The sequence below is a fragment of the Parabacteroides faecalis genome (assembly GCF_022809355.1).
Taxonomy (GTDB): domain Bacteria; phylum Bacteroidota; class Bacteroidia; order Bacteroidales; family Tannerellaceae; genus Parabacteroides; species Parabacteroides faecalis.
Map to the genome: position 1 here is coordinate 57672 of NZ_JAKZMM010000006.1, position 57671 is coordinate 115342.

The window sequence follows — 57671 nt, forward strand, 5'->3', positions numbered from 1 at the left end:
GGTCAATGAAAGTTTCGTGCGTCAGTTGGTGCCGGCAGGAGTAGATCCGATTGGCCGTCCATTACAGGAATTTGATACCTATGCCGATTCTTTATATGTAATCGGTGGCACCGTTGAAGACTTTCCGATCAATTCGTTGGAGAAGGAGATAACACCGATTACCATTCACCTGCCTGCTTCGTCGGCCTTGGGTAATGCGAATGTATTGCATATCAAACTTCGTCCGGAAGATAAAGAAGAGACGATCCGTCAGATAGCTCAGATATGGGAAGAGATCAATACGAAGCAAGCCTTTCAATATATGGATATGCACGCCTTGTTTATGGAACGGAATGCGCGGTTTGTCTCTTTTGCACAGGTCATCACTGTATATGCCGTGATCGGATTGTTGCTGACTTTATTCGGCTTGTTTGGTATTACGTGGTATGCTACGCGCCAACGGATACGGGAAATCAGTATCCGGAAAATACATGGTGCCAGCCGTTGGCAGATTGTCTGGCTCCTGAACAAGCCGTTTATGGTGTATGCTGTGATAGCTTATCTGATCGCTCTTCCGATAACATACGGACTCCTTTCCAACTGGCTGGAGCAGTTTGCTTATCATGTATCTTTCTCGATACTTGACTGGCTATTGCCTTTCTTGGTGATTTGGCTGGTATCTGTCATTACTGTAGGTATTCAGGCGTATGTTTTGATGAAGGTTGATCCGGTGAAGTGCCTGAAAGTTGAGTGAAAGATTAAATAAAAACAAAGAAATGAACAAACTTAAAAACTGAAAAGATATGATTAAGACAGAAAATTTACAGAAGGTTTTCCGTACAGACGAGGTGGAAACCTGGGCGTTGAATAACGTAAGTATAGAAGTAAAGAAAGGCGAATTTGTCGCTATTATGGGACCTTCGGGATGTGGTAAGTCCACTTTGCTGAATATTCTGGGCTTGTTGGATAATCCGACTAACGGAACGTATTATCTGGACGGCATAGAAGTCTCGAAATATACCGAATCGCAGCGAACGAACTTGCGGAAAGGTGTCATCGGCTTTGTGTTCCAAAGCTTCAACCTGATAGAAGAATTGAATGTCTATGAGAACATCGAATTGCCGCTTTTGTATATGGGTATTCCTGCCAACGAACGGAAACGCCGTATCGAAGAAGCGATGGACCGGATGGCGATCAGTCACCGTTCGAAGCATTTCCCGCAGCAGTTGTCCGGCGGTCAGCAGCAACGTGTGGCAATTGCCCGTGCTGTTGTCGGGAATCCGAAGTTAATCCTGGCCGACGAGCCGACCGGTAACCTGGATTCAAAGAACGGAAAAGAAGTGATGGAGCTATTGACCGAATTGAATAAAGAGGGAACAACCGTCGTTATGGTAACGCACTCGCAGCATGATGCCGGTTATGCCGGACGAACCATCAATCTGTTCGACGGACAAGTGGTAAACGAAGTGCAGTTGTAAGCCTGAGCCAAAAACGTAAATTAACACACGGCATGCAGCATTTTTATGGGTTTCTGCATTATTATTAGAAAATGAATAAACAGTTAACGAATAAAGATGCATTATGAAAATGAGTTTTAAGAAATGGATGGTATTGGCAGTCGCTGCCGTGTGTTCAATGGGATTTCAGTCTTGTTTGGATGATGATGATAATGATGCGTATTATCTGACCATTCCGAATGCGTTGGTAACGGTAAAACCAACCAGCGAGAATGCGTTCTTCTTGCAATTGGATGATACAACAACGTTGTTGCCGGTTAATATGACTTCTTCACCGTTCGGATCGAAGGAGGTAAGAGCTTTGACGAACTTCTCGGAAGTAAACGAGCCCAGCGAAGGCTATTCAAAGGCTGTTCATATCAATTGGATTGATAGTATTCTGACGAAGAATATCGCTCCGGATCTGGGCGCAAAGAACGATTCTATTTACGGGAAAGATCCGGTTGAGATTGTTGGAGACTGGGTAACTATCGCAGAAGACGGTTATTTGACGTTACGTTTCCGTACAGCCACTTCGTTTGGCTCGAAGCATTTCGTCAACTTGCTTTCGACAAACAACCCGGAAAACCCGTATGAAGTGGAATTCCGCCACAATGCTTATGGCAATACCTACGGTGAGATGGGCGATGGACTGGTAGCTTTCAAGTTAGACAGTCTGCCGGATACAGAAGGAAAGACGGTGAAGTTAAAGCTGAAATGGAATTCTTACAGCGGAGAAAAGTCGGCTGAGTTCAATTATTGTTCTCGTAAGTCAACGCCGGCAAGTGCTTCCATCGCTTCTGAACGGGCTACCTTGTCGTTAGAATAAGCTTCGGAAGTAAGCAGTGCGTTGTTGAGAGCTGATCTCACAGGCGCAACAAGTCTTGCAGGAACAAATAAGACCGTGGTACAAACGAATGAGGTTTGTGCTACGGTTTTTTTATGCTACAACCTGATTCTTTTATCAATACATGCGATTTATTTTGTCTTTCCTTATCAGATAAACTTTATTCGCCTTAGGCGTTTTTATATTCGCCTACAGTGAATATATATTCAGACTAAGCGATTATATGTTCGCCCAGGGCGAACAAAGAAAATGCAGTTAGATTCTCTGGTTTTTGTATAAGGAATCCAGAAAAGTTTCAAGTATAGTTGAAACTTTCTCTGTTTTTGCCAAAAGTTTCAAGTATGATTGAAACTTTTCCCTAAGGATTACTTTTTTTTGTATCCTCAAAAAAATCCCGATTATTTTGTAACGAATCCGAAGGTTAACTCGTCATATAAGTGAAAGCGCTTCAGAAAACGTGCACGACTGGCGAAGCTCGCTTGAATGAATGTTTAATGAATGGATAAAACTAACGGATATGAAGATGAAAGGTTTATTTTTGGCGGGACTTTTATGGATGACTGCAACCGGAATGCAGGCGAGAGGTATTGAACATTTTATGGATGAACTGGCCTCACAACAGGAAGTGACACGGGTTTCTTTAGGCGCTGCAGCGATGGCTCTCGGCAGTATGTTTACAGATACCTACGGAGTAAAGCATATCGACGTTTTATGTCTGGAGCATTGTTCGGATGAAGTCCGGACGAAGTTCGGTCAGGCCATTGCCGACTTGCATGATCCCGACTTTGAACCGCTTGTTTCGCATTCGGAAAATGGAGAGCGGACCAAGATATTGGTGAAGATAAAAGATGAAATGATCCGGGAAATGGTGATTTGTCATGTCGACGACGAGGTGGCTGTTGTTCGCCTGAAAGGAAAGATTAAACCATCGGATATCGAACAAGTCATACAGGATCATGGAAGTGACCGCTGATATCTTTAAGCGTCTTTATCTGCCATTTCATCCAAAGCTTTATCGGATTGCATTTGCTTTGGTCGGGAATCAGGAAGAAGCGGAGGATATCGTACAGGAAGTTTATTCACGTCTGTGGGAACGGAGGGAAGAACTGGCAGCTGTCCGGAATCCGGAAGCGTATGCCATTACGTTGACCAAACATTTCTGTCTGGATTATCTTCGTTCTCCACGGGCCAGCCGTCAGGCAGCCGAGCTGGAAGAAACGGGAGAGTTCCAGTCTGACTCATCTCCGGAAAAGGAAACGGAAGAGAAAGACCAGATTCGGCAGATACAACGATGGATCGATAAACTTCCCTTGAATCAGCAACAGGTACTGAGGTTGCAGGGAATGGAAGATTATTCAGTTGAAGAGATCGAACAGATCACCGGTTACACAGCCGGTAATATTCGGGTTTTACTTTCGCGTGCCCGGAAAACAATACGCGAGCAATTCAATAAACTGTATGGAAAATGAATGATCAGCAAATAGACGAATTAATCAGACAGGCGTTGAAGGATCAAAGTCGGGTTCCGGCACATCTGGAAAAACGACTAGAACAGCATATTGACCAGCTGGCTGCGGAAGATAGGAAAGAGGTCCGTATTCCGATGTACAGAAACCGGATCAGGCGCTGGTGTGTGGCGGCAAGTATTTTGCTGGTATTGGGAGTAGGGACAACGGTTTATTTCTCGGCTTCAGATGCCCGACCAAAGGATACGTTTGATAATCCGGAGGAAGCCGCAATGGCTGCCGAACATGCCTTGACTTTGTTGTCGCAAAACCTGAATAAAGGCTTTGGCGAAATGAATCAGGCTCGGCAGGAAATGGAAAAGATACACGCAGTATGGACGAAACATATAAATGATCAGACAAAATGAAACATCAGATTTTTTTAATCGTATGCCTTTTGTGCTTAAGTCTGACAGGCTATGCACAGGACAAATTATTTGATAAGTTCTCCGATATGGATCAGGTATCCTCGGTTTATATATCCAAATCCATGTTTCAGATGATGCCGGAATTATCGACGGCCGGTTTGAATCTGATTCATCTGAAAGGGAAGATTGACAATCTGCAAGTACTGTCAACCGAAAATGCAGCCGTCCGTGAAGAGATGAAAAAAGACTTTCATGCCGCCATTGGTAAAACCTATGAGTCGTGGATGAAGGTAAAATCAGAAGGAACGAAGGCTGATTTTATGGTGAAGAAGAGCGGCGACAAACTCCATGAGATGATTATGCTGGCCGATACGGATTCTTCTTACGTAGTTATCCGGATGACGGGTAATTTTACAATGGACGATCTGCAGGAATTAGCCGGACAATCCGAAAATGATAACAAAAAGTAAAACCATACTTCCCTCATAAATCCTATCTCATTTCTAACTATCTTTGCAGAAAGAAACTAAGATATTGAGAGATGAGATTCGATTACGATGTAATAGTAGTAGGAGCAGGACATGCGGGCTGCGAAGCCGCTGCCGCTGCGGCCAATCTGGGTTCGCGTACGTTGTTAATCACGATGGACATGAACAAGATTGCGCAAATGAGTTGTAATCCGGCTGTCGGAGGAATCGCCAAAGGACAGATCGTTCGTGAAATCGATGCGATGGGTGGCTTTATGGGGATTGTAACCGACCGGACAGCCATTCAATTCCGGATGCTGAATCGGAGTAAAGGTCCGGCTATGTGGAGCCCGAGAGCACAGAGTGATCGTGCCCGTTTTATTGAAGCCTGGCGGCACGTCTTGGAAAATACGCCGAATCTGTGGATGTGGCAGGACAGCGTAAACGAATTAATCATCGAGAACGGTCGCGTTTGTGGCGTAAAGACCGGCATGCAGGTTGAGTTTCGTGCCGGAGCGGTTGTACTTACCAACGGAACATTCTTGAACGGTTTAATGCATATCGGGCGGACTCAAATTCGGGGCGGTCGTATTTCGGAACCGGCTTCGACAGGCCTGACGGAACAATTGGTTTCTTTGGGTATTCAATCGGCCCGAATGAAGACTGGAACGCCGGTTCGTATTGATGCCCGCAGCGTACATTTCGATGAAATGGCAGAACAACCTGGTGAAGACGATTTCCATAAGTTCTCTTATCTGGATACGTCACACCGAGAATTGAAACAGCTTTGTTGCTGGACTTGCTTTACCAACGAACGAGTGCATGAAATTCTTCGGGAAGGTCTCCCCGACTCTCCTCTTTACAACGGACAGATTAAAAGTATCGGTCCGCGTTATTGCCCCAGTATCGAAACGAAAATTGTTACGTTTGCTGATAAAACGCAACATCAGCTTTTCTTGGAACCGGAAGGTGAAAATACGCATGAATTATATTTGAACGGATTCTCTTCTTCCCTGCCCTTGCAGATACAGTTACGCGCTTTGCAGGCAATCCCTGCTTTTCGTGATGTACAGATTTATCGTCCGGGTTATGCTATTGAGTACGATTTCTTCGATCCGACGCAGTTAAATCATAATTTGGAGACAAAGCAAATCAAGAATCTCTTCTTCGCCGGACAGATTAATGGTACGACAGGATATGAAGAAGCCGGCGGTCAAGGTTTGGTAGCAGGAATCAATGCACACATCAATTGCCATGGCGGCAATCCGTTTGTTTTGGGACGAGATGAAGCTTATATTGGCGTATTGATCGATGACTTGGTGACAAAAGGCGTAGATGAACCCTATCGTATGTTTACATCGCGGGCTGAATATCGTATTCTGCTTCGGCAGGACGATGCGGATATGCGTCTTACAGAAAAGTCTTATCAATTAGGTTTGGCAAACGAATACCGTTATCATTTGCTTCAGGAGAAAAAAGAACAGCGCGATCAGCTGATTCATTTCTGTGAGAATTATTCTGTCAAGCCGCAATATATTAATGCTGGTCTGGAAAGTTTGGGAACTGCTCCCCTAGCTCACGGCTGCAAACTTTATGATCTGGTTCTTCGTCCACAGTTGGATTTGTATAAGCTGGCCGATTTGATTCCGGCATTGAAAGCTGAATTAGATAAAGTATCCTTGTCTCGTAAGGAAGAAATTATTGAGGCTGCTGAAATCCTGATGAAGTATAGCGGATATATCAAACGCGAGCAAATGATTGCCGACAAGATAAACCGTTTGGAGAATATCCGGATTAAAGGAAAGTTTGATTATAACAGTATTCAATCTTTATCAACTGAAGCGCGGCAGAAGCTTTGTCGGATTGATCCCGAAACCATCGCTCAGGCAAGCCGAATCCCGGGAATTTCCCCGAGTGATATTAATATCCTATTGGTGTTGATGGGACGTTAAGCTGATGTTCCACGTGAAACATTACTTTAGGTGATGGGTGTAAATAGCTGGTTTTAGGAGAATAAGTAAATAAAAACGCGGATGAGTAAAGAAATACTTGAACATATTAAGACGATCTTGGCTGTTATTCCGGAGAAGCCTGGGTGCTATCAGTACTTTGATGAGAAAGGAACGATTATCTATGTCGGAAAAGCAAAGAATCTGAAGCGACGGGTGTCTTCTTATTTCAATAAACAGCATGATAGTAATAAGACGCGGGTGCTAGTTAAACAAATCCGGGATATCAAGTATTTTGTTGTCGAGACGGAAGAAGATGCATTGCTCTTGGAGAATAATCTGATCAAGCAATATCATCCGCGATACAATGTCTTGTTGAAAGACGATAAGACTTATCCTTCGATTGTAGTCAAAAATGAATATTTCCCGCGGGTTTATCAGACGCGGAATATTGTTCGTGACGGTTCCCGTTATTATGGCCCCTATCCTTCTGTTTATACAGCCAAGGTGATGTTGCAACTGATCAAGGATCTTTATCCAATCCGTACCTGTAAGTATCCATTAACGCCTGAATCTATTCGAGAAGGACGGTATAAGGTTTGTCTCGAATATCACATCAAACGTTGTAAAGGTCCGTGCGAAGGTTTGCAGACGTTGGAAGAATACCAGCAGAATATTTCGGAAATCAAGGAAATTCTGCGGGGAAACATTTCGCAGGTAAGTAAACATCTCTTCGATGAGATGCAAAGTCTGGCAGCCGAGTTGAAGTTTGAAGAAGCTCAAAAGCTAAAGGAAAAGTATGAAGCCATCGAGAATTATCGCTCCCGATCGACTGTCGTTCCGCCGATGCTGCATAATATAGATGTGTTTTCGATTACCGAAAATGATCCGTCTGCTTATATCAATTATCTGCATATCGGGAATGGCGCCGTTGTCCAGGCTTATACATTCGAGTATAAAAAGAGATTGGATGAAAGCAAAGAGGATCTATTGGTCATGGGCATTATCGAAATGCGAAAGCGTTTCGAAAGTCGGGCTCGGGAAATTATAGTTCCTTTCCCGTTGGATCTGGAACTCGATGGTGTGACAATTACTGTTCCTCAGCGAGGCGATAAGAAGAAACTGTTGGATTTATCGATTATGAATGGAAAACAGTATAAAGTCGATAAATTGAAGCAGGCAGAGAAATTGAATCCGGAACAACGGAATACACGTTTGCTGAAAGAAATTCAGGAAGCCTTGCATTTGAAAGAATTGCCCGTTCAAATCGAATGTTTTGATAATTCCAATATCCAGGGAAGTGATCCGGTAGCAGCTTGTGTCGTCTTTAAGATGGGAAAACCTTCCAAGTCGGATTATCGGAAATATAATATCAAGACAGTTGTCGGCCCTGACGATTATGCATCCATGAAGGAAGTCGTGCGCCGGCGTTATCAGCGACTCCTGGATGAAAAGGCTTCCCTACCCAATTTGATTATTACCGACGGTGGAAAGGGACAAATGGAAGTCGTGCGTTCGGTTGTGGAAGATGAATTGCATCTTTCGATTCCAATTGCCGGCTTGGCCAAGGATAACCGTCACCGGACGGCTGAATTGTTGTATGGCTTTCCTCCGGAAGTGATTGGCATGAAATTAGACAGTCCGTTGTTTCATCTGCTGACTCGCATGCAGGACGAAGTGCATCGTTTTGCCATCACGTTTCATAAAGACAAACGAAGTAAAGGGCAAACCCGTTCGGAATTGGATACAATCAAAGGTGTCGGTGAAAAGACGAAAACAGCCCTTCTTCGAGAGTTTAAGAGCGTGAAACGAATCCGGGAAGCGAATCTGGAAGATTTGGCAAAAGTGGTAGGTGAAGCAAAAGCCAAATTAATAAAAGAAAGTTTGAACCAAGAAACAACAAAATAAGTTTATAATATGAGAACAGTAATTCAGCGTGTGCAGCATGCTTCCGTTACAATTGATGGAACCTTGAAATCAAAGATCGGAAAAGGCATGTTGGTTCTGGTTGGAATAGAAGATCGGGATACGCAGGAAGATATTGAATGGCTTTGTAAGAAGATATGTAATCTGCGTATCTTCGACGATGAAAACGGTGTTATGAATCGTTCTGTCGTAGAAATTGACGGTGAAATATTAGTGGTTAGTCAGTTTACATTACAGGCTTCTACAAAGAAAGGTAATCGTCCCTCCTATTTGAAGGCCTCTAAACCGGATTTCGCCATTCCGATGTATGAGAAGTTCTGTGCTGAAATGGGACTTCATTTGGGAAAGGAAGTGCAGACCGGGACTTTCGGCGCTGACATGAAGGTGGAATTGTTGAATGATGGTCCGGTAACAATCTGGATCGATACGCAGAACAAAGAATAAGTATGGAACAGGAAGTAACACTTCGGGAAGCGCAGCAGCGTGTCGACGATTGGATAAAAACCTATGGCGTTCGTTATTTCAATGAGCTGACGAATATGGCGATTCTGACGGAAGAAGTCGGTGAAGTCGCTCGCTTGATTGCCCGAATTTATGGAGAGCAGTCCTTTAAGGAGAGTGACAAGCAGAAAGATTTGGGCGATGAAATGGCGGATGTCCTGTGGGTATTGATCTGTTTGGCGAATCAGACAGGAATTGACTTGACTGCTGCTTTTGAAAAGAATCTGCAGAAGAAGACAAATCGCGATAAAGAAAGACATATAAACAATCAAAAACTATAAGATATGGAACATACGCACGATTGCCATTGTGGTTGCGAACATGATCACGGAATGGAAGAACGTTCTGAAGAATTTGCCAAGGTGAATGCCGATAAATATCATGAAGCGTTTGGCAAATTTGAATCTGTTGGAACCAATGAGGAAGTGAAAGCTCAGGTAACAGCTCTACTGGATAAACATGCGAAGGAAAACTTCACTTCGGAAGTATTGAAGAAAATCCACGGTTTCATCGATCTGACGTCATTGACAAGCTTGGATACGAAAGAGAGTATCTGGAAGATGGTTGAATCAGTTAATGATTATGAAGGTACTCGTCCGGATGTACCTAATGTAGCGGCTATTTGTGTATATCCTATTTTCGTGGAAACCGTTAAGCAGGCATTGACGGCTGAGCATGTAAAGATCGCAGCTGTTAGTGGAGGTTTCCCGGCTTCTCAGACTTTTACAGAAGTGAAGGTGGCTGAGACGGCCATGTGTGTGATGGAAGGCGCCGACGAGATAGATGTTGTGATTAACTTAGGCTGCTTTATGGAGGAAAATTACGAAGATATGTGCGATGAATTGGCCGAAATTAAGGATAGCTGTCGGGATGCTTGTCTGAAGGTTATTCTGGAAACAGGTGCATTGGCAACGGCAGAGAATATCCGTAAGGCTTCTATTCTGGCCTTGTATTCGAATGCTGATTTTATCAAGACTTCTACAGGAAAAGGTTATCCGGGCGCTTCGCCTGAAGCTGCCTATATCATGTGTCAGGTAATTCACCGTTATCACAAATTGACCGGTCGTAAAGTTGGAATTAAAGTTGCCGGTGGAATCAGAACCGCTGAAGACGCAGTCAACTATTATACGATTGTCAAGGAAGTATTGGGCAATGAATGGTTGACAAGTGACTTATTCCGTATTGGAGCCAGCAGCCTGGTTGGTGATATCGAACATCGTTTGGGTAAGTAATTGTGGCTTTATAATAGCAAAAGAGGCATAGAATGTTGTTGCTGACTTCTATGCCTCTTTTCTTATTTCTGACGTGTAATAACGTATTTCGCTAAATTCTCAAGAGCTTCTTTAGCCGGTGAATTCGGTAGTTTCTGTAAAATATCTACGGCCTGTTGGTAATAAGCCTGCATCTTTGATTCAGCATATTCAATGCCTCCGTTAGCTTTGGCAAATGAGATGAGCTGTTCGATATGCTCATCGGTGAAGTCTTTCCGCAGAATGATGTTGAGAAAACGGGAAGCTTCTTCCCCACCCTGCTTAAGTGCATGCAATAAAGGCAAGGTTACTTTTCCTTCCCGAATGTCGTTTCCTGTCGGTTTCCCGATATTCAGTTCATGGAAGTAATCGAATATATCATCTTTGATCTGGAAGGCATAGCCTAAATTGACACCAAATTCATGCAGCAATTGGATATTTTCTTCAGAAGCGTCGGCAGAAATAGCACCGATCGTGGTGCAGGCCGCTAACAGAGTTGCTGTCTTTTTATAAATAACCTGCATATAGCAAGCTTCATCCACGATGCTTTCATCGGCATTTTCCATTTGTTTGATTTCTCCTTCTGAAAGATCTTTTCCCAGACTAGATACGATTCCGATAATTCGGAGATTGCCGGTCTGGATAGAACGGATTAATGCCGAAGACAAGACGTAATCGCCCGTCAGCACAGCTACACGGTTATCGAAGATAGCATTTAATGAAGGAACGCCACGACGTTGTTTAGTCTCATCAATCACATCATCATGTATTAGGGTAGCAGTATGCAGAAGCTCCAGGAATACTGCGGTGTTGATGGTGCTTTCAGTTACATTTCCACAAGCTTTGGCTGCCAATAAGACCAATAAAGGACGAATATGCTTCCCGGTTGATGCCAGGATCCGGTCTATAACAGCTTGAAGACGGCGCGTGTCACTTCTCAATGATGCTTCAAATTCATCATTGAAACGGGCAAATTCTGCGGCTACAGGCTTTTCTATAATACTTCTATCTATCATATTTGAATAAACGATGCGCAAAAGTAACAAAAACTATCGAGTAAGCGACTTTTTTTGTACATTTACCGAGATTTGTCACATCAAAAAACCTGTTAAAAGTAATGAAGCTATTCCTTATAGATGCGTATGCATTGATTTATCGTTCGTATTACGCTTTTATCAAAAATCCAAGGATCAACTCTAAGGGTGTAAATACATCTGCCGTTTTTGGCTTTATCAATACATTGGAAGATGTTCTGAAGCGTGAGCAACCTACGCATATCGCTGTCGCTTTTGATCCGAAAGGTCCGACTTTCCGTCATGAAGCATTTGAACAGTACAAAGCACAACGGGAAGAAACTCCGGAAGTCATCCGTCAGTCGGTTCCTGTCATTAAAGAGGTCATTCAGGCTTATCATATTCCAATTCTGGAAGTACCATATTATGAAGCCGACGATGTGATCGGAACAGTGGCTAAACAGGCCGCAGCGAATGGATTTGAAGTCTATATGATGACTCCCGATAAAGATTATGGGCAGTTGGTTGCAGATCATATTTATATGTATCGTCCGAAGTTTGGTGGCGATTATGAAGTATTGGGCGTTTCAGAAGTATTGGAAAAATATCAGTTGCAGTCGACGGAACAAGTCATTGATTTGCTCGGTCTGATGGGTGATACTGCTGATAATATTCCGGGTTGTCCGGGTGTTGGTGAGAAGACGGCGCAGAAGCTGTTAGCCGAGTTTGGTTCGATCGAGAATCTGTTGGCAAATACGGATAAACTGAAAGGTGCGCAGAAGAAGAAAGTCGAAGAGAATGTAGAGCAGATCCGTTTCTCCAAGTTTCTGGCAACGATCAAGACGGATGTGCCGATTACTTTTGATGCTGAACTGTGTAAGCGGGTCGCACCAGACGAGGACCGTTTGGTTGAACTTTATACAGAGTTGGAGTTTAAGACTTTTATTAACCGGCTTAAAGGCGAATCTTCGGTGGTATCTTCTTCCAAAGAGCCTAAAGCCGCGGTTCAATATGACTTATTTGCTACCGAACCTGTGGTAGAATCGGAAGTCTCTTCATTGGCAGATATCAATACGATGCCTCACTCCTATTATCTGGCAGATACGGCAGAGAAACAAATCGCTTTATGTGAGCAGTTGTTACAGGAGAAATCGTTTGCCTTTGATACGGAAACAGAAGGTCTGGATCCATTGACGGCTGGTTTGGTCGGTATGTCTTTTGCTATTCGGGAACAGGAAGCCTGGTATGTTCCGGTTCCGGCAAATCGGGAAGAAGCAACTGATATTGTTCTTCGGTTGGCTCCTGCCTTACAACATCCGGAGATTGAGAAAGTCGGTCAGAATATCAAGTTTGATATCTTGGCTTTACGGAAGTATGGCGTTCGGGTGAAAGGTCCGTTATTCGATACGATGCTCGCTCATTATCTGCTGAATCCGGAGTTGCGTCATGGCATGGATTATCTGGCGGAGACTTATCTGAAATATAAAACGGTTCCGATTGAAGATCTAATTGGTCCGAAAGGGAAGAAACAGGCTTCTATGCGGACAGTTCCGATCGAACAGATTAAGGAATATGCAGCTGAAGATGCGGATGTGACATTACGGTTGAAACATTACTTTGCTCCATTGCTGAAACAAGAAGGTTTGGAATCTTTGTTCTTTGAGATGGAAATGCCTTTGATTTATGTATTGGCAGAAATGGAAGCAACGGGTGTGAAACTGGATACAAATGCCTTGAAACAGTCATCAGAAGTCCTGAGCCAGCAGCTGACTGCTTTGGAAGAATCTATTTATGATTTGGCCGGGCAATCATTCAATATTAATTCCACCAAACAAGTCGGTGAGATCTTGTTTGATAAGTTGAAACTGGATGAAAAGGCGAAGAAAACTAAAACCGGTGGTTATAGTACCAGTGAAGAAGTTTTGGAAAAGATTCGGGGTAAACACCCGATCGTTGACAAGTTGTTGGAATATCGTGGAATCAAGAAACTGCTGAGTACGTATATCGATGCGTTGCCGGCTTTGATTCATCCGGAAACCGGAAAGATTCATACCTCGTTCAATCAGGCTGTAACGGCTACCGGACGATTGAGTTCTACCAATCCGAACTTGCAGAATATTCCGGTGCGGGATGAATTGGGGCGTGAGATCCGGAAAGCTTTTATTGCCGACGATGATGACTGTATTTTCTTCTCGGCCGATTATTCTCAGATTGAATTACGTTTGATGGCCCATTTGAGTAATGATCCACACATGGTAGAAGCCTTTTGTAGCGGAGCAGATATTCATGCTGCTACGGCTGCCAAGATTTATGGTATTCCGGTAGAAGAAGTCACCAGCGACATGCGTCGGAAAGCTAAGACGGCCAATTTCGGTATTATCTATGGAATCTCTGTCTTTGGTCTGGCCGAACGGCTCAGTATTCCAAGAGCGGAATCCAAGGAATTGATTGATGGTTATTTCCAGACTTATCCCCGGATTAAAGAATATATGGAAGAGAGTATTCGTGTAGCCAAAGAAAAAGGTTATGTTGAAACCTTGTTCAAGCGGAAACGTTTCTTGCCGGATATTAATTCGCATAATGCGATTGTACGTGGCTATGCCGAACGAAATGCAATCAATGCGCCTATACAGGGAAGTGCAGCTGATATTATCAAGTTGGCGATGATCCGAATTCATCAGCGGTTTGAAGCGGAACATCTGAAAAGCCGGATGATTCTGCAGGTACATGATGAGTTAAACTTTAATGTACGGAAAGAAGAGTTTGACCGCGTTAAGGAAATCGTTTTGGATTGTATGGAGCATGTCCTGCAACTTCGGGTTCCTTTGATTGCGGATTGCGGTGAAGGGAAAAACTGGCTGGAAGCACATTAAGTCAATGTAGATGTAAAGAAACACGTAACTTAAATTATAATAGGAATGAAACACTGGGTATGTCGGGGCAGATGGCTGCTCCTTGGTTTGTTGTTGGCCGGAGGTTTGCAGGCACAAGACAAGCTGTTGAAGACGCGCGATGCGCAAATTACATTGAACGAACAAGGATACTATGCTTCTATTCAGGTAAACCAGCAAGAGATTTTACAGGGGAAACAATATCCTGTGGTCTCGGTTGGTACGGATGGAAAAATGATTTTACCGACATCGATGAAGGCTTCGGGCAATCAATTGAAGCTGACGATGGCTGATGGCGGGAAGATCACTTTGCGATATAAAGAATCGGATGCTTGTATTCGGTTGGAAGCCGTATCGGTTCCACAGCAATATGATGTGTTAGTCTTTGGCCCGGTAGGTGTTAAGATTGACGATGTCGTAGGTGAAGTGGTAGGTGTGGCTCAAGGTGATGGTTTGGCTTTTGGTATGCAGGCATTGAATATCAAGACGACAGCTGGTATTCCGGACGGATATGTGGAATCAATTGCCGAACAGTTTAATTATACAGGTGAACCGACTTCTTTGTCGGTTAGTACGTTGTTGGGATATAAACAGGCTGCTACGAAGACAACAGACGGAACTGTTTTCCAGTTGGCTGCCCGACGTCGTGACCGGGAAGAATTCCGCCAGGTACAACAAATCAAACAGTCGTGGACATTGCCGGTAGAAGGAGAAGATGGTCCGATTAAAGGGGCTGCTGTCGGACTGTTCGGTTGTAAGCAGGCGGATGCTTTGGAAAGGATTGGTGAGATCGAAGTGGCTGAAGGTCTTCCCCACCCGATGCTGAACGGAGAATGGGCAAAGATGTCTCGTGAATCGATGAAATCGTATTTAATCTCCGATTTCACCGAGAAGAACTTTGATCAGACTTTGGCAAAGGCGCAGATTGCCGGCTTTGATTATGTCTATCACGAAGGACCGTTCCTCGATTGGGGACACTTTAACTGGAATCCTAATTTTGCGGCTGAAGGTGATGCCGGAGTCAAGAAGATGGTTGATAAAGCAAAGGCGTTGGGCATCGGTGTCGGCGTGCATACGCTGAGTAACTTTACGACAACGAATGATGCTTATGTGACACCTGTGCCTTCCAAACATTTGCTGAAACAGGGAAAACTGACTTTGGTCTCTCCGATCAATTCGGAACAAACGGATATCCTGATTCAGAAATCGGAACTGTTTGCCATGCCATTGACCTTGAATGCGCTGCAGATCGAGGATGAGTTAATTTCATTCGGCTCTGTAGAAGATAAGGGCGGGCAGATGTTATTGAAAGGTTGTAAGCGTGGCGCTTGGGGAACAACGGCAGCTGCGCATGATGTTAAACAGCCTTTGTATAAATTGTGGGATTATCCTTATAAGACCTTGTTTCCGGATCTTACTTTACAGGATGCTTTCTCCGATCGTCTGGCTGAGATTATGAACAAGACCGGTATTTGTCAGATCTCTTTCGATGGTTTGGAAGGTTGTTCTTATACGGGGCAGGATGAATATGCGATGTCTCGTTTTGTAACCCGTTTCTTTAATCAGGTCAATCATCCGTTACGCAATGATGCGAGCCGACTAAGTCATAACACATGGCATATTCATACTTATACCAATTGGGGTGAACCTTGGGGCGAAGCCATGCGTACCGGACAAGTAGAAAGCCGTATCAAGAATCAGGCCTTTTATCAGCGGAATCTTTTCCCACGAATGTTGGGTTGGTTCCTGATTCGTCTGGCCGATCGCCGGCAGGAATGTACATCGTTGGAAGATCTGGAATGGGCCATGTCGGAAGCAGCCGGCTTTGATGCGGGTTATGGTATGACGATTCGCAGCAATACATTCCGTCGTCATGGGCAGATCGACCGTTTGTTGCAAGCTATCCATGATTGGGATTATCTGCGCGAGCAGCAGGCTTTCACTGAAGAACAGAAGGCTCGCCTGCGTGATCCGCTGACGGAATGGCATCTGGAGAAATTGGATGAGAAGAACTTTAACCTGTATCCATTGTATATCTCGAAACATTTTACCTGTAACTTGGGAGAAATGCAACCGGGACAACCGGGCGGTTCGGATTGGTCGTGGACGACTCCTTACGAAGGTCCGTTTGCAATCCGCCTGAAAGTGGATGGCGATGGTACGATCAAAGATCCGAAGTTTACGACTCCGAATGGTGTGATCAAATTCCCTTGTGAAATTTCCGACCGGCAGTACTTGCTTTATACGTTCGATGGGAAGGCAGTCGTGACGGATAAGAATTATAATGTAATCGAAGAAGTCCAACCGGAAGGTGTCTCCCATATTCCGTCGGGTTCGTCGGCTGTCTCTTTCTCTTGTGAATCGTTGGGCGAAGATCCGGTAGATGTAATCATCCGTTACATCACAAAAGGAACTCCTGAGAAGATCACGGTTCAATAATCATACTACTTCTCCCCTATTTTAACCCCTCCAAAACTCGCGTATTTCGGGCCGACGGTCAGGTTGCTTCCGAATTTTCGAGTTTTGAAGGGGTTAAATTGTCTATTTTTGCTTGTAATAGTTTTATAACTAGTGGAATAGATTCTACAAATCTGATTCTGGTTTTAGAACTGTTTTTTGAGGCCTGATTGATACAAAAGAAGGCTTTTCTGTAAAAGAAATGAAAGAATAGATGAATTCTATTTTGTTCGCCCATGCTGATTATATATTCGCCCACGCTGAATATATAATCTCCGCCGTCGAATATATGTTCGCCGTGGGCGAATAAAGATTTCTTTATTATTAACAAATTATTAACCTATTATAATATATATATATATACTGAGGATATTTTCTTTCTATTTTTGTAAATACTACCTTTGCCTGAAACGAGTGGCAGTATTAATTTGAACTATTAAATAAAGATACCATGAATGGAAGTAGAAAAATGCAGAAGGCTGTTTGTGCTTTTCTTTTAGGAACAACCTTGTTCTCTTGTTCAGATCAGAAAGAAATCCAAATCACCGGAACCGTACGGAACTTGAACGGCGGGATGATCGTTTATCAGCAATCTATTGCCGGTATGATGAATTCGAAAACGGTAGATACATTACAAATCCAAAGCGATAGTACATTTACATTGACTTTACCGGCCAAAGATAATGAACGGGTGAATTTCATTTGGTATGGAAAGGCGGTATTGGGTTCGGTTATATCGAAAGGAGGAAAAATACAATTGGATGTGGATGCAACGGCGCAAGAACCTTTGACTATCCAAGGAGTGGATGAAAAAGAAGTTGCCGTTTCTCGATTGCTTAATCAGCTGAATGCCGATGTATGGGATTTGCGTGCCCGCCGTGGCGACCGTTGGCAGATAGCTAAAGATACGGTTGCGACATCTGTTGCCCAAAAGCTGAAAGATGATGCAGCTTCTATGGAGTCGCAATTGGCAGGTTTGGATAAAGACTTGCAGGAAAAAGCCCGACAAGATATACGGATGCAGCTGTTACTGGCTTTTCAGAACCAGACGATGGGTGCATTTTATCGGACATCGGAAGCAACAAGGCAGGAGTGGTTTACCGAGTTGGAGCAGATGACGGCCTTTTGCGTCTTGGATAATCCGAACAGTACTTTTAGTCCGGCCTTTTATGATGTGGTTTCCAATGAAATAGGCATCCGATATTATATGCGTCAGGAACCTATGCCGGAAGGTGTAGAAAATAGTATTGGTTTGATGTATTACAGTTTTGAACATCGTTTACAGGGCAAGGCACAAGAAGCAGCTATGGCCCAGCTTTTCTTGGAAGATCAGGAAAGGCAGATGAACGATCCGAAGATGCCGGTTTATGCCGAACGTTTCCTGCAATTATATCCGGAAACTCTCTGGCAACCGTTGGTACAGGAAGCAATGGAAAAGAACCGGGCATTTAATCAAACCCGGATTCCGGAAGATATTCATTTCCCGGATGTCTCGCAAGCAAAAACTTTCCAGGATATAATTGCACCGTATAAAGGAAAAGTGATCTTTATGGATATTTGGGCAACATGGTGTGGTCCGTGTCGTGATTCATTTGCCTTTGTAAAACCGTTACAGGAATATGCTCAGGAGAAAGACATTGTTTTGCTGTATCTCTCAATTGATAATCCGGAGGCTGAGGAGAAATGGAAGAAGATGGCTGCTCATTATGATTTGAAAGGGGAACATGTCCGCATTCAAGAGGCTTTCAAGCAGGAGATTTATGATACGTTTGGTTCGAATGGCGCCTTGTATATTCCACATTGTGTGATTATTGGCAAAGACGGAAAGATCCGTCAGAAAGTAGCGGCTTCGCCGGAGAAGATGGATGAGTTGAAGAAACAATTGGAAGAAGCAGCTAAATAAACGACGATGTTTTTACGTAGGCTCATAAGAAGAGGTATTGGATTGCTGGGGTCGTGCTGGTTTATTTCGGTTGGTGCACATTCGATTCCGGACAGTATTGCTGTCCGCTTACAAGGTTTTGCCTCTGCTTTGGAACAATTCGGAAAGGCTTTGCCTCAGGAAAAGGTGTATCTACACTTTGATAATACCAGCTATTACCAAGGTGATCCGATTTGGTTTCAGTGTTATGTCGTGACTTCCGAATTTAATCAGCCTACAGCGTGGAGTAAGACGTTGTATGTGGAGTTATTGAATCCCGGAGGCGAGATTGTTTCCAGACAGATTTTACCAATCCGAAACGGCCGTTGTCAGGGGAATTTTACGTTGACGCAATTGCCTTTCTATTCCGGTTTTTATGAGATGCGTGCTTATACCAAATATATGTTGAACTTTGGAGAGGCAACCATCTTCTCTCGTATTTTCCCGGTGTTCGACAAACCGGATTCGGAAGGCGATTATACCCAAAAAGAAATTTGCCGGCATCCGGGAAAGTATCCGCAGAAACGGGAAAAAACCAAGAAAGAAAAGAAACTGAATCTCCGCTTTTATCCTGAAGGAGGAACGTTGATTCGTGATGTTCCGGTGCGGGTTGCCTTTGAAGCGACCGATGCTTTCGGTAATCCGGTGGATATCTCCGGTTGTATCTTGAATAAAGAGAAAGAGGTTGTTTCGACTTTCCGGACAGGCCACGAAGGAAAAGGTGTTTTTACCTATGTAGCTGATACGGAAGAAGGGAAGGCGGAAGTGGTTTGGCAGGATAAGAAATATCGCTTCTCTTTGCCGGAAGCTCAAGAACAGGGCTTCGCTTTTTCGGTAGACAATCTAAGTAGTCCGGATAGCTTGGCTATTACGGTACAGAAGAACCGTTTTACGCCGGCTCAGGTATTGGGAATGGCAGTTATGAGCCGGGGTAAATTATATAATTTCTGCATGCTGACGGTCAAGAGAAATCAACCTTTCTCTTTCCGATTGGATAAGAAGAATTTACCGGCAGGTGTGTCTCAATTGGTCTTGTTTGATAAAGCCGGACAGGTTTTGGCAGATCGTCTGGTTTTTGTCGGGAAGCCGGATACCTTGTCGTTGGCTGTTCGGACGGATAAAGAACAGTATCTTCCGTATGATTCAATAGGTATTTCTTTCGAGGTGAACGATTCACAAGGAAAGCCGGTACAAACGCCCTTGTCGGTGTCGGTTCGGGACGGCTGGGAAGAAGTGGAAAACAGGCATTCGATGTTGACGGATCTGTTGCTGATGTCGGAAATCAAAGGTTATGTGCGCCGCCCTTCCTGGTATTTTGAGTCGGATGATACGTTACATCGTCGGGCATTGGATGAATTGTTGATGGTACAAGGCTGGAGACGTTATGAATGGAAACATTGGGCTGGTGTGGAACCGTTTGAGCTGAAGTATTTGCCGGAGCAGGGAATCGAATTGCACGGTCAGGTCGTTTCGATGGTTCGCAGTAAGCCACGTCCGGATGTACAAGTAACTTCTTTTCTGACGAAACGAGGCGAAGAAGACAATCCGACGAATCAGCATACACCTTACTTTGATGTTTTTACTACGGATAGTTTGGGAAGATTCTCTTTCATTTCTCAGGTGGAAGGAAAGTGGAATCTGATTCTTTCCGTTTCTGAGAAGGGAAAGAAGAAAGATCATCGGATTGTTCTGGACCGGGTGTTTCATCCGGAGCCTCGGAAATATCCGATGGCAGAATTGCAGGTACATATTGCAGGAGATGAAAAGGTCTCTTTGCCCGATACACTGCCGAATGATACCGTATTTCTGCAAGAAAGTGTGGAGCAGTTGTTCAAGACGTATGAAGACTCTCTGCGGAAACTAGGAATGGACGAAAAGATTCATCGTATCGATGAAGTTGTAGTCAAGGCTAAGAAGCAGGATAAAGCAGCCGAAGTTTATAAAGCCCGGACCAAGTCGATTGCTTATTATGATGTTGCTTCCGAAATAGACGATATTCAAGACCGTAATGGTTTTATCGGCGATGATATTCATGAACTGATGATCAATATGAACTCGGAGTTCTATCGGATGCATAGTCCAAGCGGGCAGGAATATCTTTTCTATAAGGGAAAAATGGTACTCTTTTCGATCAATTACGAACGTACTTATCATAATGAAATGGATTATAATAAATATCGCCTGCTTCCTTTAGAGGCGATCAAATCCGTTTATATCAGCGAAGACTATGGAACGATTTGCCGGTATGCCGATCCGCGTTTTACTCCGATGAATATTGATAAGTTATATCGGTGTGTTGTCTTGATCGAAACTTATCCGGAAGATCAAATCTCGGTGAAAGGCGGGAAAGGTGTGCGCAAAACCTGGCTGGAAGGATATAGTGAAGTAAAAGACTTCTATCAGCCCGATTATCGCGTACTGCCGAAAGAAAATGATTATCGTCGTACCCTTTATTGGAATCCGGCACTGCCAACGGATGAAAAGGGAAAGGCTTTTATCCGTTTTTACAACAACAGTCGTTGCCAATCTCCACGGATCACGGTTGAAACTCTGACGGAAGATGGCAAAATTGGAGTCTTCCAGCAGTGATTATAATGTGGAAAGTTTATTTATCCATGGGTGTATGAGATATGATAATAATCTTTTCACTTATCTTTTCTAAAGCTTTCCGCTGTTCTGTGTTGAAGTTTATAATCCAAATAATTATGTACGCAAAGTAAACAGACTGTGTACGGAATAAATAATGAAAATCTTTTTATCATACAATTAAAAGTCGTTCTTTAATCAATTATTCTCTCACTTTCAGATATAGGTCTTTGTTCGGTTTACCATGCTCATTGAGAGAATAATGTAATACAAAATTACAACGGTGCATAAATTGGGCTCCGATATAATTAGCATTCACTACTCGACTGTTCACTACCTCACAAGAATCTATACGAGTCCCGGCAACCGTAACAGGAATCTTGAAAATAGTGAGTGTATCTGTTAGTTCTTTTCCATGCTGTTTGATTTCTTCTTCGTAATGGAAATGTGTTTTCAGCCGATCTGCAAGCGCGTTGTTTATCTCCAATACTCCTGTATAGCCCAAATCGAGCGTAAAGCATACTTTTTCATTTACTCCTTCCATATAAATCGAAATGGAATCTTCGCGAAGACCTTGAGGAAAATGGATCATTCCTACGGTCTCCTTTGTCAGCAAGTCTTTGTTATTGGAATGAAAAAGAGTCATCGTGCCTGCTTCCGTATCAAATTTCCATGTGCCGATAGCCAACAGATCAGTTCCGAAAATGCCTTCACCTATCACGTCATATATTATATTATCCTTACGGATACTATTAAACATCGGCTCTTGGATGCTTGTCTTACCAAAAGAAATGGAAGTAAATGTGTACAACTCAGGAGAGTATTCTTCTTGATACGCATTGGTGCTTTTAATCGGCAAATTCCCCCAGTATTCACCGTTATATGTATGAATGGAATCTTCACGCATAAGGCTTGTTGCTTGTGTGTCAATGCGGAGAGGAACTTTATGCGTGCCGTTAATGATACAATCAATCAAAAACCAGCCCTCTTTGCTGTATTGAATCGAAGATTGATAGCACGCATTTTCCGGTAGGGTTGAACGGTAGGCAAGTATATGCGAACTATAACGAACAAACGGATAAACAAACCAAGCAACTCCTGCACCAATTAAGACTATCAATGTTACCACGATAATCAAATTACGTTTTGTCTTTTTCTTCATTGCATTATTTAGAGTTAGTTCATTGAAAATAAGTAGATGTAAATAGGGTGAATAGTGCAATTTGTTTCACTTTGTATGTTATAGACAAAAATTACTGTATTCACTGAATACAAAATTATGAAAAAATCTTATAAAGCAGATGAATTCTGCAAATATCTTGACTTCTTGACAATAATCTATACTCTCGTTGTATGGCTAATACATTACAAATAATGTTGATTAATAAACTCTTATTATTCAGGATCAATTCAAAAATATAGATATAAAGGTATTTCCCCTTAATATATGGATATATCTAAATATCAGATAATCAAAATATCAATACTTTTAGCAATGTATTAGCCCTGTTTCTCGTTATCAATTAATTTTTTGACAACTGTCGTAAAGCTTTTCCATATATGTGCTAAAGCTTTTTGACTAATATGGAAAAGCTTTAGCACATCTGTCAAAAAATTAAAAGGTCATAGTTTTTGCATGACAAATCAATCGGAAAGGAATATTCAATCCCGATAACGCGGTAAAATGAAGTCTTGAAAATGGATTTGGAAAGAGGAAAAAGTGTTTCGGTAGGGCCTAAAACAATTAAAGGCTGTCTCACGACAACCCCTAATCAAACTTTGTTAACCTTAAATCTAATACTATTATGAAAAAACCACATTGCAAATGTACGCTTTGTCAATAGACTAGTCAAGTCTTTCGTATATAATTAATGTTAATAGGCTTATTTTTTATAGTGCTCAACAAAATATTCATAGACAACACGGGATACATCAGCGATGATCCGGGCGTTCTTCTTGTCTGATTCGCGCGAGTTCATCACAAATACGGCAATGGTATAATATTGTCCGTTAGGCAAAACGACGAAACCCATATCGTTGTCGGCTATTTTGTAGCCGTATTCATTCCGATCGGAACTACCGGTTTTGTGTGCCAGGAGGACATCTTTCGGCAATCCGGCTTTCAACTTGTCTTTTCCGGTGCTGCAATCGGCCATAGCCCGTTGGATAAATAGCTTTTGGCTTTTGTTGCATATCGGTTGTTGCAGGAATGTTTCCAGCAGCAAGACTGCCGATGACGGTTTACACCAGTTCAACATGCAATTGTCTGGGTTGGCATGCATCAATGACTCGGTTTGCGAGATGGCTACATCTTCGATACCCAACTTATGAATGTATTTTTCGGTTACTTTCGGACCGCCAATCAGATCAAACAAAACGTCGCACGCATTGTTATCGCTATCGATCAGCGAATATTTCAGTAGATCTCCGACACTCATGGTAAAGTTTCCTTTCGGATTGGCATCTCGCATCGGACTGTGTGTATTTGCCAAAAGCTGTGATTGCTTGACCAATATTTCGGTATTCAGGTCTTTTTCGTTCTTATTGAGGTAATCCAGCACCGACAAGGCTTGATGAAATTTAAAAGTACTCATCATCGGATACCGGTACATATTATTAACCGTTATCAACTCGTTGCCGTTGAAAATCACGGCTACTCCTACCGTGGCAGCTTTCCCGGCAAGTGTCTCTTTTAATCGTGCGCCCAAGTCGTTCGTCTGTGCTTTTCCTAAAAAGGCCAACAAACAGAAACAGACGAATAAGAAAATACATTTTGACTCTCTTCTCATAACCTCAGTAATTAATTATAGCTATAAAAAAAACTCCTTGCAAACAAAATTGTTTACGAGGAGTTTGTTGTGCGGCTGAAGGGACTCGAACCCCCACGCCGTGAAGCATCAGATCCTAAGTCTGACGTGGCTACCAATTACACCACAGCCGCTTGAAATCGGTTACAAAAGTAATGCTTTTTTCTGTAAAAACAAATTTTTCCGCCAAATTTGCTTCCAATTATTGGTCTTTGTCGATAATTCCTTGCAAATACAGAATAGCACTTTCTATAATCGTATCCACACCTCGTGCTAAATCTTCTTCTGTTATCTCTACCTGTATGTCCGGATCGATTCCGAATTCTGTCAGTTTCTTATCGGGATCAAGCATCGGACAAGCTGAGAAACGTACCTGCCAGCCGTTCGGAAGTTCGGAATTAAACGGTAATCCGCTTCCGCCACCCGTTTTGTCGCCCATAATGGTCACTTGCGGAAAGATCCGCATGGTTTGTACGAAATCATTGGCGGCACTATAACAGTAACGGTTGGTCAATACAACTACCGGACGCAGCCAACAAATATAAGAAGTTGGTTCCAAATAAACAGGATAAGGCTCGGAAAAATCCTGATGTCCTTTGCCTGTTTTATGTTGGATATAGCCTTTTAAGACTTGTTCCTCGGTAAATCGTGAGGCAAACCGGTCTGAATAGGTCAGTACTCCGCCTCCATTGTCGCGTACGTCAATGATCAAAGCTTTACAGTCTTTGAAGTGATAGAGTACATAATCAAGGTTCGTCTCACCGATGCCACTTGAGAAACTGGCATAACGGATATAACCAATCTGGTCATTATGCATTTTCTTATATTTCAAGCCTCCGGCTATTTTATAGTCTTTTCCCAAATAAAGCTCGTTCAGATCATCATAAAAATTGGGCGGATAATCCTGATACCAGTCCCAATATCGTGCTACATCAAAGCTGGAATACAGATTGGTATGTCCGTCTTTCAGCTCAGCCAGCATCTCTCCCATCAGATCAAATAAGGCAAATTGGTTCATAGTATCCGTCAGTTGGGCCGAATAGCGGTCATGAACCTCATCCCAGTCCACCTGTTTGTAGTCGAAGAAGCAATAATTCTCATCCAGTATTTTCCACAAAGCCTCAAAATTCGTCCGTGGATCTACGGTATATTCGTCTGTATCCTTGCAGGCTGCAAGGAAAAACGAAGCAAGCAAACTCAACATCAACCACCACTGTTTCATCTTCAATAAAATACGCTGTTATGTTTTGATTCCTGTTGCATTTTCCGACCGCCAAAAGATATAAATTCTCTCACAAAACCAATGACGAAGGAATGTGACCGGATATGACTCTGAATCTGGTTAACATCCAGATAGTATAAACTGTTCAGGTAACCTGCTCGGAAAGTGAATTTCCCGATGGGAAAATCGATGGTCACATAATTCTTCATGGCCTGTTTGTTATGGAAAGAAGTAAACGGAACGATTCCCGATTTATTTCCGCGGTCGAATATCTCGTAGTAAGATTGTCCGTAATGAGGAGAGAAAAGAATCCCGATGAAAGGTATTTCCATTTGATACCGCAAAGTGAGCGGATAATTCCGTATTCGGAAATTATAGATCGCTTGCGCCGACAGATTCAGATCGAGATCTGCTTTGGCTGAAGCCGGGTTATTGCTGGATCGGACACAATAGATAAATCCGCCCATGGCGTGCACAGAGGCACCTGCCAGCAGTTTTAAAGCCGGAACCGGATTGAAGTGATAGTGATATCCCAACGTATAATCCAAAAAGCCGCTGAAAGCTTGTGTCGTGCCTGCTCCGTTTTGCGTACTGGCTATATCTGCATTGAAGACTTGTTGGCGTGAAATACGATGGTCTGCCAGACGAGTCATCTTCATCCGTTCGTTCATCACACGAATACCCCAGCCAGTATAAGGAATCCGGCTTCCGGGCGTCAGATATGTATCCATCAGGTTATATCCGCCAATACCTATAAGTGTTGCCGTATTGATAGGTTCTTGCTTCTCTCCTTCCTCCGAGAAGACTGGATTGGCAAAGAACAACAGCAACAGGCAAGTAAGGATTTTATACATCATCATCTTTAAATAACTTCATCTGTCCCATAATTTCATCCCTTACATCTTCCGGATTTTCGGGTGTTTCGGTAGTAACGGTTTCTGGTTCGGCCGTTTCTTCCGGTTCTGATTCTTTGGGAGTTTCCGGATATCGGGTTGGCTCCAGTTCGTTGATGGTCTCTACCTGATGTGTCGTGAGTCGTTTTCCTCGGGCTTTAACGCCTCGGGCAACGACAAACTCTTCGGCTTCAACAATGAGCGGTTCTCTGAAGCTGTCAATACCGCCAAAGATAATTTCAATGCGGGGATAACATTCGTCGGTCAGCAGATATATGCTGTTCTTCGGGTTGTCACCCAATAGATTCCTCCGGTTTCCGGCTTCCAGAAAGAAACGTTTCAGATAAGGTGCTTTGTGTTCTGCCTCATAATAAGCTGCTGTCCATATTTTGGTTTGCTGGAATTTCTCAATGACAAGGATATCACTTTCGTAGTGATTGCTTAGGTCAAAGTTGGTCGTATAATATTCTCCATTGCGGCGGATCACGAGAATCTGGTCTTCGCTTTGGAACTCGCCCAATTCTTCTCCTCTTCCGTCGTAGTTCAGTCGTAATACATCCCGGTCAAACCAAACCATGCGTCCGCCTAAAGTCGAACTTCCCCGTTGCTTTAATACCACTTTGTGGATTTCGGCTTTCGTCAGAGTGTTTCCGATTGATCCGCGGCCTTTGATAGCAATCGTACTGAAGTCCTTTTCGAACATCAGCAGTTTCTGGCGTAGTTTTGGTTTCAAGATTACTTTTACCGTTTCGGCTTCTCCGTTGGTATTGGCACTGAAATACAAGATACGCGAGCCTTCTGTTCCTTTGGTCAGGTTGTATTCCCGGTCGCGTGTAATGCCTACGATGGCAAAACGTTTGATGAAGTTAGAACCCATCTTGCCGTCACGGTAAATCACGTTGTAGATTGTCCGGCTGTCGTTGCGGTTGAATACGTTCAGATAGATAATATCCTTTCCGACAAACATCTTTTCTGATATCTTGACAATCTTATAAATACCGGAACGGTAGAAAATGATAATATCATCGATGTCTGAACAGTTGCATACAAATTCATCTTTCTTCAGGGAAGTTCCGATAAATCCTTCTGCCCGGTTGATATATAATTTCTCATTGGCTTCGGCCACTTTAGTTGCCTGAATGGTATCGAAGTTGCGGATCTCCGTCAGACGAGGATATTGCTTGCCGTATTTGTCCTTCAGCATCTGGAACCATTGGATTGTGTAATCCACGATATGAGCCAGATGATCCTGAATGCGGGCAATGTCAGTCTGGATTTGCAGGATCTGTTCTTCACATTTCTTCGTATTGAATTTCAGGATACGGGCCATTTTGATTTCCATCAGCTTCAATAAATCATCTCGGGTTACCTCACGGATGAAATTGGGCTTAAATGGAGTCAGACGCATATCTACATGAGCGATTGCTTCGTCCATCGATGCAGCCTGTTCGAATTCTTTGTCCTTGTAGATGCGTTCCTCGATGAATATTTTCTCCAAAGAAGCAAAGAACAAGGTCTCTTCTAATTCTCCTTTTTCGATTTCCAGCTCTTTTTGCAGCAGCGACAAGGTATTGTCGGCCGAATGTTTTAATACATCGCTTACGGTCAGGAAATGCGGCTTGTCGTCTTTGATGACACAGCAGTTGGGAGAAATACTGATCTCGCAATCGGTGAAGGCATATAAGGCATCAATCGTCTTGTCGGACGATACGCCGGGCGCCAGATGTACCAGAATTTCTACGTTCTTGGCAGTATTGTCGTCTACTTTCTTGATTTTGATCTTGCCTTTGTCGTTTGCCTTTAAGATTGATTCGATGAGCGAAGAGGTCGTTCTTCCGTACGGAATCTCTGAGATTACCAGTGTCTTGTTATCCTGTTTGCTGATCTTGGCCCGGATTTTGACTGATCCGCCCCGTTCGCCATCGTTGTATTTGCTGACATCGATGTAGCCTCCTGTCTGGAAATCCGGATACAAAGCGAACTCCTCTCCTTTCAGGTACGAAATAGAGGCATCCAATAGTTCATTGAAGTTATGCGGAAGAATCTTGGATGAAAGGCCGACGGCAATTCCTTCTACACCTTGGGCCAGTAACAAAGGAAATTTGACCGGAAGCGTAACCGGTTCACGATTGCGGCCATCGTAGGAAGCTTGCCATTGGGTTGTCTTCGGATTAAATACCGTTTCCAGGGCAAATTTGGAAAGGCGGGCTTCAATATAACGAGGTGCAGCCGCACTGTCGCCCGTCAGAATATTACCCCAGTTTCCCTGACAGTCAATCAACAGATCTTTTTGCCCTAATTGAACCAGCGCATCTCCGATGGAAGCGTCGCCATGCGGATGGAACTGCATGGTATGACCTACGATATTAGCCACTTTGTTATAACGGCCATCGTCCAGTCGCTTCATGGAATGTAAGATACGGCGCTGTACTGGTTTTAATCCGTCATTGATATGAGGCACGGCGCGTTCCAGTATCACATACGAAGCATAGTCGAGAAACCAGCTTTGGTACATGCCGGAAAGATGATGCGTGATTCGGTCTGATGATTTATCTGGTATTTTATATTCCGAATGTTCTTCACTGATTTCATTTCCTTCATTTGCTGGAGACGATGTTTCTTGGGCTTCGTTTGTGCTCGGCTCGTCTTGTTCGGATATGTTGTTTTTATCGATGTCTTCAGGTCTCATATCTATTATTCTGGCTTTCCTTTCAATTTACCCATTTTAATAAACTGGGTGTAAATATACAAAATTATTCAAGGTTTTTGGCTATATTTGAGCACTAAAATAGTTTTTTATGATACAACTGAGACGAATTACACAGGTGAATGACCCGGATTTATCCCGGTTGATGGATTTGTACATTCTTTCTTTCCCGGAGGAAGAACGTCGAGACGAAAAACAACTGTTCCGGATGATTGAGACCGTTCCGGAGATGTCGTTTAACGCAGTAGAAGAGAATGGAGAATTATGTGGATTGTCCGTATTCTGGGATTTGGGTGAGTTTTATTACATGGAGCATCTGGCTGTCTTTCCGGAAATGAGAAATCGGAAGATCGGTCAGCAGATTCTGGATTATTGGAAAAATCATCTTCCGAAATTACAGATACTGGAAGCTGAACCGGCTGTCGAAGCGATGGCTGTCCGACGCATCGGTTTTTATGAGCGAAATGGCTTTCAGGTGATTTATAAAGATTATGTGCAGCCTTCTTATCGGAAAGAGGAAGATAGTTGCCCGCTATGGATTTTAGGTACAGGTCCACATTCGGATATTCAGGAATGTATCCGGCTGATCAAGGAAAAAGTCTATAAAGAACCGTTGAAACTTTTACAAGCGTAAGTACTGTTCCTGGTAGATGAATCATTAGTCTGCCAGGAATTTTATCAGGGCACGGGATCATATCCGCTTCCTCCCCAAGGATGGCAGCGTAAGATACGTTTGATTGCCAGATAAAGACCTTTGAACGGTCCGTGTTTCTTCAATGCCTGAACGGCATATTCCGAACAAGTTGGTGTATAACGGCAAGAAGGTGGATTCAGTGGTGAAATACAGTATTTGTAGAAATAAATGGGAATGAGCAACAAGCTCGTCAGGAACTTTTTCATTGGATTTTCTCTCCTAACAGACGAATGGCTTTTTCCATGGCTTTTTCCATGGTTTCGTAGGATGCCAATTCTTTTTCCAGGAAGATAAAGGCAATCGCCAAATACCTGCCTGTCGTTTGCAATGGTTCAAAAAGCGCCTGCTTGCGGATCCGGTAACTTTCACGGATCTGGCGTTTGACGGCATTTCGCTTGACGGCTCTTTTAAACTTCTTTTTGGAGACACTGATTAAAATAGACGCAGGTACACTTCGTTGTTCTTCTATAACCGTGTAGACGACCCGTAAAGGATAAGCGATGAACGACTGTCCTTCCGCAAAAAGAAGGTCAATGTCACGTTTCCTCGACAGGCGTTCGGCTTTCGACAAAGTGTACCTGCGATCTGTCATTATCAATTATTTCCTGATTCTTTCTTTAAATATTGTTCCAAAGCAGCTGTCATGGATGGAGCTTCTGGTGTAGGAGCTTCTACGTCCAAACGTAATCCCGCATCTTTTACAGCCTTGGCTGTTGTCGGTCCGAAACATCCGATACGAATGTCTTTCTGATTGAAATTAGGGAAATTCTTCAAAAGAGAAGAAATTCCTGCCGGACTGAAAAATACAAGCATGTCATAATCGAAACTTTCGTCAGCTTTGAAATCGTTACTTACCGTACGATACATAACAGCCTCCGTAAAATCGATCTTTTTAGCTTCAAGTTTTAATCTCAGATCATCTTTATGAACATCTGAAACTGGAACCAAATATTTTTCTTTGGGGTGTTTGGCTATAATGGTAATCAAATCATCCAGTTTTCCACTGGCGCCAAAAAATATTTTACGCTTGCGATAAACAATATATTTCTGTAAATATACAGCAATTGATTCCGACATGCAGAAATATTTCATGGTTTCCGGAATAGTTACACGAAGCTCTTCGCACAAACGGAAGAAGTGATCAATACCTGTACGAGCAGTAAATACTACAGCAGAATAATCTAAAATAGATATTCTTTGCTGTCTAAACTCCTTTGATGTCAAAGGCTCTACTTTGATAAATGGACGAAATTCGATTTCCACTCCATATTTTTCTGCTAGATCAAAGTATGGCGACTTCTCCGATGTCGGCTTGGGTTGTGATACTAATAGTCTCTTGATATTCAATGCCATAAAGCACTTTTCTCGATAAAGTTATACAAAAAAACAAAGCCCTTATATGCTATTAAAAGGGGCAAAATTTCATGGGCGCAAAGGTACAAACTTAAATAGAATAAATCGAACTTTTTTATGTAAAATAAACGTATCGACTTATAAATTATTGCAAAACGGAATAGAATATAGAAAATAATGAATAAACAGACGGCCCAAAAATGATAATTCCCAAGGAAGCTCATCCCGATAATTGGAAGGTATAGGGAAATACCCCATACACTAATAAGAGAATTATATATGATAACCCATTGTCGATAAACCTCTTGCCGACTGAAAGTATAGATAAGCAGGTAATAGATGATACGGCGTATCAGGTAAAAGACCAGCACCGATAAAAACGTAGAGACGACGACAAGTAATAGTTTTTCTTTATCTATATTGTTCAGAAATCCAAGATAGTAGGCTTCTTGTGTAATCGCTAATGAAGAAAGAGCCAGGGCTTGGAATATTAAATAGAAATGCAACGATTTACTGTAATAAATCGACAGGTCTGTATTACTGCTTTTTCCGGATGTGTTGAATCCGAGATTCCGGAATACCTTGATAAATGATTTGACATGAATACGCGCATGGATGGCGAATAAGAAAAACAGAACAAACAGGATGGAGAACCAAACGTCTTCCATCAACTGTCCGCTCCATAAACGAATACCTACATACCCTTCAAACATGCTGACTGATTTATAAAGTTGGGTACAAAGGTACGCTTTCCATTTATACTCCGAAAGAAATCCCCATTCTTTTCCCTTGGATGATCAGATCATGTTCCGGTGTGACGAGTTTTAATTTACCGGCAACTTCGGCTAATGGGATTGAACTGATTTCTCCGTCCTTGATACATACCATTCGTCCGAATTGCTTGTCGGCTATCAGTTGGGTGGCATATCCACCCAGACGAGTGGCCAAGTTTCGGTCGAAAGGAGAAGGATTGCCTCCTCGTTGGATGTATCCTAATACTGTTTTACGGGTTTCGATACCGGTCGCTTCCTCGATTTCTTTTGTCAGGAAGTCGGTAGCCTTTCGCTTGTCAGGTAGTTTTACGCCTTCTGCTACTACGACAATCGAGTGGGGTTTCCCTTTGCGGGCACGTTCGCGAATGGCTTCGTTGACTACTTCCGGATTGAATCCCAATTCCGGCAAAAGAATAACATCGGCTCCTCCGGCCATGCCGGCAAATAAGGCTATCCAACCGGCTTTATGTCCCATGACTTCTACCAACATGACCCGTTTGTGTGAACTGGCCGTTGAGTGCAGGCGGTCGATGGCTTCGGTAGCAATGTTTACAGCCGTATCAAAACCGAAAGTAATCTCGGTTCCCCAGATGTCATTGTCGATCGTTTTGGGTAAGCCGATTACGTTTAATCCATGTTCAGACAATAGATTTGTCGTTTTCTGTGTTCCGTTACCACCGATGCAAACCAAACAATCCAGTCCTAATTCCTGATAGGCCTGAATGATGCACTGTGACTTTTCCTGATCGACGGAGGTGAGCATTTCCCGAAATCCTTTTTCCCGTGAAGTTCCTAAGATGGTACCTCCCAAATTCAAGATTCCGGACAGGCTGTGTTCGTCCAATACTTCTGTGTCTTTGTTTAGCAGACCTGAAAAACCACCGTGAATGCCTATGACTTCCATCCCATAATGGGTGATGGCTGTTTTACCGACACCACGGATCGTAGCATTAATACCTGGGCAATCGCCGCCCGATGAGAGTATTCCGATTTTCATAGAGTTATTCTTTTTGTTCTTCACAAAGGTAAAAATAAAAGGAGAATAATTACCTTTGTTCCCCTAGAATATAAAAATAGGCTATGGATTTTCTGACAGACTTCATATATCAGTTCTTTAAGCCACGAAATAAGAGAATTGACCGATATACCATGGAAGCGGGAGACATACAAGAGCAACAGCTCCGTCGGTTACTTGAGCAGGCAAAGAACACTTCGTGGGGAAAGAAATATGATTATAAGCACGTGGCGGGATATGACGATTATAAAAACCGTTTCCCAGTACAGTGCTATGATCAGTTAAAAGGGGATATTCAACGGATGTTGAGTGGAGAACCGAATGTATTATGGCCTGGAATGGTACATTGGTTTGCAAAGAGTAGTGGAACAACCAGTGATAAAAGTAAATTTCTACCTGTTACTCCTGAAATACTGAAACAATGTCACTACCAAGGCGGCTTCGATACCGTCTGCTTATATTTGCGTAACAATCCTTCCAGCCATTTTTTCCGTCGGAAAGGTTTGATATTGGGTGGAAGTCATAGTCCGTCTCCGATAAATGCCCAAATTCATTGCGGAGATTTGTCGGCGGTCTTGCTCCAGAACCTGAATCCCTTGGTAAATCTGGTTCGTGTACCTCGGAAAGAAATCATCCTGATGGATGAATGGGAAAGTAAGATCAAGGCAATCGTAGAAAGTACCTGGCGGGAAGATGTCAATAGTCTTTCGGGTGTTCCTTCGTGGATGTTGGTCCTGATCAAGGCAATTCTGAAGAAGAGCGGGAAGACTTATCTGACGGAAGTTTGGCCTAATCTGGAGGTGTTTTTTCACGGAGGTATCAGTTTTACTCCTTATCGGGAAGCATATAAATCTCTTATCCTTTCCGATAAAATGCACTATATGGAAACCTACAATGCTTCTGAAGGTTTCTTTGGTATTCAGGATGATCCGTCCGATCCTTCATTATTATTGATGTTGGATTATGGAATCTTTTACGAGTTTATACCAATGGCAGAACTCGACTCTGAGAATCCGTCGGTTATTCCTTTGACCGGAGTGGAAGTCGGCAAGAATTATGCAATGGTGATTTCTACGGCTGGTGGCTTATGGCGTTATTTAATCGGTGATACGGTTCGTTTCACTTCCGTTTCCCCGTATAAGTTTGTGATTTCAGGACGTACGAAACATTTTATCAATGCGTTTGGGGAAGAACTGATGGTCAACAATGCCGACCGGGCATTGCATGAAGCTTGTGTAGCCACAGGGGCTCGGATAAAAGAATATACGGCTGCACCTTTGTTCCTGCTTGATCGGGCGAAAGGTCGTCATCAATGGCTGATTGAGTTTGAAAAGGCTCCAGAGTCACTCACGCAATTTGCCTCTTTGTTGGATGAAGCTCTCCAACATGCCAATTCCGATTATGAGGCCAAACGGTATAAGGAAATTTCTTTGCAGCCACTGGAGGTGATTGCTGCCCATGAAGGTTGTTTCTATCGGTGGTTGAGTAGTAAAGGAAAGCTGGGCGGACAACATAAGATTCCCCGCTTGTCGAACGACCGGAAAATCCTAGATGAACTGTTGGTTATTAACAGGCAAATGGGAGAATAATAACAGGATATACGATTCCGATAAACCGAATCGTATCTTCTGTTGATAAAACTTATAGGAATCAAAAACAAATCCAACGAGAAATGAAAACGATTCTCGTTGGATTTGTTTTTCAGTTACACCGCCTTTTTATCTAGAATGGTATATATCGGATATAAAAGGTATATATGTTTAGAACTTATTGTAGATAACAACCGGACGAGTCCGACGGATACTCATCGTCGGGAACCAGAGATCATCTGGTGTCAGATCGCAGGCTTGAACGGCTTCCAAGCTATATTCAAGCTTACCGAAATTAGCATCCACATTATTTGTTCCGAAAGTGAACTTGATACCTCTCTCTTTTGCCATACGGATGATTTTCAGACTGGGAATCCGATAGCGGGCATTGATCTCGAGAGCTATCTGATATTTTTGCAGAACATCCAGCACCTGATTGATTCGCTTGTCGGTCCAGTATGTATCATAGTCGGCTTGCATATCTTCGGGCAGATATGTCGGATTGGCAAAGATATCAGCCGGTTCATTCGTTAAGATCTTTACTGTTTGATCTACCAGGTGATCCATATACTGTTCTTTGCTGATTCCATCATAATGTACTTCTTCCGGGCGATAGATACGCGAGAGACGGCCTTTGTGATCAACGATTGTCATGGCATCCGTAAAGAGATAATCGAAGATTCCTAAAGCTTCTTGCGAGAACGTTGCTGTCCATTTTCGTCCTTCTCCTTGTACTCCGCATAGGAAAGGCATGTCTTTTACCTCATCGTAGTAAGCGTAAACTTCATCGTCATTAGCCAACATACGGCCAACACCTCCTTCTCCTGCATTGGGAGCTACTCCATAGTTGATACCATAATTCATGGACATTGCCTGTGCCATTTCTTTTGTCAGTCCTCCTTTCAAGTGAACATGGTAATCAATGACCGGGAAATCCTGTTGCTGGAATCGGATTACAGCATCCTGCTGTTCGTCTATAGCTGGCATGGTATCACATGTATTCCGGGCAGCATCCGGAAGCGGAGTAATCTGGAGATTACGGAATGATACATTTCCCTGTACACCGCATAAAGCGATGGTCCCATGGTTTAATCGTTGTCCGGCATGTTCTTCCGTCCGATAAGGCTGAGCCGGTTCGGTATAACATACCACTGTCGTATCTTGAATAGAAACCGTTATGTTCTTTCCCCGTACGGCAATTTCGAAGGGAAACCAAGTATTATCTTTAGCTAATGAACGATATAGATTACGAACTGAAGCCAAGCTGCCCGTTTTACGTGAACCGTCAATCGGTCCGTTATGGAAAATCACATCATATCCCGTTTTCCCGTCTGTGTGAAAACGCAATCTGGCATCTCCGTCCGATTGGGTCAGAGCTTCCCCTTTTAGGATAAAGTTCTTGTAATCCCCTTCTGCCAACCACGATGTTCCTGCTGTAACGTTCAGTTCATTTCCCTCCAATGTTTCCTGTTGGGCATTTGTAAACCGGTCTAAAGTCTGAGTCGTACGCGACTGTGTACAAGCGGTCAGGAATCCGATACAAGCTATTGCCACGATTCCTATCCGTTGCAGGCAGGTTATTGCCCACCCTTTGAAATAATGTCTGTTCATAAAAGAATTATTTTAAGATCTGTAATAGCGTCGCAAGTTATAAATTTTTCAGATAAGTGTTCTATAATCCGGACCTGTTTCTACCAGCACCCAAAAAGGTAGGCATGAATTCATCAAAAGGTAGGCATAATGATAAAAAGATAGGCATGAATTTAGAAAAAGATGCCTATCTTTTTATTAACGGATAGTAAAGGTTGTATGTAAACTCCTTATACTATCCTCAATTGCTTGAATAATATTGACTTACTGAAGTTTAATTGAATAGATTCCGAATCTCTTCAACGCTTAATGTTGTCGTTGGGGCGAAGCGGTCAGAAGTCATATAATTCAGGATACTTTGTTTGAATTGTCGGCGTGCCATACGTCCGTTTTCCGGTTTCAACAAATCGGCTCCACAGACCATCAATTTGCCATTTCCAACTTTTGCCTCAAACAATAATCCCAGTTTCCGGTTAGTAAACCAGTCGTCGATCAAATGAACAACCGGACGATATTCTGCCGGAAAATCATCCATGACGATAGCTTCGCAGTCGCTGACAATATCCCACCACTGATAATCACTGTATTTTTCCGTTGGGAATAACGACAATGCCGGATGAGAAGGATTACAATAAATACCTAATGTATGCGGAGCCTGTTTGTTTGTCCAGGCTGTATTCCAGAAGATACTGGAGAAACCGACTTTGATATTACCGCCTTTTTCCGGACGCAATGCACCACGGGATACACATAACAAGACATTCTCGCCTTTCTCCAGGCGGTCGATAGCCTGTTGGTCGAATACATTTGTCATATAAGGTGCATTCGTGATTTCCTTTTCTCCTGTCGGATAGACCCAGACATGCCATTCATTATGAACTTTCGTACCTTCTATTCCCGCCGTCAAGATCAATTCCTGCGGTGTCTTGACAGATGAAAGATCACAGATCATATTTCCAATCCAGATAGAATTGGTGACAGGCAGGTCTTTTGTCCAGGAACCTGACTGGAGAATTGTTCCTTTCTTGTCTGCCAATTTCCAGTAAATAGAAGCCGATTTTAGCGGTTCAGCACCGAAGTGAGCAAATTCCAGCGGAGCTTTCATACTTTCGTTGTTCAGATAGACCATCTTGGGTAAACGGGCCAATGGAACCGTCTGATTACAGAACATGCTGTATTCCTCACCTTCTACATATCCTTTACTTTCCCAAAAAGGATTCAGAACGCCCACCAGTGCAGTACCTTGACCCGGAAAATCGTGTAAGTCCAGTAACTGGAATCCGGCAAATCCGGGTGTTCGTAAGGCTGCTTCAATATCTGCCTTATAGCATAAAGTCTGTAAACGACCGGAAGCATAAAGGAATTCATCGGCCAAGTCACTCAAATGCTTTTCTGCCAAAGTCTCTTGAAAGATCTCAAAATTCTTCGCCTTTAAGACTCCGGTATATTTCTGTATTTCTTTGAAATCCGGATAAACACACCATTGTCCGATCTCATGGCTTACAGTCGGCATATCTTTCTTAATTATTGGCCAGAAATCATAATCGGTTGTCGGTGGATTGGCATTGATACGGCTTTTCAGCTCTTCACCCCAACCTTGGATACGTGGTGCTGCATGGTTCCAATAATCAGCATTGGGAACATAAGGCCAACCAGCCGCAGATGTATAAACCCGACGGTTGTCTTTCTGTTTCCAATAAGCTACCAAGTCCGACAAATACTTTTCCTGGTTGGCTCCAGAAGGTTCGTTTCCATAATTCATCAGGCAGAAAGACGGATGGTTGCCATATTCTTTCAAGATACGGTCACCTTCTTCATAGAACCATTTGTCCAAATAATCCCCGTTACCGATATTTGCCCAGCCACCGCATTCAACTTGCAAATAGACACCCATACGATCGGCTACCCGAAAAGCCGCTTCCGGCGGGCACCAGGAATGAAAACGTACATGATTTAATCCGTAAGCCTGGCAAGCCGAATAAATCTTTTCCCAATAAGCATCATCTGTTGCCGGATAACCTGTCAACGGGAAGATACAGCATTCCAATGTGCCACGCAAGAAGATAGGCGTACCATTCACCTCAAAGCGTGTTCCGTTTGGCTTGAATTCACGCAGACCGAAATCAATCTTCTTTTCATCACTCGTTCCGTTGGGTAATGAAACGGATACTTGCAAAGTATAGACTGCCGGTGTAAATTCGGACCAAAGTTGTACAGTCTTATCCAATGCGAGGTTCGCTTCTGAAGAAACACCTTGTGCGATTGTCAACGATTCTTCCTGAGAAGCGGATACTGCCTTTCCCGACTGATTAAAAGCCTGCAGACGAACGGTTGCCTGTTGGTTGGCTGTTGCGCCGGCAAAAGCCATGCGGATACGTATCTGTTTCTGTTGAATATCCTGATAAATCTGTACATCGTCCAGATAAACCGAAGATTTCTTCTCCAGTTTGATTTGTCCGGTAATGCCATTCCAGTTACTTTGGGTGTGATCTGACACACTATGAGCATTGACTCCTACCGGGATATTTACCTGGTTATCGACCCGAATGGTCAAAGAGTGTTTTCCCGGTTTTATTTGGTTCAGTACATATCGGTGTGGAACCAGCAACGCATTGCTCTCTCCTATCTTTTCGCCGTCAACATACACGGTCGTTTCCCAATGAGTACGTTCTAATGTCAATACCAGAGGCGCATCTTTCCAATCTGCCGGAACTACAAAATCCCGCTGATACCAGGCAACACCTACATAATGTTTTTCTGGATTTAACCAGAAGGGAACTTTTACATTCCCTTTTTCCCGATATTTAGCGTATTCAGGAGCTGTAAACCAAGATTGATCTACAATTTGCCCCGTCCATTTCGTATTCACATCAACATCATAACCATATCCTTGTTCCTGTAAAGAACCAGGTAGTTGGATTTTGTCTCTCAAACGGTTTCTAAACCATTCCTGTTCGATCCCTTCATTTTTCGGATCTAATTTAAAACGCCATTTGCCCGACAAATCAATGGATGCCGAAAAGGCTGTAAAACTACATAGACAGGCGAGTATCGCCCATAATAAACGGGTGTGTTTCATATAAATTTGATTTTAGGGTTATTGATTCAATAATTGTTGAATAGCTGCATTTCCTTGTGTTTGCTTTTCCTGGGTGGCATCAGGAGCAAACAGTGCATCCAATTGATACAAAGGAATCGTTGTTGACGGTTGGAAGTCTGTCGAACGGACATATTGACTGATCGACCGTAACAATTGCTTGGTAGCTGGACGTTCGTCCATCTTTTTCGAGAGATCCAAGTTCAGGAAGAACAGTTTTCCTTTTCCTACCTGCGCTTCAAAAGCAATACCTAATTTACGATTGACTTCATAAGTATCTACGCTTTGGATGATAGGTGTCAGTCCGGTCAACGTCGTCAAATCGATAGCTCCGGCATAATTCAGGATGTCCCACCATTGCCAATCGGCATAATAAGACGTGGGGAAATCGCGGAATACCGGATGCTGGTGATGAATACTCGTTCCCACAATCATCGGATCCCAGTTGAACATAATCGGATTCCAGAAATGACTGGCGAATTGAGCTTTTCTGCCAAGGATGGAATCCGGTACGAAACAAACGGATTCTCCCTTTTCCAGCTTGACTTTGGCTTCTTGCCAATTTCGTGTCAGTTTCAGATCTTGTAACGGATCTCCGGCAGTCGGATATACCCAGATGTCCCATTCATTTCGAATATGACCGGCTATCTCTGCCTGAAATGTATATTTCCCAGCTTTACGGATAGCGGATAAGGAAACATTTACTTCTCCTAATGAATCTACCTGACTGGTCTTTAAGGTAGCATGGGCTAATTTCCCTTGAACGATTACGTGCCCGCCTTCATCAGTCAGTTTCCAGTTCATCTTTCCAGGTTTCAGATCTTTTTCTCCGAATTGATAAATTTCCATCCGTGGACTAAACGTTTCCTTTTCGGTGTAAATCCGTTTCGGAAAACGAGCCAGCAAGACAATCGGAGCACATGATTCACGATACTTTTCAGGAGATACTAGACCTTTGCTTTCCCAAAACGCATCCAGAATACCGACAAAGGCACTTCCCTGACCGGGGAAGTCGGATAAACCTAACAATTGGAAACCTCCTGATTTGGATGTCCGCAACAAAGCTTCGTTCACCTCTTTATATTGCAATACCGTATGAGCACCTGTTGCCCGGAAGAACTCATCTGCCTGGTGCAGCATTCCGTTCTTTGTCAGACGTTCCTGGAATACCTTGAAGTTACGGGCTTCCAATACTCCTGTATATTTCGTTATCTCTTGGAAGTTCGGATACATACAACGTTGTCCGGTTTCATGGGCAATAACCGGTACATCTATATCGGATGTCTCGTTCCGGTCCCAATCTGTACCTGGTTTCCCTTCATAGACAGTAATCCAACCTTTTTGGGTTACGTGAGAGGTATAATATTGATCCGATTTGACATGTGTTCTTGCTGTTGAGGCAGCATACAGGTGGCGATCGTCATATGCCTGTCCTTTTTGGATCAAATCTTCCAATACTGCGAAATCTCCTTCATTTTCGTTTCCATTACAGAATAATAAGAAAGATGGATGATTACCATATTCGTTCAGGATCGCATACATCTCCTGCTCAAAGAAATCCTGGCGAGCTGGATACTTTCCTACATCCTTGATCCACATCGGAAGCTCTACTTGCAGGTATAAACCTAATTCATCAGCGGCCGTAAAGGCAGCTTCAGGTGGGCACCAGGAATGAAAACGGACATGATTGAAACCATACTCTTTGATGGTTCCCATGATACGTCTCCAATCATCAGGGTTCGTTGAAGGATAACCGGTGAGTGGAAAGACGGCGCAATCCAAGACTCCTCGCAGGTGAATATCCCGGTCGTTCAAGCGAATATGATGCTTTCCTTGTTCTACTTTGCGCATACCGAAACGAAGACTTCTGCTGTCTTGTCCGGCATCTGTGGATAAAGAGACATCCAATGTATATAAAGCCGGAGAAAACTCATCCCACAAGGCAATTGTTTTTCCCAGTGATAAGGTTTGTTCCACCCCATCTTCTTTCCCTTGGAATGTGACCGGTGTTGTTGATTCGGCCACTTTCTTTCCTGACTGGTCTTTAACGGTCAATGTCAGATTACCTTGTCCGCTTTTCCCTCCTGTATGGAATGCACAACGAACCCGTACGTTCTTTTGTTGGATATCCGGTTCTACTTGTACGTTTGCCAGATAGTAAGCCGGCTTAGCTTCCAGCTTCATGTCTCCTACTATACCATTCCAATTGGTCTGTGTATATTCGGTTGTTCCATGTGCCCATTGATCCATCGGATATTTCAACCGGTTATCCACACAAATTGTCAAAGTATGTAATCCCGGAGTCAGTTGTTTGGTTAAGATAAAACGGTTGGGAGTTGAGAGGCGTTCATCTGTTCCAGCCGGAACGCCGTCCACATATACACTCGTTTCCCAATGACAACGCTCCAGTGTCAGTATGATTTCTTTTCCTTGCCAGGATTCCGGAATCTCAACTTCCCGCTGATACCATGCCTGACCGCAATACTCAAACTTTCGGCTCAAGCGGTCCACGTGAGAAACTGCGTTAGGTATACCTTTCCCGCTTTCGTCCATTGAACCCGGCAGGACAATACTTTCTGTCAGTTTGCTTAGATAGAGTTCCGACCCAGGTGTTTTCCCGAATCCCATCGGATCTAATTGGAAACGCCATAGTCCGGACAGATCAATAGATTCTGAGAAGGCGGTGATACTGCATAAACAGGCAAATATCGTTAATGATAAACGAATCAGTTTCATAAATTCTTCTTATTAAATATGGATTATGGGTGCCTCCGACAACGTCAGAAGCTCCGCTTTTCTATTTTTGGAGCTTCCGACAACGTCAAAAGCCCCACTTTTCTATTTTTGGTGCTTTCGACAACGTCAGAAGCATCACTTTTCTATTTTTGGAGCTTCCGACAACGTCAGAAGCATCACTTTTCTATTTTTGGAGCTTCCGACAATGTCAGAAGCATCACTTTTCTATTTTTGGAGCTTTCGACAATGTCAGAAGCATCACTTTTCTATTTTTGGAGCTTCCGACAACGTCAGAAGCTCCATTTTTCTATTTCCTAAAGGTGTGATTGCACCCCTTGGTGATTATTATCCAAGCGATAGGCTTCTTCCAAGTAAGTGCGAGCCATCGAGGTTTCCCTTAATCCTAAATGACCTAATCCCATCAGGTAATTACAGTGGATGACATTCTTCTTGCCCATATCATCTTCCCAGATCTGTAAGTCTGGTAAAGAAACGGCAAAATAATCCATCTTGAATATATCGAAAAGATGTTTCTCTCCGTAATCGATCAAGGCATGGAAACGGCCTTTCGCCTCGTCTGTGCGTCCTAATTTGAGTAAGGCTAAGCCTTGATAGAAAATCTTATCCGGTTTCTGGTCGTTGTAATACATGGCAGCTGCAGGTTGGCGGTTACCTTGGGTGGCAGCTTCCCAGCAAGTTTTTGCTTCAGCAGTACGTCCCATCGCATCAAGGATACAACCTTTGTAGTAGTTGAAATCATTCTCTTGTGCGCCCTGTAGTTTCCCTTCTCCCAGATGATGTGGATAAACATAACATTCGTTGATACGGGTCAATGCCTCTTCGTACCGGCCTTCTTTCATATATTGCTTTACCAATTCAAGACGTGCCAGCTGATATTGTGCCGTTACTTTGCCTTCTCCTCCTTCCCATGGATGGAATTTCCGGGCATCAATCCATTGGATCGCTTCTTCATACCGTCCCAGTTGGTTGAGCAAAGTGGCATATTCCAGATATAAATCATCCCGAAGGGTGACAATCTCTTTATGCTGGTTCAGGAAGTTGAAACGCTGGTTATGATTATAGTTCATGCGTTTATGTAACTGATCCAGTTCCATCAGCAGGCGGGCATCGGAAGGATCCAACGCATAAGCCTTTTCCAGTAGGTTGACGGCTTCTTCTTTCCGTCCCAGTTTGTTGAAATAAGCCAAAGCCAGGTTACGTAAAACTGTTGGGAACGCATCATTGATCTGTACCGAAGTTTCCCAAGCCGAAATTGCTTCTGCATATTGCCGTTTGTCGTACCAGATATTTCCCAGATAATACAAAGCTTTGGAAGCTTTCGGATTATGACGGATGATAGCTTGCAAGGCAAGAATCGCTTCCAAGGTGTTGGGGAAGCATCCGTCGATAGGCGAAAATTCTGCATCTTGGATAGCAGCTGTCGCCATGGCATTGTCCCCAGTCTGTAATTGACACCAAGCGAAATAATAAAGAAGCATCACCGGGCTGTCAGTCACGTTTGCCAGGGCTGTTGTAATTACCGCCTTGGCTTCATCCCACAAACCGGCAGAGATATAGTCGGTGGCTAATTCTTCATAATTGTGGGCATCGTGGCGTATGATTTGTTCGAACGATTCCATCACTTTCTCATCCTGTGTCAATAGATACTTCTCGAACAGGCAACCGAAGTTAAATGCATCTATTTGCAGGGATTCTTCAGCTAAGCGCAAGGCTTTTTCTGTTTTACCCGACAGACGTAAGATGGCTGTTTTCAGGTGGCGTCCGCGTAGACTGTGCCAGTTTCGTAACAAGGATTTGTCGATTTCACACAAAGCATTTTCCCAATCTTTTCGGATAACAGAGATCTGAGCCAACGAGAAATATCCGGCATCTTGCCAGGCTCCGTTCCAACAGGCTTTGTAGAAGGCATCGTAGGCTTCGTCTAATTTTCCCTGATATTTCAGAGATAATCCGAGATTATAAGATGGTTCACCGTCATACGGATTTGGATTCCGTTCTGTCAGTCGTTTGATGGCGTTCCGCAAATAAGGTTCAGCTTTCGCAAACTGTCCTTTCCGGATCAACCAAAGTCCCATGGCGTTGTTTGAACGTACATCCAACGGATCCCGTTTCAAGGCTTCCTGGTAATAATCTACCGGAGAATAAGTTGCATGACGGTATTGTTCCAGATGTAATCCTGTCAGATACAATTGTTCGATAGTAGGCACATCTTTCGGGTCGAGGGCAGCTTTGGCAGGATCGGGTAATTCTTTTACGCCATCCGGTTCGGGTTCCCAATCCAGAATCTTGCGCCCTGTTTCGTTATATATCCATACTTTCACCGCTTTCATGTCGGTAACCGGAACCTGTTGTTCAAAGACTTCTTCCGGAGAAAGGGTAATGATGTGATGCCATACTTCATGATCTGCTTGCTGGATGCTTATCCGTACATTGGGCAGATAGCGGGTAGCAAATAATTTCAAGACAGCTTTTCCGTCTGTCTCTTCCAGATTCATCAGTAAGTCTGAAGACGCATTCTTAACGACTCCCAATTCGCGATAAGGCATGAAGTATTGTGTGAATGTTTTCTCCTCATAGGGTTGCAACCAGGTGAAGTCGGGTTGGTTATCCGTATAAACACCTGTCATCAGTTCGATATATGGGCCATCTGCATCTGTCAGATTACGATCCCAAGCCTGACCAAAGTCTCCATTTCCCCAGGTCCACTGTTTCTTTCCCGGAGAGATGTGGTGATTGGCTACGTGCAGAACACCGGCGCGGGTATCATTCTCATATCCGCCTACGAAGTTATACTTGGAATTGACTGCCATATAAGAAGTCGGTACTGGAATATTCTTATATCGGGAAATATCTACTCCTGCCGAATAATCCATTTTATAATAAGTACCAGTTGCGATCGGATAACGGGAAACATCTCGCTTCCCATGATCGAATACCGCATGTACGTCACCTGGAAAGACAGACTGATAATGTTCGTTGACGGCTACTGCTGGATTTGCCCACCATAAAAACGTCTGTGGGATTGGTGTTGGATTATAAAGTCTTCCCTGAATTTCCAGAACAGCCCGACCCGGACGTAGGATAAATCCTGCCATTCCTTTTTGATGGAACATCCGTTCCCGTTCATTTACCCAAACGATGGCACTGCCCTCTTCTTTCCGTTCAATGGTATAATCTACCGGCATAAAGGTACTTGGACGATGATGCTGAGGCCAGTTGAATTCGATACCTCCTGAAATCCAAGGTCCGGCCAATCCTACCAATGCCGGTTTGATGACATGATTGTAATAGATGAAATGGCGTTGCTTGATCTTGTCATAGGCCATTTGGACACGACCTCCCAGTTCGGGAAGGATCATTACTTTGATATATTCGTTTTCAAGAAACAAGGCATGATACGTCTTGTCCGTACATGTATCAGAGATCTTCTCAATGACCGGATACGGATAAACGACTCCGCTGCTTCCCTGGTAAACACGTTTTTCCAGAAACATAGGACTTTTTTCCGGTTTCCCGGCTTCATAGGTTGGGAGAACAATATCTTCTTCCCACACTTTTACTGCTGTTGACATATAAATTGGATTTTATCGATTTCTTTATTTCACTAATTCTTTCTCAATCTCACCGAGTGTTTTCCCTTTTGTTTCAGGAAGCTTTATACGGATAAACAGGCCTCCGGCCAGACAGATCAGACCATAGAGCCAGAAAGTACCTGAAGCTCCGGCTGTTTCGTTTAAGATTGGGAATGTATAAGTCAGGATAAAACAGGCAACCCACAGGAAGAAGGTGGATAAAGCCATGGCCATTCCTCGGATACGTGCCGGGAAGATTTCAGAAAGAACAACCCATACTACCGGAGCTAACGACATGGCGTAGCAGGCAATGGCTAAAACAACCAGTAATAACATGGGCCATCCACTGAATCCGAAGTAATAGCAGGTCCCTAATATCAAATAGATAAGTGTCAATCCCGCTGAACCGATCAGCATCAGACTGCGCCGTCCGAGTTTATCAACGGTGTAAATGGCAACGAACGTAAAGATTACATTGGTGATTCCTGTGACAACGATGTTCATCAATACATCCGATACGGCATAACCGGCTGCAGAAAAGATCTCATGAGCATAATTAAAGATGACGTTGATGCCACACCATTGTTGGAAAATGGCCAGGACGATTCCGATAAGCAATACATTTCGGACATCTGGCTTGGCCAATGCTTTCCAATGTACTTCTTCTGTCTTTGTTTGTGTAGCTTGTCTGGCATCGGTTAAAGTCTGTTCGGCAAATTCATCTCCGCCAATCCGGACCAAGATCCGCCGGGCTTTCTCTTCTTGTCCGAAAGCGGCCAGCCAGCGGGGACTTTCCGGAATGATGAAAGCCAGGATAAAGAACAATACAGCCGGTATTAATTCTGCCCAAAACATCCAGCGCCAGGCCCATTCGATACCATCGGCAGTCAGCGTTCCGTCTGGAGCTGTAAAACCATCTCCAATCAACCAATTAGCTATCTGAGCAAATAAGATTCCTAGTACGATTGTCAATTGATTCAGAGAAACCAGTTTTCCGCGGATGGAGGCAGGTGATACTTCGGCAATATAGACCGGAGAGACATTCGAAGCAATACCGATTCCCAGTCCGCCGATAATCCGATAGATGATGAACCAATTGAAATCACTGGTAGCTCCGGTTCCGACTGCTGATAGGATAAACAGGAAGGCTGCCATGATCAACATCTTCTTTCGTCCGTAACGGTCGCTCCATTTACCGGATAACAAGGCTCCGACCAGACAACCGATGAGAGCGCTACTCATGGCCCATCCCCGTAAAGCAGCCGAGTTCTCCAATTGGAAAAAAGGTTCATAAAAAATCTTTGCTCCTCCGATGACTACCCAATCGTAACCGAAGAGCAATCCTCCCATTGCCGATACCAGGCAAATCAGAAGTAAATAAGCTGTTGTTTGTTTCATAAAAGCTAAGTTTATACGTTGATTAGTTTTTGAGTTTTTCAGGTTAGAACTCATTTGCAAATTAACGCCATTTCTACCAAACAAGGAATAGATAATTTATCGGTGAAGATGGACTATTTTTCGATAAATGTCGTATGTTTGCAGATAGAACATCAAACCATGGAAAACATGATCAAACGAAAAGACGGATTCAACGGAGAACGAGCCTTAGTCCTTCCTGCTTCGATTGTCAAAGAATTGGAAGCAGATGTGGTAGCTTCTATCTTGTATATAACAGACATTGGGTATTATCCAAAGGCTTGGCATCATTTTCGGGAGCGGACAGAACCGATCGATCAGTATGTCTTTATCTATTGTATGGAAGGCGAAGGCTGGTATCGGTTACGTGACCATGAATATAAGATTACTTCCAACCAATATTTTATCTTGCCTGCCGGTGAACCGCATGCTTATGGCGCCAATACAGAAAATCCATGGACAATTTATTGGATTCACTTCAAAGGTAAGTTAGCTTCAGAATTTGCCCGTCAGGCCGCTTCTCCGATTGAAATCAAACCCGGTATTCATTCTCGTATCAGTAATCGGATCGATTTGTTTGAAGAGATTTTTCATACCTTGGAGATGGGATACAGTCGTGAAAACTTACTGTATGCTTGTTCGATCTTTTATCATTACTTAGGTACCTTGCGCTATTTACAACAGTACAGGGATGTGGCATCAGGAGATAAAGAAAAGACTGATATCATCACGGCTGCCATTCATTTTATGAAGGAGAATATCGAAAAGAAACTGTCTTTAGGTGAAATAGCTCAGCATATAGGTTATTCGCCTTCTCATTTTTCTGTTTTGTTCAATCAACGAACCGGTTATCCGCCACTGACTTATTTTAATCAGCTTAAGATACAGAAAGCATGTCAGTTACTCGATTTTACAGATATGAAAATCAATCAGATTTGCTATAAGATCGGTATTGGAGACAGTTACTATTTTTCTCGTCTGTTTCATAAAGTAATGGGCATGTCTCCAATGAAATATAAAAAAATGAAGAAAGGATAATGAGGTATAAGTCTGAATTTTTATTATCTTAGCGACGATAGGAGCTACAAAAGGTCAACAACCTTAGATTCTTAACTAACATTTAAATATCAATTATTATGAAACACATTTACAAGAACCTCATGATTTGGGTAGTATCACTTTCCGGCATGTCATTAACTGCCCAAACCGTTGCCGATAAACACAAGGCAATGTTACCACAGTCAGGAAAGCTACAATGGGAAAAAACTGTAAAAGCAATGCCCAATCCACAAATGCCGGTTACTCGTATACTGCATGATCGGATGAATCAGTCTGTTATTTCCCGTTCAGCATCATTACGCGCTACAACAGCCCAGGCGATGCAATTGGATAGTATCATCGATTGTAGCCCCAAAGGCGAAAAACAAAGCAAATATGTTTACCAATACAATGCACAGGGGAAAATTACAGAGGAATTAGAATATTCTTGGAATGATCAGGGTTGGATTCCCAATAGTCGTTATTTATATGAGTATGATGCAAATGGAAATTGCTTATCGAATGTATACTATAAGCTTAATGGTTCTGATTGGCGATTATTTTCGAAAGAAGTTTCTACCTATGATAGTGCAAATCATTTAACCAGTATTTCAGAGAATTATTACAATATAGCGGAAGAAATAACTTCTCAGTATTATACTGAATATAACTCAAAGGGGTCTCAAACTAAATATGAATATAAAGAATTAAGAGATGGTGTATTGACGCTAACTTTACAAGATCAATATAGCTATGATTCTGCTAACCGACAAACCCATGCCGAGTCTAAATTTTTGGATGAAAACGGAGAATGGCATTTTACTTTATATGTTGATTACGAATATAATTCACAAGGAAAAACAACTCTATACGAAAATTATTCTTGGAATGCCGATGAGGGTAAACTCTTTCTGATTCAAGGATATTACACCCAATATGATGATATGGGACGCAATATATATAACGAGCAAAAAGATTGGAATGGCAGTGGGTATGAAAGGGTTGCTTTTAGAGTTGATTATGATGAGAATAACAAGATAATTCTTAAAGAAGATTTACGGGACAATCCGGATATGTATAGGCACTCTATAGAAGAATATACATATGTAGATGGTTTATCTTCAACATCAAATTTGAAAGATACTCTTATCTGGAAAGATGATGGAAGTAAAGAGGTCTCTTATACAAGTACTGATTACAAATACAACGACCAAGGACGTTTGCTCTTGGAAGAGACTTTTGATGTTGACCCGGAAACAGAACAACGTGGCACAAAAATTTCTTCTATGGAAATGACTTATGACTCGCTGAGTCGTATTACGGCTATGATCAGTAGCTTTTATGAAAACAATTCTATTTCGGATCGTGACAAAACGGAATATGAATATATTGATGATAATGGAAATTATATTGAAAGCTATTATAACTGGGATAATGAAAGCAAAGACTGGATATTGTCTTACAAAACTAAACGTGAATATGTGCAAACCGGAGTGGAAAGCTATTATTACCAAGATTCAAGCTGGGACGAAGAATCCGGAAAATGGATAATTTCAGTTGGATATAAGTTTGAATACGAAGGAGATAGTAATAATTATACTCAAATGGAATATCGCTGGAGTAAAGATGCCGGAGATTGGGTTATCAATTATGGATATAAATTTGTAGATGAAACTAATGGAGAAAACCATTGTGAGGTCACAGCCAATTATGATGTAGATAATGCGTGTTGGGTAGTTGCTGAATCTAATAAAAGAGAAGTAACAGACGGTAATCCTAAAATCATTAAGCAATATTCTCTTCCTAAAAATGATCTTGAAAACTGGCAATTGGATGGTATAAGTTACTATTACTACTCCGAATCCAGCGTTGCCAACGAATCTATCGATGCGGTAGATGCTCGTATTTATACGCGCCCGGGTACAATTCATGTAGATATGGAAGGCAAGGCTGCCTTGTCTGTTTATGCGGCGAACGGTGCTTGCTGTTATCAGTCATCTATCAGCGGTTCGACGGATGTTTCTAACCTGCAAAGAGGAATCTATTTCGTTGTACTGCAAAGTGATTCTGGAACAAAGAAAGTAAAGGTATTGGTCAAATAAATAACCGAAGAGGTATTTAGAAGTACTTTCTGGTAAAATAACGGCTGTTGGTTATCATTCCTGTTTTTCGGAGATGACCAACAGCCATTTTTTTGTTTATGTTCTTACGAACACTGCATATAAATCCAATAGGAAAGTAATTGTTTGACAGCTGTCGAAAAGCTTTTCCATATTTGTCAAAAAGCTTTAGCACATATATGGAAAAGCTTTAGCACAGATGTCAAAAATATAAAACCCAATGAATTTTCGATTAGTTACCCGCTAATTGGATTTGAACAGGTTGCCCTTTCTGAGTCGGGATCACTAATACTTCGCCTTCACGGGTTACATCGCCTTGGTTGCCTGTTACCGAAGGTTCTCCGGTTTGCATAGAGGCTGGTAACGCAATCCGGCAGGTTCCTCCCTGCTCAGGATATATCGTAATTTGCTGTACCTTACCTCTTTTTTGTTCGGCAGATACTAGGAAGGCGCCCATGGCACGTAGGTTCTGGAAAGAGATGTCTTGCCAAGATGCTGGAACAGCCGGGAAAATCCGAATGATACCAGTATGACTCTGCATCAACATTTCCTGGATTCCGGCCGCAAAGGCGAAGTTTCCTTCGAGCGTAAACGGGCGGTAGGTGAACTTGGACTTACCACTCTTCGTCTGGTCGCCATTAGCATGGAATGTATTGGGCAGGCAGAAACATTCGGCAAAGGTTTTCAGTTCCTGTGCGGCTCCTTCGCCATCGAAAGCGCGGGCTTTCATGTTTCCGAACCAGCTGTAGGAGTAACCGCACCAGTAATCCGGACCCACATCCTGCAGACGTTTGATAGTTGCGTTGATAATCCGTTGGGATTCTTCTCCCTGACTGTAATCGATCAGACCCAGCGGATGGATCGACATGGCGTGTGAGAAGTGACGATGTGAATCTTTGTACGGGAAACCTTTGGCGAAAGTCAACGAACCTTCTTCGTCTACATCAAATGCTGGTAACTGTTCTCCTACTTCTTTCCAGTGGGCTGCCTCATCGTTCAACTGCAAGGCCGTAGCCATTTCAGAAGCAGCCTTAAAGGCAAACTTCATCAAGGAAAGATCGTAGTTCGTCATATCCTTGAACCAGGCCTGTATACTGTTGTCGAAGATTTCCGGACTTGAACTGATCGGCAGGCGGCGAACGCCTTGTTTATCCACTGAAGAAACCTGTTCGAGGAAGGTTACTACATCCTTCGTAAACGGATAAGCCCGTTCTTTCAGGAAAACAGGATCGGCCGAGAACTTCCAGTGCAGGTAGAAATGCTGAGATAACCACGCACTCACCGTCGGAGACATGGAATATTGAATCCAGCCGCCCATCGGTTCTCCGGTCAGTGTGCATACACCCGGAATGTTCATTCCCTCACACTCGAAGTATTGCTTCGTATATTTCTTATAAACCTCCCGTTGGTTCCAGAGAGTATTCAGATAACCCATCTCTTCCTGCAAATGGTTTCCCATATAGGCCGGCCAATAGCTCAACTGGGTATTCAGGTCGTGATGATAATCGCCCTTCCAAGGTGGAAGTTTCCCATTATCGGCTGTCCAAACTGCCTGAAGAGAGATCGGAGAAGAATTCTCGCGGGAAGCCGAACCAAACTTGTACATTTCATTGTCGTATTGCTTTTGCAGGACTGGATCAGGAATGGAGATGGAAGATGCTTTCCAATACGTATTCCAATAATCCATATGGGCCTGATAGTCTGATGCGACACCACGTTCCAACGCTTGTAAGGTCTCATCCGAAGCCTTATCCGGAGATAAAGATGAAGAAACACTCCAGACACCGTACAGTTTCTTACCACTTTGCTTCCAGCGTACGTTTACATCGTAGTAGAATCCGCCCCAACCCGGTTGATGATAGGTGATTTCCTGCTCATGGGTCTGTACCGATCCTTGTTCATATCCCAGGCGACGTAAGTCTAATCCTTCTACGGGACCGTTATCTCCCGCATCACCCGGTTTATTGTATTGTGGAGCTATCAGACTAGGCTGAATAGTTTCCGGCAGGTTCTCGAAGACAAACCAGCCCACCGGTTCCGTCGCATGGACAAAAGTCTTCAAGGTGATACCATTGTCCCAACGGGCTTCGCATAAAGCGTTGTTCAGATACAGATGTACATCACTCGGTTCTCCCAGTTTTCCCAAAGGAAACTCAAGGGCGGCTCCCGGAATCTTCGAAGGAGCAGGAAGCTGGTCGTAAGGCCAGTCGTATTTCTTCTGAACCGGCAGGTAATCGTCTTTTTGTACCTGACTGTATACCCAGGAGAAACGGTTGTTCGGTCCGGATATACTATCCATCGGACGAAGATCCCATAGATCCGTACGATCCAGAGAGAAACGCAGTGCCGAATCCCGTTGCCAAACCAAGGCTCCGACGGTCGCATTTCCTAAAGGAATTCCTTCATCCCAGCTTTTTGCCAATTGTCCGAACTGCAAATCGCTTGCCGACGGACTTTCTTTCCAATCCATCTTCTCTTGGCAGGAACACAGTATTCCGGCAACCGGAATCATCCAAAGAAGATGACGTGTCAATTGTGTTTTCATTTTACATACAATTAAATTAGTGCTACATTCTATCGTTCGTGTTATCTTGTTTACGGTTCCATAACGACCTCAATGAAGTTGCCTTGTTTCAACAACCGGTCGGTAAAGGTCCGGATTGTTTCCGGAGTCATCTGCTGTAAGGTTTCGGTATAAGGAGTCAAGGCATCTAGGCCTTTGCAATAATATACATCCAGGACATTCAGCCAGTAACCGTTTTCTTGCAGTTTCTCTTCATGCCGTTTCTGCATATTATCGAATGTCTTCTTGAAATCTTCCTGACGCGGACCTTCTTTCGCAATACGTTGTAATTCGGTCCGGACAATCTGGTTCATATCCTTCCATTTGGCAGGATCAGTATCAAATACAATCTGCAAGATGGTTCTACCTTCGGGGAAATCCTGTACGGCAGTACCGGCTTGTACGCCATATGTTCCGCCTTCTTCTTCCCGAACTTTCTCAGTATAGACCAAATCTAAGATTTGACTTAGCATGGAAGCTGAAAGGATGTGTTGCAAATCGTAGGTCATCTGGCCCGAATAGATACTATAAATAGTCGCTTTGGGTGTTTCCTGCTCGCGATGGAAATGGCAGATATGTTCGCCTTTGGTCATAGCCGGTTCATGAGAAACATCTGCTTTTTCGGTCCGATGAATCGAAGGTAACGTTGCCAGATACTGCTGAATCAGCGGACGCATACTGTCAATATTCAGGTTGCCGACGAAAGTAAAGGTGAAATCAGACGCGTCTGCGAAACGATCCTTATAGATTTCGATCAGGCGTGGATAACTGATCTGATCCACTTCCGAAGCTTTCAGGCTTTTCATTCGCGGATTATTCTGATACGTGATACGAATGATACTGTCCTGCAAGGCATACATCGGGTCCAGTTCCTGATTCTTCAATTGAGCTTTCAGGCGGGAAACCAGCGACTGATAAGCGTCGTTGTCAGTACGCAATGCCGTAAATCCCAGATAAACCAGTTCGAACAATGTCTTGATATCCGTCGGAGAAGCATACCCGTTCACACTTTCGGAGTCCGTTCCAATGGAAGTCGAGCAGGAAACCTTCTTACCTGCCAAACGTTTACTTAAGTCGGTTGCCGAGAAATTACCCAAACCGCCCAAACCAATAACACTGTTCAGCAACTTCAGATTCTGGGCTTCTTCATCTCCGTATAAAGAAGTTCCACCCGGACTGGTAGCCGTCATTTGGATTTCATCATCCTTAAAGTCCGTATGCTTTAATACAACCCGTACGCCGTTGCTTAGTTTCATAACCGTAGCCCCAAAAAGCGGGTCCACTTTCTCTTCTACGATACTGCCAACTTGAGGTAATTCAGGAATCAACGGTTCGTTGCTGACATTTTCCTGATAGGCTTCTACCGGAATCTGCTGTGCTTTCCGGAATTCGGCCAGTAATTCTTCTTCCGTCGGATATGTCACACCTTCCTTTTCCGGAGCTGTCAGACTGATAACAATGTTCTTGTCTCCGATAATCTGCTGGATATACTGATTCACCTGTTCTACCGGAATAGCCGGAGCTATTTGGTTGATCAGTTCATATTCCATCTCGATTCCCGGAATACTTCCACCGTCGGTAAAATGAGAAACGTACTCGCTGGAATATGTACTGTTCTTCTGTTTGTCTCGTTCATTGAAGGCCGATTCATACGCTTTCAGTACATTGATACGGGCTCGTTCGTATTCAGAAGCCGTAAATCCATATTGTTTCACCCGCTGAATCTCCTTCACGACGGCTGTCAGGGTAGAATCAATACAACCTTCTTTCGCTAAAGCCGCTACCGACCAGGCCGATTTAGTCTTGGAAACCATAAAGTCTCCATCCGATGCTGCCGCATAAATAAACGGCGGATTCGCTTTCTGCAGGATCTCTTGGAACCGTTCGTTGATCATCTGATCGCATACGGCCTGTACGTAACCGGTAACCATGCCCATTACGGAAGCTTTAACTTCTTTGGGTAACGGATCGTATTTATAGAAGATGTACAGCAGAATATTGGAGGCTTCCTTGTCTGTGGCAATCGAAACAATCGGTTCGTCGTTGTCCGGTACACTGAAATAAGTACGTTCTGTGGCATTCACCGGGGCCGGAATATCGGCAAACATCGTTTTTATCCGACTTTCTACTTGATCGACATCCACATCTCCCACAATAATAATTGCTTGCAAGTCGGGACGATACCATTTCTTGTAATACGCTCTTAACTCGTCCGGCTTGAAATTATTGATGACATCCAGTGTGCCGATAGGCATCCGGTGAGCATATCGGTTGTTGGGATACATCTTTGGTAATTGTTGTTCCCATAATCGGGCCTGTGCATCTTGGCGAGTACGCCATTCTTCCCGGATTACGCCCCGTTCCTTTTCAATAGCCGTATCAGCCAATGTAATGAAATTAGACCAGTCGTGCAGGATCAGCAGGCAGCTGTCCACCACCTGCGTGCGCTGTACCGGCGCATTCGTAATCATATACACGGTTTCATCGAAAGAAGTATAGGCATTGAAGTTCTCTCCCATCCGCATACCGACACTTTCGGTATATTGATCCATGGCATGATCTGGAAAGTTTTTGCTTCCGTTAAAGGCCATGTGTTCCAGGAAATGGGCTAAACCTCGCTGATTCTCTTCTTCCAGAATGGAACCTACGTTTTGGGCGATATAAAAGTCTGCCCGGTCTTTCGGAAGTTCATTGTGACGAATATAATATGTGAGTCCGTTGCTCAGTTTTCCATAACGGACTTTCGGATCAACCGGTAGCGGTTGAAGTTCCGTCTGCGCTTGCAATTGTCCTAATCCAACCCAAAAGAGCAGGAAGAACATCCAGAATTTCGATGTGTATCTCATAGCTTTATTATATAGATAAGACAAAGCTAAATAAAAAATGGCGTAATCGGTTATGATTCTCTATCTTTTGAATATATTTGCATACATAAAGAAACGATGACGAAAACCAAGAACTATGAAAGATTGGCGTGATTTATTCTATTTCTCGAAAAGTGAACGTAGGGCACTGACGTTGCTGTCCTTCCTGATTCTGGGAGCTTGGTTCCTGCTTTGGCTTACTGAACCGGAAGAAGAGTCTTTGTCCCTGACCGTTGTTGCACCGGTTTCCCGAACAGATTCCGTTCCCAAGTCCAAGCCTCAAGATACCATCCGGAGCATTCCCCGTACCGTTCCGAAGTCACGTTCTTCGTATTCGGAGAAACGGCGGTTTCAGAAGCCTTTTGCTTCCTCGTCCAAACGCCCCCGAACCCAGAAGTTTCCAGCCGGGACACAGGTGGAATTAAACCAGGCTGATTCGCTGACCTTACAGAAAGTTCCGGGAATCGGTCCCGTTTTCTCTCGCCGTATCATCAAATACCGGGATCTTTTAGGCGGATTTTATACGGTACATCAGTTGGCTGAAGTTTATGGCATTGACGCTGATAAGTATGCCGCTCTTGAACCCTGGTTTACCGTAGATACAGCGTTGATTCGTCCTTTGATCGTTAATCAGGCAGATTACCGGACTTTGATCCGGCATCCGTATCTGAACAAACAACAAACCAAAATCCTTCTCCGCCTCATTGAACGGAAAGGGAAGCTACAGGGCTGGGAAGAACTTCGTCTGCTGGATGAATTTCCTCCTGGAGAAATAGAAAGGCTCCGTTACTATCTGTCGTTCGACTAAAAGGGTATCAATCCAGCAATAAATCTGATACAAGGCATATACATAACATCAGATCTCTTCAATAAGCCATTTCTCTATATTTCTGGTTTTATTGCTGAAGTTCACCCCTATTTTATAGAGTTGCCGCGAATCGTTTTGTTTCTCGTTGGAATCGAAAACGATTCTCGAATCATTTAGTCATGAAGAAAATTACGGATCATCATGCTACCTTGTGGAGTCATGATTGATTCGGGATGGAATTGTACACCATAGATGGGTAACTGCTTGTGGGAAAAAGACATGATATGTCCTTCTTCATCCATAGCGGTAATGTGTAGACAGTCAGGGAACGAATCTGTTGATAATAACCAGGAATGATAACGCCCGACTTGTATAGGCTCATTTACCTGTTTATATAAACGATCCTGATGATCCCGTATCTGAAGTGTTGATGGATGTCCGTGTTTGGGAGAAGACATCTGCTCTAATTGGGCACCAAAGTATTGTCCGATGGCTTGATGCCCCAAACAAACTCCTAATATCGCATGACTTCGATGACAACGGTCGATTAAAGTAAGTAAATCACCGGCTTCTTCCGGAATTCCTGGTCCTGGTGAAAGCAGTAGGCAATCAAATTCATCCAGTCGGTTGAATGGAATCCGATCGTTGGTTACTACCTCAAAAGAACACAGAGGGTCTTCACGCAGTATCTGTACCAAGTTATAGACAAATGAGTCGTAATTATCAACAACAAGCACTCTCTTCATGGAAAATATCATTAGAAACGGCTACAAACATACGCATAAATTCATATATTTCCGTAGCTTTGTTCTTGAATCAAAAGAAAGTGGAAGAAAGATGGAGTGGTTATCTGCCGAGAAAACCCGGCAACGGATGAATGATTACGGAGCGAAAGGAATTCCGTTCCTGTGTGCTGTGAATTATGAATTGACGGAGGGCTTTGTGTTGCCTTATCCGCTGGAACAAAAAGAAGTCTGGTGGAACATGGAAGGAATAACGAATCAGCCGTCTTTTACAACAGAAAAGCAAGGTAGTTATTTCAGGTCTTTGCCTATGGATGAGGATAGTTATGCAGCCAAATTCCGGATAGCCCGTCAGGGATTGCTGCGGGGTGATTCTTTTCTCCTGAATCTGACGGTAGCAACGGATTTGGATACGGATTTTACACTCGAGGAGATCTTTATCCGAAGTCGGGCGCGATATAAGTTATTGGTACCGGACCGGTTTGTCTGTTTCTCTCCGGAAACTTTCGTCGTTCTTTCAGATGGAAAGATTTCTTCTTTTCCGATGAAAGGAACTATTCGGGCAGATATACCTAATGCCGATCATATCATTCTGAATGATTATAAGGAAAGTGCCGAACATCATACGATTGTGGACCTGATCCGGAATGATTTGAACCGGGTAGCTACCGATGTGCGGGTAGAACGCTTTCGTTACATAGACCGGTTGGTAACGAACCGGGGAGAAATCTTGCAGGTATCCAGTCAGGTTACAGGAAATCTGCCGGAAGATTATTTATCCCGCTTGGGCGATCTTATTTTTGATATGCTTCCGGCCGGTTCTATATCAGGAGCTCCTAAAGCGGCAACGGTACGTATTATCCGGGAGGCAGAAAAGGAAGACCGGGGTTTCTA

Annotated in this window: 41 protein-coding genes and 1 tRNA gene (2 of these 42 cut by a window edge); 22 read left to right on the forward strand and 20 right to left on the reverse strand. The window is 43.3% G+C overall.

Annotated features, from left to right (window positions below; genetic code table 11):
* The 12 genes from MUN53_RS03450 to deoC all read left to right on the forward strand — a co-directional run.
* On the forward strand, positions 1 to 733 hold the 3' end of the coding sequence (locus tag MUN53_RS03450; protein ID WP_243323415.1) for an ABC transporter permease. It extends 1625 nt beyond the left edge of the window; 733 of the gene's 2358 nt are visible here — the last part of the coding sequence; its start codon lies beyond the left edge, outside the window; it ends in the stop codon at positions 731 to 733.
* 49 nt (positions 734 to 782) lie between these two features.
* Positions 783 to 1457, forward strand: coding sequence for an ABC transporter ATP-binding protein (locus MUN53_RS03455; protein WP_022456055.1), 675 nt, complete (start codon positions 783 to 785; stop codon positions 1455 to 1457).
* Positions 1458 to 1560: 103 nt separating this feature from the next.
* Positions 1561 to 2304, forward strand: a complete 744-nt coding sequence (locus MUN53_RS03460) for a NigD1/NigD2 family lipoprotein (protein WP_022456054.1) — start codon at positions 1561 to 1563, stop codon at positions 2302 to 2304.
* A gap of 535 nt (positions 2305 to 2839) precedes the next feature.
* Positions 2840 to 3295 carry a DUF4252 domain-containing protein gene (locus tag MUN53_RS03465; RefSeq protein WP_243323416.1) on the forward strand — a complete coding sequence of 152 codons (456 nt, stop codon included), beginning with the start codon at positions 2840 to 2842 and terminating at the stop codon, positions 3293 to 3295.
* Positions 3285 to 3791, forward strand: coding sequence for an RNA polymerase sigma factor (locus MUN53_RS03470; protein WP_243323473.1), 507 nt, complete (start codon positions 3285 to 3287; stop codon positions 3789 to 3791). The genes MUN53_RS03465 and MUN53_RS03470 overlap by 11 nt, the downstream gene beginning before the upstream one ends.
* Positions 3788 to 4195 carry a hypothetical protein gene (locus MUN53_RS03475; protein ID WP_243323417.1) on the forward strand — a complete coding sequence of 136 codons (408 nt, stop codon included), beginning with the start codon at positions 3788 to 3790 and terminating at the stop codon, positions 4193 to 4195. Before MUN53_RS03470 ends, MUN53_RS03475 begins: the two co-directional genes overlap by 4 nt.
* Positions 4192 to 4665, forward strand: a complete 474-nt coding sequence (locus MUN53_RS03480; RefSeq protein WP_243323418.1) for a DUF4252 domain-containing protein — start codon at positions 4192 to 4194, stop codon at positions 4663 to 4665. Before MUN53_RS03475 ends, MUN53_RS03480 begins: the two co-directional genes overlap by 4 nt.
* Before the next feature lie 71 nt (positions 4666 to 4736).
* A complete protein-coding gene (mnmG, locus tag MUN53_RS03485) occupies positions 4737 to 6614 on the forward strand; it encodes a tRNA uridine-5-carboxymethylaminomethyl(34) synthesis enzyme MnmG (protein WP_243323419.1) in 1878 nt (625 codons plus the stop codon).
* Between the two features lie 81 nt (positions 6615 to 6695).
* The gene (gene uvrC, locus MUN53_RS03490) at positions 6696 to 8519 is read left to right on the forward strand and encodes an excinuclease ABC subunit UvrC (protein WP_243323420.1); all 1824 of its coding nucleotides are present in this window, start codon (positions 6696 to 6698) and stop codon (positions 8517 to 8519) included.
* Positions 8520 to 8528: 9 nt separating this feature from the next.
* Positions 8529 to 8981, forward strand: coding sequence for a D-aminoacyl-tRNA deacylase (gene dtd, locus MUN53_RS03495; RefSeq protein WP_022456047.1), 453 nt, complete (start codon positions 8529 to 8531; stop codon positions 8979 to 8981).
* Between the two features lie 2 nt (positions 8982 to 8983).
* Positions 8984 to 9319 (forward strand): nucleotide pyrophosphohydrolase, encoded by a 336-nt coding sequence (locus MUN53_RS03500; RefSeq protein ID WP_243323421.1) that lies wholly within the window; start codon positions 8984 to 8986, stop codon positions 9317 to 9319.
* Between the two features lie 3 nt (positions 9320 to 9322).
* Positions 9323 to 10270: a deoxyribose-phosphate aldolase gene (deoC, locus tag MUN53_RS03505; protein WP_243323423.1), complete on the forward strand. Its 948-nt coding sequence runs from the start codon at positions 9323 to 9325 to the stop codon at positions 10268 to 10270.
* A gap of 62 nt (positions 10271 to 10332) precedes the next feature.
* On the opposite strand, the gene MUN53_RS03510 is transcribed toward deoC, so the two are convergent.
* Complete coding sequence (locus MUN53_RS03510; protein WP_243323424.1) at positions 10333 to 11304, reverse strand: polyprenyl synthetase family protein; 972 nt, start codon at positions 11302 to 11304, stop codon at positions 10333 to 10335.
* A gap of 101 nt (positions 11305 to 11405) precedes the next feature.
* Between MUN53_RS03510 and polA the strand changes: the two genes are divergently transcribed.
* The 4 genes from polA (at position 11406) to MUN53_RS03530 (ending at position 21159) form a co-directional block, all read left to right on the forward strand.
* On the forward strand, positions 11406 to 14174 hold the full coding sequence (polA, locus tag MUN53_RS03515; protein ID WP_243323426.1) for a DNA polymerase I: 2769 nt from the start codon (positions 11406 to 11408) through the stop codon (positions 14172 to 14174).
* A gap of 45 nt (positions 14175 to 14219) precedes the next feature.
* Complete coding sequence (locus MUN53_RS03520; RefSeq protein ID WP_243323427.1) at positions 14220 to 16631, forward strand: hypothetical protein; 2412 nt, start codon at positions 14220 to 14222, stop codon at positions 16629 to 16631.
* Between the two features lie 469 nt (positions 16632 to 17100).
* On the forward strand, positions 17101 to 18552 hold the full coding sequence (locus MUN53_RS03525; protein ID WP_243323429.1) for a TlpA disulfide reductase family protein: 1452 nt from the start codon (positions 17101 to 17103) through the stop codon (positions 18550 to 18552).
* A 6-nt stretch (positions 18553 to 18558) separates the two neighbouring features.
* On the forward strand, positions 18559 to 21159 hold the full coding sequence (locus tag MUN53_RS03530; RefSeq protein WP_243323431.1) for a hypothetical protein: 2601 nt from the start codon (positions 18559 to 18561) through the stop codon (positions 21157 to 21159).
* A 199-nt stretch (positions 21160 to 21358) separates the two neighbouring features.
* On the opposite strand, the gene MUN53_RS03535 is transcribed toward MUN53_RS03530, so the two are convergent.
* From MUN53_RS03535 to MUN53_RS03560, 6 genes are all read right to left on the reverse strand, one after another.
* Positions 21359 to 22318 (reverse strand): hypothetical protein, encoded by a 960-nt coding sequence (locus MUN53_RS03535; protein ID WP_243323433.1) that lies wholly within the window; start codon positions 22316 to 22318, stop codon positions 21359 to 21361.
* A 721-nt stretch (positions 22319 to 23039) separates the two neighbouring features.
* The gene (gene bla / locus MUN53_RS03540; protein WP_243323435.1) at positions 23040 to 23945 is read right to left on the reverse strand and encodes a class A beta-lactamase, subclass A2; all 906 of its coding nucleotides are present in this window, start codon (positions 23943 to 23945) and stop codon (positions 23040 to 23042) included.
* Positions 23946 to 24015: 70 nt separating this feature from the next.
* Positions 24016 to 24097, reverse strand: a tRNA-Leu gene (locus tag MUN53_RS03545).
* A gap of 68 nt (positions 24098 to 24165) precedes the next feature.
* Entirely contained in the window at positions 24166 to 25185 is a 1020-nt protein-coding gene (locus MUN53_RS03550; protein ID WP_243323436.1) for a S41 family peptidase, read from the reverse strand.
* Between the two features lie 2 nt (positions 25186 to 25187).
* Positions 25188 to 26045 carry a DUF3316 domain-containing protein gene (locus MUN53_RS03555; protein ID WP_243323437.1) on the reverse strand — a complete coding sequence of 286 codons (858 nt, stop codon included), beginning with the start codon at positions 26043 to 26045 and terminating at the stop codon, positions 25188 to 25190.
* A complete protein-coding gene (locus MUN53_RS03560; protein WP_243323438.1) occupies positions 26032 to 28767 on the reverse strand; it encodes a DNA gyrase/topoisomerase IV subunit A in 2736 nt (911 codons plus the stop codon). The genes MUN53_RS03555 and MUN53_RS03560 overlap by 14 nt, the downstream gene beginning before the upstream one ends.
* Positions 28768 to 28876: 109 nt before the next feature.
* On the opposite strand from MUN53_RS03560, the gene MUN53_RS03565 reads away from it, so the two are divergent.
* Complete coding sequence (locus tag MUN53_RS03565; RefSeq protein WP_243323439.1) at positions 28877 to 29419, forward strand: GNAT family N-acetyltransferase; 543 nt, start codon at positions 28877 to 28879, stop codon at positions 29417 to 29419.
* 44 nt (positions 29420 to 29463) lie between these two features.
* Here MUN53_RS03565 and yidD read toward each other — a convergent pair whose 3' ends face one another.
* The 5 genes from yidD to MUN53_RS03585 are packed head-to-tail and all read right to left on the reverse strand — an operon-like array spanning position 29464 to position 32602.
* The gene (gene yidD / locus MUN53_RS03570) at positions 29464 to 29685 is read right to left on the reverse strand and encodes a membrane protein insertion efficiency factor YidD (RefSeq protein WP_243323440.1); all 222 of its coding nucleotides are present in this window, start codon (positions 29683 to 29685) and stop codon (positions 29464 to 29466) included.
* Complete coding sequence (gene rnpA / locus MUN53_RS03575; RefSeq protein WP_022454501.1) at positions 29682 to 30071, reverse strand: ribonuclease P protein component; 390 nt, start codon at positions 30069 to 30071, stop codon at positions 29682 to 29684. Before rnpA ends, yidD begins: the two co-directional genes overlap by 4 nt.
* A 2-nt stretch (positions 30072 to 30073) precedes the next feature.
* Positions 30074 to 30826 (reverse strand): uroporphyrinogen-III synthase, encoded by a 753-nt coding sequence (locus MUN53_RS03580; RefSeq protein WP_243323475.1) that lies wholly within the window; start codon positions 30824 to 30826, stop codon positions 30074 to 30076.
* On the reverse strand, positions 30823 to 31545 hold the full coding sequence (locus tag MUN53_RS18380) for a DUF4271 domain-containing protein (protein ID WP_394803031.1): 723 nt from the start codon (positions 31543 to 31545) through the stop codon (positions 30823 to 30825). The genes MUN53_RS03580 and MUN53_RS18380 overlap by 4 nt, the downstream gene beginning before the upstream one ends.
* A gap of 43 nt (positions 31546 to 31588) precedes the next feature.
* Positions 31589 to 32602, reverse strand: a complete 1014-nt coding sequence (locus MUN53_RS03585; RefSeq protein ID WP_243323441.1) for an ATP-dependent 6-phosphofructokinase — start codon at positions 32600 to 32602, stop codon at positions 31589 to 31591.
* Positions 32603 to 32685: 83 nt separating this feature from the next.
* Between MUN53_RS03585 and MUN53_RS03590 the strand changes: the two genes are divergently transcribed.
* Positions 32686 to 34209 carry a GH3 auxin-responsive promoter family protein gene (locus MUN53_RS03590; RefSeq protein ID WP_243323442.1) on the forward strand — a complete coding sequence of 508 codons (1524 nt, stop codon included), beginning with the start codon at positions 32686 to 32688 and terminating at the stop codon, positions 34207 to 34209.
* Positions 34210 to 34380: 171 nt separating this feature from the next.
* On the opposite strand, the gene MUN53_RS03595 is transcribed toward MUN53_RS03590, so the two are convergent.
* The 5 genes from MUN53_RS03595 to MUN53_RS03615 form a co-directional block, all read right to left on the reverse strand.
* The gene (locus tag MUN53_RS03595; protein ID WP_243323444.1) at positions 34381 to 35820 is read right to left on the reverse strand and encodes a DUF1080 domain-containing protein; all 1440 of its coding nucleotides are present in this window, start codon (positions 35818 to 35820) and stop codon (positions 34381 to 34383) included.
* 253 nt (positions 35821 to 36073) lie between these two features.
* Positions 36074 to 38878: a sugar-binding domain-containing protein gene (locus MUN53_RS03600; RefSeq protein WP_243323446.1), complete on the reverse strand. Its 2805-nt coding sequence runs from the start codon at positions 38876 to 38878 to the stop codon at positions 36074 to 36076.
* A gap of 18 nt (positions 38879 to 38896) precedes the next feature.
* Positions 38897 to 41632 carry a glycoside hydrolase family 2 protein gene (locus MUN53_RS03605; RefSeq protein ID WP_243323447.1) on the reverse strand — a complete coding sequence of 912 codons (2736 nt, stop codon included), beginning with the start codon at positions 41630 to 41632 and terminating at the stop codon, positions 38897 to 38899.
* A gap of 314 nt (positions 41633 to 41946) precedes the next feature.
* Complete coding sequence (locus tag MUN53_RS03610; RefSeq protein ID WP_243323448.1) at positions 41947 to 45225, reverse strand: DUF5107 domain-containing protein; 3279 nt, start codon at positions 45223 to 45225, stop codon at positions 41947 to 41949.
* 24 nt (positions 45226 to 45249) lie between these two features.
* Positions 45250 to 46623 carry a sugar porter family MFS transporter gene (locus MUN53_RS03615; RefSeq protein WP_243323449.1) on the reverse strand — a complete coding sequence of 458 codons (1374 nt, stop codon included), beginning with the start codon at positions 46621 to 46623 and terminating at the stop codon, positions 45250 to 45252.
* A gap of 168 nt (positions 46624 to 46791) precedes the next feature.
* Here MUN53_RS03615 and MUN53_RS03620 point away from each other — a divergent pair, with 168 nt between their 5' ends.
* Complete coding sequence (locus tag MUN53_RS03620; protein WP_243323450.1) at positions 46792 to 47679, forward strand: AraC family transcriptional regulator; 888 nt, start codon at positions 46792 to 46794, stop codon at positions 47677 to 47679.
* A 98-nt stretch (positions 47680 to 47777) separates the two neighbouring features.
* Positions 47778 to 49781 (forward strand): T9SS type A sorting domain-containing protein, encoded by a 2004-nt coding sequence (locus tag MUN53_RS03625; RefSeq protein ID WP_243323451.1) that lies wholly within the window; start codon positions 47778 to 47780, stop codon positions 49779 to 49781.
* 250 nt (positions 49782 to 50031) lie between these two features.
* Here the strand turns inward: MUN53_RS03625 and MUN53_RS03630 are convergent, their stop codons facing one another.
* Positions 50032 to 52311: a glycosyl hydrolase family 95 catalytic domain-containing protein gene (locus MUN53_RS03630; protein ID WP_243323476.1), complete on the reverse strand. Its 2280-nt coding sequence runs from the start codon at positions 52309 to 52311 to the stop codon at positions 50032 to 50034.
* 83 nt (positions 52312 to 52394) lie between these two features.
* Positions 52395 to 55208, reverse strand: coding sequence for a M16 family metallopeptidase (locus MUN53_RS03635; RefSeq protein WP_394803032.1), 2814 nt, complete (start codon positions 55206 to 55208; stop codon positions 52395 to 52397).
* 115 nt (positions 55209 to 55323) lie between these two features.
* On the opposite strand from MUN53_RS03635, the gene MUN53_RS03640 reads away from it, so the two are divergent.
* Positions 55324 to 56034, forward strand: a complete 711-nt coding sequence (locus tag MUN53_RS03640) for a ComEA family DNA-binding protein (RefSeq protein WP_243323452.1) — start codon at positions 55324 to 55326, stop codon at positions 56032 to 56034.
* 173 nt (positions 56035 to 56207) lie between these two features.
* On the opposite strand, the gene MUN53_RS03645 is transcribed toward MUN53_RS03640, so the two are convergent.
* Positions 56208 to 56780 carry an anthranilate synthase component II gene (locus tag MUN53_RS03645; RefSeq protein WP_243323453.1) on the reverse strand — a complete coding sequence of 191 codons (573 nt, stop codon included), beginning with the start codon at positions 56778 to 56780 and terminating at the stop codon, positions 56208 to 56210.
* Positions 56781 to 56871: 91 nt separating this feature from the next.
* On the opposite strand from MUN53_RS03645, the gene MUN53_RS03650 reads away from it, so the two are divergent.
* A protein-coding gene (locus tag MUN53_RS03650; protein ID WP_243323454.1) for an aminodeoxychorismate synthase component I crosses the window boundary here: on the forward strand, positions 56872 to 57671 show its 5' portion. 175 nt of this gene lie beyond the right edge of the window; the window shows 800 of its 975 coding nt (coding positions 1–800); the start codon lies at positions 56872 to 56874; its stop codon lies off the right edge, out of view.

Coding starts and splice junctions, on each gene's coding strand:
- MUN53_RS03640 (WP_243323452.1), top strand. CDS start 55,324: ATGAAAGATTGGCGTGATTTATTCTATTTCTCGAAAAGTGAACGTAGG.
- MUN53_RS03465 (WP_243323416.1), top strand. CDS start 2,840: ATGAAGATGAAAGGTTTATTTTTGGCGGGACTTTTATGGATGACTGCA.
- MUN53_RS03620 (WP_243323450.1), top strand. CDS start 46,792: ATGATCAAACGAAAAGACGGATTCAACGGAGAACGAGCCTTAGTCCTT.
- MUN53_RS03555 (WP_243323437.1), bottom strand. CDS start 26,045: ATGATGATGTATAAAATCCTTACTTGCCTGTTGCTGTTGTTCTTTGCC.
- MUN53_RS03595 (WP_243323444.1), bottom strand. CDS start 35,820: ATGAACAGACATTATTTCAAAGGGTGGGCAATAACCTGCCTGCAACGG.
- MUN53_RS03560 (WP_243323438.1), bottom strand. CDS start 28,767: ATGAGACCTGAAGACATCGATAAAAACAACATATCCGAACAAGACGAG.
- MUN53_RS03510 (WP_243323424.1), bottom strand. CDS start 11,304: ATGATAGATAGAAGTATTATAGAAAAGCCTGTAGCCGCAGAATTTGCC.
- MUN53_RS03625 (WP_243323451.1), top strand. CDS start 47,778: ATGAAACACATTTACAAGAACCTCATGATTTGGGTAGTATCACTTTCC.
- deoC (WP_243323423.1), top strand. CDS start 9,323: ATGGAACATACGCACGATTGCCATTGTGGTTGCGAACATGATCACGGA.
- MUN53_RS03480 (WP_243323418.1), top strand. CDS start 4,192: ATGAAACATCAGATTTTTTTAATCGTATGCCTTTTGTGCTTAAGTCTG.
- MUN53_RS03605 (WP_243323447.1), bottom strand. CDS start 41,632: ATGAAACTGATTCGTTTATCATTAACGATATTTGCCTGTTTATGCAGT.
- MUN53_RS03615 (WP_243323449.1), bottom strand. CDS start 46,623: ATGAAACAAACAACAGCTTATTTACTTCTGATTTGCCTGGTATCGGCA.
- uvrC (WP_243323420.1), top strand. CDS start 6,696: ATGAGTAAAGAAATACTTGAACATATTAAGACGATCTTGGCTGTTATT.
- rnpA (WP_022454501.1), bottom strand. CDS start 30,071: ATGACAGATCGCAGGTACACTTTGTCGAAAGCCGAACGCCTGTCGAGG.
- MUN53_RS03500 (WP_243323421.1), top strand. CDS start 8,984: ATGGAACAGGAAGTAACACTTCGGGAAGCGCAGCAGCGTGTCGACGAT.
- MUN53_RS03600 (WP_243323446.1), bottom strand. CDS start 38,878: ATGAAACACACCCGTTTATTATGGGCGATACTCGCCTGTCTATGTAGT.
- polA (WP_243323426.1), top strand. CDS start 11,406: ATGAAGCTATTCCTTATAGATGCGTATGCATTGATTTATCGTTCGTAT.
- MUN53_RS03535 (WP_243323433.1), bottom strand. CDS start 22,318: ATGAAGAAAAAGACAAAACGTAATTTGATTATCGTGGTAACATTGATA.
- MUN53_RS03460 (WP_022456054.1), top strand. CDS start 1,561: ATGAAAATGAGTTTTAAGAAATGGATGGTATTGGCAGTCGCTGCCGTG.
- MUN53_RS03630 (WP_243323476.1), bottom strand. CDS start 52,311: ATGATTCCGGTTGCCGGAATACTGTGTTCCTGCCAAGAGAAGATGGAT.
- MUN53_RS03550 (WP_243323436.1), bottom strand. CDS start 25,185: ATGAAACAGTGGTGGTTGATGTTGAGTTTGCTTGCTTCGTTTTTCCTT.
- MUN53_RS03610 (WP_243323448.1), bottom strand. CDS start 45,225: ATGTCAACAGCAGTAAAAGTGTGGGAAGAAGATATTGTTCTCCCAACC.
- MUN53_RS03525 (WP_243323429.1), top strand. CDS start 17,101: ATGAATGGAAGTAGAAAAATGCAGAAGGCTGTTTGTGCTTTTCTTTTA.
- MUN53_RS03455 (WP_022456055.1), top strand. CDS start 783: ATGATTAAGACAGAAAATTTACAGAAGGTTTTCCGTACAGACGAGGTG.
- MUN53_RS03645 (WP_243323453.1), bottom strand. CDS start 56,780: ATGAAGAGAGTGCTTGTTGTTGATAATTACGACTCATTTGTCTATAAC.
- MUN53_RS03585 (WP_243323441.1), bottom strand. CDS start 32,602: ATGAAAATCGGAATACTCTCATCGGGCGGCGATTGCCCAGGTATTAAT.
- MUN53_RS03590 (WP_243323442.1), top strand. CDS start 32,686: ATGGATTTTCTGACAGACTTCATATATCAGTTCTTTAAGCCACGAAAT.
- MUN53_RS03520 (WP_243323427.1), top strand. CDS start 14,220: ATGAAACACTGGGTATGTCGGGGCAGATGGCTGCTCCTTGGTTTGTTG.
- bla (WP_243323435.1), bottom strand. CDS start 23,945: ATGAGAAGAGAGTCAAAATGTATTTTCTTATTCGTCTGTTTCTGTTTG.
- MUN53_RS03565 (WP_243323439.1), top strand. CDS start 28,877: ATGATACAACTGAGACGAATTACACAGGTGAATGACCCGGATTTATCC.
- yidD (WP_243323440.1), bottom strand. CDS start 29,685: ATGAAAAAGTTCCTGACGAGCTTGTTGCTCATTCCCATTTATTTCTAC.
- MUN53_RS03635 (WP_394803032.1), bottom strand. CDS start 55,208: ATGAGATACACATCGAAATTCTGGATGTTCTTCCTGCTCTTTTGGGTT.
- MUN53_RS03530 (WP_243323431.1), top strand. CDS start 18,559: ATGTTTTTACGTAGGCTCATAAGAAGAGGTATTGGATTGCTGGGGTCG.
- dtd (WP_022456047.1), top strand. CDS start 8,529: ATGAGAACAGTAATTCAGCGTGTGCAGCATGCTTCCGTTACAATTGAT.
- MUN53_RS03475 (WP_243323417.1), top strand. CDS start 3,788: ATGAATGATCAGCAAATAGACGAATTAATCAGACAGGCGTTGAAGGAT.
- MUN53_RS18380 (WP_394803031.1), bottom strand. CDS start 31,545: ATGTTTGAAGGGTATGTAGGTATTCGTTTATGGAGCGGACAGTTGATG.
- mnmG (WP_243323419.1), top strand. CDS start 4,737: ATGAGATTCGATTACGATGTAATAGTAGTAGGAGCAGGACATGCGGGC.